The organism is Sporocytophaga myxococcoides (assembly GCF_000775915.1).
Classification (GTDB): Bacteria; Bacteroidota; Bacteroidia; order Cytophagales; family Cytophagaceae; genus Sporocytophaga; species Sporocytophaga myxococcoides_A.
The window spans coordinates 115,343-173,013 of record NZ_BBLT01000009.1 but is presented as its reverse complement, the minus strand read 5'-3'; the positions used below and the strand labels follow the sequence as shown (position 1 = coordinate 173,013).

General features: G+C 35.4%; 50 protein-coding genes (1 of these 50 cut by a window edge). 29 read left to right on the top strand and 21 right to left on the bottom strand.

All coding sequences use genetic code 11. From position 1 onward, the window contains the following. Positions 1–250: 250 nt before the first annotated feature. The 5 genes from MYP_RS19330 (at position 251) to MYP_RS19310 (ending at position 6,709) form a co-directional block, all read left to right on the top strand. Entirely contained in the window at positions 251–955 is a 705-nt protein-coding gene (locus MYP_RS19330; RefSeq protein ID WP_045467223.1) for a MotA/TolQ/ExbB proton channel family protein, read from the top strand. Then, on the top strand, positions 936–1,331 hold the full coding sequence (locus MYP_RS19325; protein WP_045467221.1) for an ExbD/TolR family protein: 396 nt from the start codon (positions 936–938) through the stop codon (positions 1,329–1,331). The genes MYP_RS19330 and MYP_RS19325 overlap by 20 nt, the downstream gene beginning before the upstream one ends. 29 nt (positions 1,332–1,360) lie before the next feature. Then, positions 1,361–2,974, top strand: coding sequence for an NADP-dependent glyceraldehyde-3-phosphate dehydrogenase (locus tag MYP_RS19320; RefSeq protein WP_045467220.1), 1,614 nt, complete (start codon positions 1,361–1,363; stop codon positions 2,972–2,974). A gap of 80 nt (positions 2,975–3,054) precedes the next feature. Beyond that, positions 3,055–5,145, top strand: a complete 2,091-nt coding sequence (locus MYP_RS19315) for a sodium-translocating pyrophosphatase (RefSeq protein ID WP_052430361.1) — start codon at positions 3,055–3,057, stop codon at positions 5,143–5,145. A gap of 118 nt (positions 5,146–5,263) precedes the next feature. After that, complete coding sequence (locus MYP_RS19310; RefSeq protein WP_045467218.1) at positions 5,264–6,709, top strand: amino acid permease; 1,446 nt, start codon at positions 5,264–5,266, stop codon at positions 6,707–6,709. Positions 6,710–6,844: 135 nt separating this feature from the next. On the opposite strand, the gene MYP_RS19305 is transcribed toward MYP_RS19310, so the two are convergent. Beyond that, the gene (locus tag MYP_RS19305; RefSeq protein ID WP_081990604.1) at positions 6,845–7,291 is read right to left on the bottom strand and encodes a patatin-like phospholipase family protein; all 447 of its coding nucleotides are present in this window, start codon (positions 7,289–7,291) and stop codon (positions 6,845–6,847) included. Positions 7,292–7,458: 167 nt separating this feature from the next. On the opposite strand from MYP_RS19305, the gene MYP_RS19300 reads away from it, so the two are divergent. Next, the gene (locus tag MYP_RS19300) at positions 7,459–8,112 is read left to right on the top strand and encodes a class I SAM-dependent methyltransferase (RefSeq protein ID WP_045467217.1); all 654 of its coding nucleotides are present in this window, start codon (positions 7,459–7,461) and stop codon (positions 8,110–8,112) included. A gap of 72 nt (positions 8,113–8,184) precedes the next feature. Here MYP_RS19300 and MYP_RS19295 read toward each other — a convergent pair whose 3' ends face one another. The 3 genes from MYP_RS19295 to MYP_RS19285 form a co-directional block, all read right to left on the bottom strand. Beyond that, positions 8,185–10,386, bottom strand: a complete 2,202-nt coding sequence (locus MYP_RS19295; RefSeq protein WP_045467215.1) for a TonB-dependent receptor plug domain-containing protein — start codon at positions 10,384–10,386, stop codon at positions 8,185–8,187. A 380-nt stretch (positions 10,387–10,766) separates the two neighbouring features. Beyond that, entirely contained in the window at positions 10,767–12,422 is a 1,656-nt protein-coding gene (locus tag MYP_RS19290) for a GAF domain-containing protein (protein ID WP_052430360.1), read from the bottom strand. A gap of 30 nt (positions 12,423–12,452) precedes the next feature. After that, positions 12,453–12,971 (bottom strand): YfiR family protein, encoded by a 519-nt coding sequence (locus MYP_RS19285; protein ID WP_045467213.1) that lies wholly within the window; start codon positions 12,969–12,971, stop codon positions 12,453–12,455. A gap of 378 nt (positions 12,972–13,349) precedes the next feature. On the opposite strand from MYP_RS19285, the gene MYP_RS19275 reads away from it, so the two are divergent. The 6 genes from MYP_RS19275 to MYP_RS19250 are packed head-to-tail and all read left to right on the top strand — an operon-like array spanning position 13,350 to position 19,252. Next, on the top strand, positions 13,350–14,177 hold the full coding sequence (locus MYP_RS19275) for a CheR family methyltransferase (protein WP_045467208.1): 828 nt from the start codon (positions 13,350–13,352) through the stop codon (positions 14,175–14,177). Between the two features lie 7 nt (positions 14,178–14,184). Continuing rightward, positions 14,185–14,781: a chemotaxis protein CheB gene (locus tag MYP_RS19270; RefSeq protein ID WP_045467378.1), complete on the top strand. Its 597-nt coding sequence runs from the start codon at positions 14,185–14,187 to the stop codon at positions 14,779–14,781. Next, complete coding sequence (locus MYP_RS19265; protein ID WP_045467205.1) at positions 14,778–15,533, top strand: GAF domain-containing protein; 756 nt, start codon at positions 14,778–14,780, stop codon at positions 15,531–15,533. Before MYP_RS19270 ends, MYP_RS19265 begins: the two co-directional genes overlap by 4 nt. Positions 15,534–15,552: 19 nt before the next feature. Then, positions 15,553–18,255 (top strand): PAS domain S-box protein, encoded by a 2,703-nt coding sequence (locus tag MYP_RS19260; RefSeq protein ID WP_156140742.1) that lies wholly within the window; start codon positions 15,553–15,555, stop codon positions 18,253–18,255. Between the two features lie 43 nt (positions 18,256–18,298). Further along, the gene (locus tag MYP_RS19255) at positions 18,299–18,841 is read left to right on the top strand and encodes a SiaB family protein kinase (protein WP_045467203.1); all 543 of its coding nucleotides are present in this window, start codon (positions 18,299–18,301) and stop codon (positions 18,839–18,841) included. A 48-nt stretch (positions 18,842–18,889) separates the two neighbouring features. Further along, the gene (locus tag MYP_RS19250) at positions 18,890–19,252 is read left to right on the top strand and encodes a DUF1987 domain-containing protein (protein WP_045467201.1); all 363 of its coding nucleotides are present in this window, start codon (positions 18,890–18,892) and stop codon (positions 19,250–19,252) included. Positions 19,253–19,308: 56 nt separating this feature from the next. On the opposite strand, the gene MYP_RS19245 is transcribed toward MYP_RS19250, so the two are convergent. Both MYP_RS19245 and MYP_RS19240 read right to left on the bottom strand, forming a co-directional pair. Next, on the bottom strand, positions 19,309–20,655 hold the full coding sequence (locus MYP_RS19245) for an MBL fold metallo-hydrolase (protein WP_045467198.1): 1,347 nt from the start codon (positions 20,653–20,655) through the stop codon (positions 19,309–19,311). Between the two features lie 84 nt (positions 20,656–20,739). After that, the gene (locus MYP_RS19240) at positions 20,740–23,682 is read right to left on the bottom strand and encodes a T9SS C-terminal target domain-containing protein (RefSeq protein WP_045467196.1); all 2,943 of its coding nucleotides are present in this window, start codon (positions 23,680–23,682) and stop codon (positions 20,740–20,742) included. 209 nt (positions 23,683–23,891) lie between these two features. Between MYP_RS19240 and MYP_RS19235 the strand changes: the two genes are divergently transcribed. Together MYP_RS19235 and MYP_RS19230 are read left to right on the top strand one after the other, a co-directional pair. Further along, positions 23,892–24,926, top strand: a complete 1,035-nt coding sequence (locus tag MYP_RS19235; protein ID WP_045467194.1) for a PorP/SprF family type IX secretion system membrane protein — start codon at positions 23,892–23,894, stop codon at positions 24,924–24,926. Between the two features lie 499 nt (positions 24,927–25,425). Beyond that, entirely contained in the window at positions 25,426–26,652 is a 1,227-nt protein-coding gene (locus MYP_RS19230; RefSeq protein ID WP_045467192.1) for a DUF418 domain-containing protein, read from the top strand. 92 nt (positions 26,653–26,744) lie between these two features. Here the strand turns inward: MYP_RS19230 and MYP_RS19225 are convergent, their stop codons facing one another. Continuing rightward, positions 26,745–28,352 (bottom strand): Na+/H+ antiporter, encoded by a 1,608-nt coding sequence (locus tag MYP_RS19225; protein ID WP_045467189.1) that lies wholly within the window; start codon positions 28,350–28,352, stop codon positions 26,745–26,747. Positions 28,353–29,032: 680 nt separating this feature from the next. On the opposite strand from MYP_RS19225, the gene MYP_RS19220 reads away from it, so the two are divergent. The 6 genes from MYP_RS19220 (at position 29,033) to MYP_RS19195 (ending at position 36,115) form a co-directional block, all read left to right on the top strand. Continuing rightward, the gene (locus MYP_RS19220; protein ID WP_045467186.1) at positions 29,033–29,629 is read left to right on the top strand and encodes a Crp/Fnr family transcriptional regulator; all 597 of its coding nucleotides are present in this window, start codon (positions 29,033–29,035) and stop codon (positions 29,627–29,629) included. 131 nt (positions 29,630–29,760) lie between these two features. Beyond that, on the top strand, positions 29,761–31,128 hold the full coding sequence (locus MYP_RS19215) for a T9SS type A sorting domain-containing protein (protein ID WP_045467184.1): 1,368 nt from the start codon (positions 29,761–29,763) through the stop codon (positions 31,126–31,128). A 396-nt stretch (positions 31,129–31,524) separates the two neighbouring features. Beyond that, positions 31,525–32,100: an RNA polymerase sigma factor gene (locus MYP_RS19210; protein WP_045467183.1), complete on the top strand. Its 576-nt coding sequence runs from the start codon at positions 31,525–31,527 to the stop codon at positions 32,098–32,100. Further along, complete coding sequence (locus tag MYP_RS19205) at positions 32,084–32,680, top strand: hypothetical protein (protein ID WP_045467180.1); 597 nt, start codon at positions 32,084–32,086, stop codon at positions 32,678–32,680. Before MYP_RS19210 ends, MYP_RS19205 begins: the two co-directional genes overlap by 17 nt. 35 nt (positions 32,681–32,715) lie before the next feature. Continuing rightward, positions 32,716–33,489: an outer membrane beta-barrel protein gene (locus MYP_RS19200; RefSeq protein WP_045467177.1), complete on the top strand. Its 774-nt coding sequence runs from the start codon at positions 32,716–32,718 to the stop codon at positions 33,487–33,489. Positions 33,490–33,574: 85 nt separating this feature from the next. Next, positions 33,575–36,115 (top strand): T9SS type A sorting domain-containing protein, encoded by a 2,541-nt coding sequence (locus tag MYP_RS19195; RefSeq protein WP_045467175.1) that lies wholly within the window; start codon positions 33,575–33,577, stop codon positions 36,113–36,115. A gap of 81 nt (positions 36,116–36,196) precedes the next feature. On the opposite strand, the gene MYP_RS19190 is transcribed toward MYP_RS19195, so the two are convergent. Next, positions 36,197–36,463, bottom strand: a complete 267-nt coding sequence (locus MYP_RS19190; RefSeq protein ID WP_045467173.1) for a hypothetical protein — start codon at positions 36,461–36,463, stop codon at positions 36,197–36,199. A 446-nt stretch (positions 36,464–36,909) separates the two neighbouring features. Between MYP_RS19190 and MYP_RS19185 the strand changes: the two genes are divergently transcribed. The 3 genes from MYP_RS19185 to MYP_RS19175 all read left to right on the top strand — a co-directional run bounded on the left by MYP_RS19185 (position 36,910) and on the right by MYP_RS19175 (position 39,196). Next, on the top strand, positions 36,910–37,932 hold the full coding sequence (locus tag MYP_RS19185; RefSeq protein ID WP_045467171.1) for a serine hydrolase domain-containing protein: 1,023 nt from the start codon (positions 36,910–36,912) through the stop codon (positions 37,930–37,932). 16 nt (positions 37,933–37,948) lie between these two features. Further along, a complete protein-coding gene (locus tag MYP_RS19180; protein WP_156140741.1) occupies positions 37,949–38,776 on the top strand; it encodes a hypothetical protein in 828 nt (275 codons plus the stop codon). Between the two features lie 108 nt (positions 38,777–38,884). Beyond that, positions 38,885–39,196 carry an immunity protein Imm33 domain-containing protein gene (locus MYP_RS19175; protein ID WP_197060130.1) on the top strand — a complete coding sequence of 104 codons (312 nt, stop codon included), beginning with the start codon at positions 38,885–38,887 and terminating at the stop codon, positions 39,194–39,196. Between the two features lie 154 nt (positions 39,197–39,350). Here MYP_RS19175 and MYP_RS19170 read toward each other — a convergent pair whose 3' ends face one another. Next, positions 39,351–40,253, bottom strand: coding sequence for a manganese catalase family protein (locus MYP_RS19170; protein ID WP_045467164.1), 903 nt, complete (start codon positions 40,251–40,253; stop codon positions 39,351–39,353). A gap of 375 nt (positions 40,254–40,628) precedes the next feature. On the opposite strand from MYP_RS19170, the gene MYP_RS19165 reads away from it, so the two are divergent. Beyond that, the gene (locus tag MYP_RS19165; RefSeq protein ID WP_197060129.1) at positions 40,629–42,485 is read left to right on the top strand and encodes a T9SS type A sorting domain-containing protein; all 1,857 of its coding nucleotides are present in this window, start codon (positions 40,629–40,631) and stop codon (positions 42,483–42,485) included. Between the two features lie 201 nt (positions 42,486–42,686). On the opposite strand, the gene MYP_RS19160 is transcribed toward MYP_RS19165, so the two are convergent. Then, a complete protein-coding gene (locus MYP_RS19160; RefSeq protein WP_081990602.1) occupies positions 42,687–44,057 on the bottom strand; it encodes a leucine-rich repeat-containing protein kinase family protein in 1,371 nt (456 codons plus the stop codon). Positions 44,058–44,379: 322 nt separating this feature from the next. On the opposite strand from MYP_RS19160, the gene MYP_RS19155 reads away from it, so the two are divergent. Both MYP_RS19155 and MYP_RS19150 read left to right on the top strand, forming a co-directional pair. Next, the gene (locus MYP_RS19155; protein WP_045467158.1) at positions 44,380–45,357 is read left to right on the top strand and encodes a hypothetical protein; all 978 of its coding nucleotides are present in this window, start codon (positions 44,380–44,382) and stop codon (positions 45,355–45,357) included. 157 nt (positions 45,358–45,514) lie between these two features. After that, entirely contained in the window at positions 45,515–45,907 is a 393-nt protein-coding gene (locus MYP_RS19150; RefSeq protein WP_156140740.1) for a hypothetical protein, read from the top strand. 322 nt (positions 45,908–46,229) lie between these two features. On the opposite strand, the gene MYP_RS26425 is transcribed toward MYP_RS19150, so the two are convergent. From MYP_RS26425 to recQ, 9 genes are all read right to left on the bottom strand, one after another. Further along, a complete protein-coding gene (locus tag MYP_RS26425; protein ID WP_045467152.1) occupies positions 46,230–46,511 on the bottom strand; it encodes a hypothetical protein in 282 nt (93 codons plus the stop codon). 71 nt (positions 46,512–46,582) lie between these two features. After that, positions 46,583–47,446: a HEPN domain-containing protein gene (locus MYP_RS19140; protein WP_081990601.1), complete on the bottom strand. Its 864-nt coding sequence runs from the start codon at positions 47,444–47,446 to the stop codon at positions 46,583–46,585. Positions 47,447–47,672: 226 nt separating this feature from the next. Further along, positions 47,673–48,077 (bottom strand): hypothetical protein, encoded by a 405-nt coding sequence (locus tag MYP_RS19130; protein ID WP_045467143.1) that lies wholly within the window; start codon positions 48,075–48,077, stop codon positions 47,673–47,675. Between the two features lie 313 nt (positions 48,078–48,390). Beyond that, positions 48,391–49,089 carry a LytR/AlgR family response regulator transcription factor gene (locus MYP_RS19125; RefSeq protein WP_045467140.1) on the bottom strand — a complete coding sequence of 233 codons (699 nt, stop codon included), beginning with the start codon at positions 49,087–49,089 and terminating at the stop codon, positions 48,391–48,393. After that, the gene (locus MYP_RS19120; RefSeq protein WP_081990600.1) at positions 49,086–50,171 is read right to left on the bottom strand and encodes a sensor histidine kinase; all 1,086 of its coding nucleotides are present in this window, start codon (positions 50,169–50,171) and stop codon (positions 49,086–49,088) included. Before MYP_RS19120 ends, MYP_RS19125 begins: the two co-directional genes overlap by 4 nt. A 91-nt stretch (positions 50,172–50,262) precedes the next feature. Then, entirely contained in the window at positions 50,263–50,475 is a 213-nt protein-coding gene (locus tag MYP_RS19115) for a hypothetical protein (RefSeq protein ID WP_045467137.1), read from the bottom strand. A gap of 106 nt (positions 50,476–50,581) precedes the next feature. Beyond that, the gene (locus tag MYP_RS26200; protein ID WP_156140739.1) at positions 50,582–50,752 is read right to left on the bottom strand and encodes a hypothetical protein; all 171 of its coding nucleotides are present in this window, start codon (positions 50,750–50,752) and stop codon (positions 50,582–50,584) included. A 30-nt stretch (positions 50,753–50,782) separates the two neighbouring features. Continuing rightward, complete coding sequence (locus tag MYP_RS26420) at positions 50,783–50,953, bottom strand: hypothetical protein (protein WP_197060128.1); 171 nt, start codon at positions 50,951–50,953, stop codon at positions 50,783–50,785. 456 nt (positions 50,954–51,409) lie between these two features. After that, on the bottom strand, positions 51,410–53,542 hold the full coding sequence (recQ, locus tag MYP_RS19110) for a DNA helicase RecQ (protein ID WP_045467134.1): 2,133 nt from the start codon (positions 53,540–53,542) through the stop codon (positions 51,410–51,412). 192 nt (positions 53,543–53,734) lie between these two features. On the opposite strand from recQ, the gene MYP_RS19105 reads away from it, so the two are divergent. After that, a complete protein-coding gene (locus MYP_RS19105) occupies positions 53,735–55,126 on the top strand; it encodes a deoxyguanosinetriphosphate triphosphohydrolase (RefSeq protein ID WP_045467131.1) in 1,392 nt (463 codons plus the stop codon). 115 nt (positions 55,127–55,241) lie between these two features. Here the strand turns inward: MYP_RS19105 and MYP_RS19100 are convergent, their stop codons facing one another. Next, positions 55,242–55,718, bottom strand: a complete 477-nt coding sequence (locus MYP_RS19100; RefSeq protein ID WP_045467128.1) for a nucleoside deaminase — start codon at positions 55,716–55,718, stop codon at positions 55,242–55,244. Between the two features lie 378 nt (positions 55,719–56,096). On the opposite strand from MYP_RS19100, the gene MYP_RS19095 reads away from it, so the two are divergent. Further along, the gene (locus tag MYP_RS19095) at positions 56,097–56,801 is read left to right on the top strand and encodes a type 1 glutamine amidotransferase domain-containing protein (RefSeq protein ID WP_045467369.1); all 705 of its coding nucleotides are present in this window, start codon (positions 56,097–56,099) and stop codon (positions 56,799–56,801) included. A 58-nt stretch (positions 56,802–56,859) separates the two neighbouring features. Here MYP_RS19095 and MYP_RS19090 read toward each other — a convergent pair whose 3' ends face one another. After that, a complete protein-coding gene (locus MYP_RS19090; RefSeq protein WP_045467124.1) occupies positions 56,860–57,189 on the bottom strand; it encodes a hypothetical protein in 330 nt (109 codons plus the stop codon). A 275-nt stretch (positions 57,190–57,464) separates the two neighbouring features. Between MYP_RS19090 and MYP_RS19085 the strand changes: the two genes are divergently transcribed. Beyond that, a protein-coding gene (locus MYP_RS19085; protein ID WP_156140738.1) for a hypothetical protein crosses the window boundary here: on the top strand, positions 57,465–57,671 show its beginning. The gene runs 375 nt beyond the window's last position; 207 of the gene's 582 nt are visible here — the first part of the coding sequence; its start codon is at positions 57,465–57,467; its stop codon lies off the right edge, out of view.

The window sequence follows — 57,671 nt, the reverse complement described above, 5'->3', positions numbered from 1 at the left end:
GATGTGTTTCGATATTTTTATATGTAAATGGTAAATAATCTCAGGGCAAAAAAAACTAAAAATATTCCTGAATTGACTATAAAAACTCCAGTTAGGGAACTTAAATGATTAATAAAGGGATTTATAATTGCCCTAGAATCAGAACTTGAAATTTAAAATAAGAACTTACGTTTAGAATACTAACTGGAATAAATATTGATAATCGGATAATTAAAGAGATAATAACTAAAACAAGGACTAAAATTAAAGTATGACAATTTTATTACAAGTGGCGGACTCGGCTTTAGCTGTTGCTTCAGCTGCCGGCTCAAATCCTAAAGAAGGGATTTCTTACCTTCAATTAATCATGATGGGTGGTTTAATCATGCTTCCCATTCTTTTACTTTCCTTAATTTCTTTTTACATATTCATCGAACGATTTCTTTATATTAAAAATAACGCTCAGCCTGATAAGGGACTTTTATCTATTGTAAAAGAGAAAGTACAAACAGGTAAAACTTCAGAGGCATTAAGATTGTGTGAAAATTCATCCCTGCCAGTTGCCAGAATGCTTGAAAAAGCCATCATCCGTTTAGGTTCATCTATCAGAGATATTGAAAGTGCAATGGAAAACGTAGCTGCTGTGGAAGTTTCCAAAATGGAAAAAAATATGGGATTGCTTGTCGGTATTGCTGCCGTAGCTCCTATGCTTGGTTTCCTTGGTACTGTATTTGGTATGATACATACATTTCAGGATATTGCAGCAAATGACAATATCAGTATAGGTGTAATTTCAGGCGGTATTTATCAGAAAATGATAACTTCTTCGGCTGGTCTGATTGTTGGTATCATCGCACATATTTTTTATACCATCCTCAATTCCATGATTGAGAAAAATGTAACAACTCTGGAGTTACAGGCTATCGATTTCCTTGACATATTACACAAACCAGTATATGAAGATCAAAAGGCGTAAAAAGACTCATGTTGCGGTTGAAGCTGCAGCTTTGTCAGATATTTTGTTTTTCCTGTTGGTATTCTTTCTTATGCTGTCTACGCTTGCAAGTCCAGACGCTATTAAAGTATTGTTACCTCAGGCAAAAACAGGGTCAGCTGTTCCAAGACAAGTAGTAAATCTTACAGTAGACAAGGATTCTAAGATCTTTATAGGTAAGGACGAAGTTAATTTTGATGCATTAAAATCTCAACTTGAAGCCACAACTCAAAGGCTGGAAAATCCTACAATTGTGCTGAAAATGGACAGAACTCTGGAAGTTCAAAAACTTATCAGCATAATAGATGTTACTAATCAGTTGAAATTGCCGGTGGTAGTAGCATCAGATAAAAAATAGAAAAACTAAACAGATAACAATAAACCAATATGAATTTTGAAAATCTTTTTCCAAAAGAAGAGAATATACCTGCTTCAGTAAAGCTGAACGGACCTTTACACCAAAAGGAATATTTGATCAATGGAGAAATTAAGCATGCAGAAGGGGCAACACAAAAGGTTTTTTCACCTGTTTGTATTGAAAAAGATGGAACCCTGACTCAGGTTGAGTTAGGGAGCTTTCCTTTATTGACTGAAAAGGAAGCATTTGAAGCTATGGATGCTGCGGCCAACGCCTATAAAAATGGAACAGGTGAGTGGCCAATGATGCAGGTAGATCAGAGAATTAAAGCTGTTGAAAAGTTTACCTGGAAGATGAAGGAAAAGAAGTGGGAAGTGGTCAACATGCTTATGTGGGAAACTGGAAAACCACTAAAGGATTCGGAGAAGGAATTTGACAGAACTGTAGAATACATAAACGATACAATTAATGCATTAAAAATACTCGACAGAAAATCATCAAGATTTGAAATTGAACAGGGGATTATCGGGAAAGTAAGAAGGGGGCCGCTTGGGGTAGTTCTTTGTATGGGACCATACAACTATCCTTTGAACGAGACTTTCACCACTCTTATTCCTGCTCTGATTATGGGAAATACCATCGTATTTAAACCTGCGAAAATCGGTGTGCTCCTTCACAGACCTTTACTTGAAGCTTTCCGGGAATGTTTTCCTAAGGGAGTTGTAAACATAGTATACGGAAGAGGCAGAGCTACAGTAGGACCTTTAATGTCAACTGGTAAAATTGATGTGTTGGCATTTATCGGGACAAGTAAATCAGCAAACGTACTTAAAAGTCAGCATCCAAAGCCTAACAGACTGAGATCAGTTTTAGCTCTTGAAGCTAAAAATCCTGGTATCGTACTTCCTCATGCTGATCTTGATAATGCTGTTAAGGAGTGTTTATTAGGATCACTTTCTTTTAATGGACAGCGTTGTACAGCATTAAAAATCATTTTTGTTCATAATAAAATTAAAGATCAGTTTATACAGAAATTCGTAACTGAGCTGGATAAACTTAAAAGGGGAATGCCTTGGGAAGATGGTGTTTCCATTACTCCGCTTCCAGAGCCTGAAAAACCTGGGTACCTGACTGATTTAATTAAGGATGCCGAATCTAAAGGTGCAAAAGTGGTAAATCCAAATGGCGGTGCAATTTGCAATACATACTTTAATCCTGCGATTTTATTTCCGGTAGATTCATCAATGAAGATTTTCCATGAAGAACAATTCGGACCAGCAGTACCTGTTGTTGCTTTCGATGATGTTCAGGAGCCAATTGATTACATTGTTAACTCTAACTATGGGCAGCAGGTAAGCTTGTTTGGAAGTGATTCACAGGAATTGGCCTATCTTGTAGACAGACTTGTAAATCAGGTTTGCAGAGTGAATATTAACAGCCAGTGTCAAAGAGGACCGGACGTTTTTCCATTTAATGGAAGAAAAGATTCTGCAGAAGGTACTCTTTCAGTAGAGGATGCTTTAAGAGCATTTTCAATCAGAACAATTGTAGCTGCTAAAGAGATAGAACCAAATAAAGTAATTATAAAAGAGATCGTAAAAGAAAATCATTCCAGTTTCATGTCTACCGATTTTATCTTTTAGGTTTTGAATTAAATTACTGTAAATTTGATAGTTAAATTAAATCTTGTTTACTAATTAATTAATAACCTAAACTAATTAAAATGGAGATTTTTGGAATTATCATTCTCGGAGTGTTAGCTCTGATATTTACTTTTTTTAAAACTAAATGGGTAAACAGTCAGCCTGCAGGAGAGGGCAAAATGACTGAAATAGCTAAGCATATAGCTGATGGTGCATTATCATTTCTAAAGGCTGAATACAAAGCCTTGTCGATATTTGTCATCGTTATTGCTGTGCTGCTTTCATTCTTAGCTGAAGAAGAAAATTCGCACTGGTTAATCGGCGTAGCCTTTGTTGTAGGTGCATGCTTTTCAGCTCTTGCAGGTTTTCTTGGTATGAAAATCGCCACGAAAAGTAATGTAAGAACAACCCAGGCTGCCAGAACAAGTCTTTCTAAAGCACTTGATGTATCCTTTACCGGTGGTATGGTGATGGGGATAAATGTTGTTGCTATAGGAATTCTTGGTTTAAGTGTTTTATTCCTGTTATTCAGTAATATTCATACTGTTTTAGGCATTGAGCCCTGGAGAGTAAAGAAGGTGCTTGAAGTAATGATAGGATTTTCTCTGGGAGCAGAAAGTCTTGCACTATTTGCCAGAGTGGGCGGAGGTATCTATACTAAAGCTGCAGATGTTGGTGCTGACCTGGTTGGAAAAGTAGAAGCTGGTATTCCAGAAGATGATCCAAGAAATCCTGCTGTAATTGCAGATAATGTTGGTGATAACGTAGGTGACGTAGCAGGTATGGGAGCCGATCTTTTCGGATCTTATGTCAGCACAATACTTGCGACTATGGTACTTGGGCTAACGGTCGCACCTATGACTAAAGATGTCTCAGGTACTAATCCTGCAATATTGCTTCCTTTATTCCTTGCTGCTGCAGGACTCGTCTTTTCAATTATAGCTTCTTTTTTCGTAAAAGTAGGAGAGAAAGGAAGTCCTCAGGTAGCATTGAATGTCGGAAACTTCGGAGCGGTAATACTAACAGCCATTGCATCTTATTTTATCATAGACTTCATGTTTGATAAGCATATCAACATTAATGGATTGTCTGTCGGGTCTGTGAATATATTTTATTCAGTAATCATCGGTTTATTGGTTGGTACACTGATCAGTCTTGTCATTGAGTATTATACTGGAAAAGACAGAGGGCCTGTAACAATGATCGCCCGTCAGTCTATGACCGGCGCGGCAACCAACATAATTGCAGGTCTGAGTGTTGGAATGTTTTCTACAGCAATTCCTGTTGTGATCTTGTCTTTGGGTATTATTTTCGCCTTTGAAATGGCAGGTCTTTATGGTGTAGCAATTGCTGCATCAGGAATGATGGCTACTACAGGTATTCAGCTAGCAATTGATGCATTCGGACCTATTGCAGATAATGCAGGTGGAATTGCTGAAATGGCAGCTCTGCCGAAAGAAGTTCGTGAGAAAACAGATGTTCTCGATTCTGTTGGAAATACTACTGCTGCGATAGGTAAAGGATTTGCCATTGCATCTGCAGCGCTAACATCTCTTGCAATGTTCTCAGCTTATATGGAGACTTCAGGTCTTCAGGTGATTGATATTGCAAATGCAAAAGTACTTGCCGGGTTACTTATTGGTGGTATGACACCATTTCTGTTTTCCGGATTTGCCATTCAGGCTGTAGGCCAATCTGCCAATGCTATGGTAGAAGAAGTCAGAAGACAGTTCAGAGAGATCAAAGGTATCATGGAAGGAAAAGCGGAAGCAGACTATGAGAAGTGTATAACCATATCAACAAGAGCAGCATTACGTCATATGATTCTACCTGGAGCAATTGCGCTGACATTTCCGCTGATAGTTGGATTTACACTTGGTAAAATGGCTTTAGGAGGTTTCCTTGCAGGAGTGCTTGTTTCTGGAGTTATGATGGCGTTTTTTCAATCAAATGCAGGTGGCGCATGGGATAATGCTAAAAAGATGTTTGAAACCGGAGTTGATATCAATGGTAAAAAATACTTTAAAGGGTCTGATCCACATAAAGCTGCAGTAGTTGGTGATACAGTGGGAGATCCGTTTAAAGATACTTCCGGACCTTCATTGAATATTCTTATAAAGCTTGTTTCTATTGTAGCAATGGTTATTGCTTCATTGCTTTCTGTAAGCTAAGAATCAGCTTTTCTTACTTAAAAAAGCCCTGTAATGATTATTATTACAGGGCTTTTTTTTATTTTTAGCTTATGTTTTATATTTTGAGGTGTTTGATTAATATTTTTAAGTCAGAAGCATGAAATCGAATTACAATTTGTTCAGGACAAAGCCACTGGAAGATGTGTTAAAAGACACGACAGAAGGACCGCAGCTTAAAAAGACTCTGGGGGCATTTAACCTGGTAACATTGGGGATAGGGGTAATTATAGGAGCAGGTATTTTTTCTCTAACTGGTATTGCAGCAGCTAATTATGCTGGTCCTGCTGTTACTATTTCCTTTATAATTGCCGCTTTAGGCTGTGCCTTTGCCGGACTTTGTTATGCCGAATTCGCTTCCATGCTGCCTATTGCAGGAAGTGCCTATACCTATTCTTATGTAACAATGGGAGAGTTTGTCGCCTGGATTATTGGTTGGGATCTTGTCCTTGAATATGCTGTGGGGGCGGCTACAGTAGCCATTAGCTGGTCAAGATATTTGAGTAAATTGCTTCATTTATATAATGTTGATCTTCCTGCTCAATTAATGATGTCTCCATTTGAGACTGCAGTCGTTAATGGCCAGACTGTGAATGGAATCATCAACCTTCCAGCAGTTTTTATTACGGTTCTGATGTCTTTGATTCTCATCAGAGGTACCAAGGAGTCTGCACGATTGAATAACTTTGTAGTTGTACTTAAAGTATCCGTGGTATTAGCTTTTATTTTCCTTGGCTGGGGATATATAAATAAAGACAATTACATTCCTTATGTTCCGGAAAACACCGGAGCTTTTGAGAATTTCGGATGGACAGGTGTCGTTACTGGAGCAGCAGTTGTATTCTTTGCTTTTATTGGATTTGATGCTGTATCCACAGCAGCTCAGGAAGCTAAAAATCCTAAAAGAGATATGCCTATCGGAATTTTAGGTTCACTTGTTATTTGTACTATTCTTTATGTGCTGTTTGCTCATGTTATGACGGGATTGGAGAACTACAAGAACTTTGTTGGAGAAGCTGCACCAGTTGCGAAAGCAATTGAAAATACACCTTATAAGTTTTTTCAGGAAATGATTATAATAGCTATTCTTGGAGGATACTCTTCAGTAGTGATGGTATTATTAATGGGTCAGTCAAGAGTGTTTTATTCTATGTCAAAAGATGGTTTACTACCATCAGTATTCTCTGAATTACATCCTAGATTCTTAACTCCATATAAATCCAATATTCTATTTGCTGCTTTTGTTGGTCTGTTCGCTGCATTTGTGCCGGTTACCGTTGTTGGAGAGATGAGTAGTATAGGTACATTATTCGCATTTGTACTTGTTTGTATGGGTGTATTGGTAATGCGTAAAACAAACCCGAATGCACCGAGAGCATTCAGAACTCCATGGGTTCCATTTGTACCGATAATGGGAATTGTTGTTTGCTGTTATATGATGTATGCCCTCCCTTTGGATACTTGGATAAGACTAATAGCCTGGATGGCCGTCGGGATTCTGGTATACTTTTCCTATAGTAAAAAGCATAGCAAATTTGCTAAATAAACAGATTAACCATTCTTAATTAAAAGAGTTGAATTATGCAGTATGTCTTTGGAATTATTCTTTGACATACTGCATTGTTATTTATTTATATCAGGGGCAATCAATCCACCTAGTCAACAGGCAAATGCTAATCCTTTACTTTTTTGCCTTTAAATCCATTTTTTTAAGTTCTGCAAATGTCATATCAGCGTTGTGGGTTTTGTTGCTTATAATTTTCTCAAGCCATTTATTGAATGAATCGATTCGATACCAGCCAAAACGATTATTCATTCTATATATTCCCCCGATAAATATAAACTGACCATCATTGAAGCTTTGAAATTTTGTTGATGATATGATCTCATATATCTCAGAAGAGGTGTATCCAAGAGAAACCATTAAAGCTGTTATTGCTCCGTCAGAAGTGCCGCCTACTTTTTTTATATTAACTGTTATTCCGGCTTTTTCAAGTTCGTATATTGCACCACTATATGCTATACCTTGGATTCCTGAGCCTTCAAATATGAGGTTTTCAATTTGCGTCTGACAAATTGATGAACTACTGATAGAAATAAATAACATTAAATATAAAACTACTCTCATTTTTTAATTAAAGTTTTTAAACATAATTCTCAAGTATAGTCTGTTGCCATAAAATATTACGCCAGTTTAAATATTCTGAAAAAAAGTGTAGCCATTGTCATATTCGATAGGTTGAAATAACTATATTTATCTGTAAGTTAGAGACGAATTTGTAAAAAATAAAGTCTATGGAAGAACAAATAAAAGCATTAGCAGGCCAGTTGCGCAGACCAGAGAATGAAGATGGTGTAAAAACAGGGGTTCATATGAATGAGGGAAACAAAATTATGAATCTGGAAGCTATAAAAGCTGTAAATCCCTGTGCTCATGATAAGATATTGGAGATTGGCATGGGCAATGGATTTTTTGTTAAAAATATAGTTTCAGCACATCCAACCATAGTATATACAGGATGTGATTTTTCAGAGACTATGATTAATGAAGCTGAAAAGATCAATGCTGAATATATTAAATCCGGTTGTGTAAAATTTCATCTGGCAGCAGCAGATAAACTTCCAATAGTTTCCAATTCATATAATAAATTGTTTACTGTCAATACGATTTATTTCTGGGAAGATCCAGAGCATACCCTTAATGAATTTAAAAGGGTATTGACTGCAGATGGTGAGTTGACGATAGTGATAAGACCTAAGCATATTATGGAAGATATTCCTGTGACTAAATATGGCTTTAACTTGTATTCAAAAGAAGAACTGGTAAAGCTACTTTCCGCAAATAATTTTGATATTTTGGAGACAAATGAAATAGAGGAGCCATCAAGAGAAATGATGGGTAGATTGATTAAATTCGGAAGTCTTGTGGTTCGGGCAAAAAAGAAATGATTTGCTGTAGCTTATTTATTAAAAGAAAAGGGATTGCAATTGCAATCCCTTTTCTTTATGAGTAATATGATTTTAATAATCAAAGTTGATACCAGCTAAGTATAAACCATTGATTAAATCAGAGCCGAAAAATTCTCTGCTATCTTGATTAAATGCGTTTCTAGCATTTAAGAAGATATTAAAGGTTCTGGTTATTTGGTAAGAAACCTTCGCGTTGGTGATAAATTTTCCGTTGATATTGCTTATAGAATGTTCATTATATGGAAAAACACCATTTTCTGAAGACTGTTGAGCTGAAATATGAGTATAGATTGAATATTTACTCATTAAATACCCGTTAATGTTTATGTTCCATTTGGTATTAGGAGCATAATTTGCATAGAAGCCACCATAAACATCAGGAGTACCTTTTCCATCCACGTCTGATTGAGTATTTATGTTATAGTTAGGATCTGGGGCTCCATCAGGAGTGAAATAGTATGGAGAATAATTTAATAATCTTGTTTTCTGAATTGTGATGAATGGTTTGATATTTATTTTATTCTTACTTAACGCCAGGTTCATTGCAATTGTAGCTCCCCTCTGTATTGCTTTAAGATCCAGATTGCTGGCATTTACATTTACAACAATTCGATTATTAGGCATGTCTACTTGATATGCCTGAGTAATAGTTCCTATGAAATTTTGAGTCGATTGATGAAATGCAGCTATATCCACCTGCAAATTTTCCATCAGTTGTAACCTATATCCAAGTTCTACCATGTCGTTTTGAACCAGTCTCCTGTCTTTTGATCCATTGATCCATATTTCAGTAGGAAATGGGGTAGTTGGGTGAGTGCCGATATTTAGCTTGGCATAAGTATCATATATAAAAGATCCGCTATTGGAGCGAGCTACAACAAACCTAAGATTGTTTTTATCATTTGCTCTGAAGTTTACAATACCCTGGTAAGAGAGATACAGTTTTTCTGGAAACTTAAATTTATCCCCACGCAGTGCTCCTATAAATCTGAACTTTCCTAAAGTATAATCTGCCTTTAATGAAGCGGCAAGATTGTGCATTGATGCTTTATTATTGAAAAGACCCAATTCGTTTCTCTCAACAGTGTAAGGTTTATCATTAACAGTACTGTTCTGAAAATGGAGTGCAGGTCGAAGGTTAAATTTATCAGTGATCTTGATTGTATAATCGATATAAGCATCAATATTGCTGTAATTATACTGATACGTTTCAAGATCCCCCACAACTCCTTGCTTTCCGTTCAGGATAGACGTCAAAATAGAAAAACCTTTTATTTCGCCTTTTACCATTCCATACATACTGTTATTGCTCATTTGGGTCATTGTAAGGCCTGTTCCAATGCCATACCAGCTTTTATTTCCATTATAACCTCCGGCTAGATGTAGTTTGATATCCTCTTTAGGTCTGAAGTTCGCATTTAGGTTTACACCTGTCTTCTCAAGTGCTAATTGAGGATTCGGGAGATATACCTTTCTCATATTAGGATCCTTGTATTGAGGTACAGTAGAAGAATCCAGATTAGTGATGTATGTTCTTCTTTCCAGATCATAGTAATCAACAGTTCCCCTGTTTCTGTGCTGAAGGTTAAAGGAACCTGAAAAATCAATTTTTTCAGAAGGTTTGTAGCCAACATAGCCTTGTCCCATAACAGTACCTGGATATCCACCTTGAGCGTGGGCAGATGCTGATATGCCGTTTTTGTCAGCATTTTTCGTGATGATGTTAATTACGCCTGTTACAGCATTTGGGCCATATAGAGGGGCTGAAGGGCCTAGTACAACTTCAATTCTTTCCACATCAATAATGTCAATAGGTAGGTTTTGCCAATAAGTCCCTCCTTGTAAATAATCAAATACAGGTCTGTTGTCGATCATAACAAGAATGAGCTTGTTCGAATTGTTATATTGATGAGTGGGTAAATTGTCCATCCCTCTTATAGATACATCATAAGTACCATTAGCCATTTGTTTTACAAACAAGCCAGGACAAAGTCTTAATGCTTCAGGTATAGAAGTAGCACCTGAGTTGAATATTTCTTTTCTTGTAACTACAAATGATGATAACGGAGCTTCAAATGCTCTCTCTTCAGATCTTGATGCAGAAACAATTTTAACATTCATCAAATCTTCGAGTGATATAGCTGTGATATCTTCTGTTTGTTGAAATGTGCTGTCGGTTTGACTATAGGAAACAGCAGGTATAGCCATTGCCATAGCAGCAGTTAAAATGCAGTTTTTAAAATTGAAATTCATTATACGTCAATTAGATAAGTAAGAAGTTAATGTTGGTTGCCTATTCTATGATTAGTGATTTATAATTTTTAGGATTTAGTTGAAATAAAATATTGTAAGATTCCTTTATTGCATGATTCAATAGGCAACAAGATGTTATCAAAGTTTTGCATCCTTGTATAAATTAGCCAATCATTATAAAGAAGCAACTCAATGGACATGATGATTTACTTCTGACTTTAATCAGAAATCAAAAATACTATTCCAGAAAGTTAATCTGAATATGCAACTAAGGTAGAGAACAGTATCTGTAATAAACTTTAGCTGTTGAAATCAAAAGATACTGAACTTTGAAATTGCATGATTTTTATAATAGTTTAATTAAAGTTTTGAATTGAATCTTATACTTTGCTTTTAAGGATTTCATTCTCTTTCATTAGTTCAAGTTCATGCGCCTTTAACTGTTGAATAAAAAGGTCTGTATTTTCCTGTTTTCTTTTCATTTCTTCCTGGGTAGCCTGTAACTCTTCAAGATTTTGTCTGAGTTCTTCTTCCTGTTCGTGCATCTGGTTTCTTTGCTTTTGAGATTCTTCCAGAAGTATTTTTGTTCTTTCGTTTATTTTCATAGTAGAAAGAGAAGATGCAAGTGTTTCACTAAGTTTCTGAATAAATTCAACCTGATAAGACTGGAATTCATTGAAAGATGCGAATTCCATTATTCCGTTTATGGTGTCATTGACTTTTATTGGTACTATTAGTATTGCTTTCGGATTTGAATCTCCAAGACCGGATGTAATAGTAACATAACTGTCTGGAACATCAGTAAGATAAATAAGATCTCCTTCGATCCAAGCTTGTCCTGCAAGGCCTTCACCTTTACCAATTCTTTTAGTTTGGAATTTTTTTCTATCAAAAGCGTAGACGCTTTTTAACTCAAGGTAAGGATCATTTTCATCCTCATCATTCACAATATAAAGCCATCCCTGATTTGCCTGCACATATTTTACCAGTTTGATAAGGAAGGTATCAAGCATTTCATTTGTACTATCATAATGGTTTCTTAAGATCTCTCCAAATGCTGCATAACCTTCATTAGACCAGTTTCTCTGCTTGTCTTCTTTTGCGACCTTAACAAGGTTGTCTCTCATAGTAATAAGAGCATTACCTAAAACATCTTTTTCACTTAGTGGAGCAAATTCAGATTCCAGATTTCCTTTCCCTATTTCATTTGCAAAAGTTGCCGTAGTTTTTAGTCCCTCTACCATTTTCTGTACATCTCCCACCATTTCTCCAATTTCATCATTGGTTATCTTAATGGAATCGTTATCCAATTCACCTTTGGAAACTTTATTCACAAGATTATGCAAAGAGTTTACAGGCTTTATTATTTGACTGGATAGTCTTATGGTAAGCAAAAATCCTAATACAATGATAAATCCAAGCAGTATGAAGTTCGTACGAGACAGAAGTTGCATGTTTTCGATCATGCTTATTTGCTGATCGCTTGTGGTAAGTTTAAGTGCATCAAGTATTCTATGTAAGTGAACAGATAAGTTATTAATGTTGGTTGTGATCTCATCACTTTTACTTTCGCTTAATATTGGAGTTATGCCATCCTGGTAACTGTCAAAAGTAGCCAGGCTGGTCATTATCTCTTTTTGCATAATGAAAGTCTGGTCGATCTCTTTTATCAGGGTTTTTAATGAGTCTGCATATGCCTGGTCTTTCCAATCCTTTTGTAGAGATATTAATTTTTCCTTTAACTGAGGATATTCTTTTGCATGTATCTGCTTAAGTTTTATTTTATCAGGATGGTTTTCTATGTCAATTTTAACCCAATTGGCCATTAGATTTTTTGACTGAAAAAGCAATAGCTCCAGCTCTGTCAAATGGGTGATACTTGGCTGATCTGTTTTGTTTATTTGTTCAGTTGCCCTTTTGTTTTTAGTAAGCAGGTAGCTACTAATTATTCCATAGGCACAAAATAAAAAGATGATCGAGAAGAAGCATAAAATTATTCTACCTCTGATTCCTTTAAATATATTACCTGATTTCATTTACTTGTTAATACAATTTTAGAACAATGATTAGTCAACTATTTTGGCAAGCTTTTGCAATTCAGAAGAAATCTTTAATCCGTTTTCTGCTGCATTCTTGTTAGAGATTTCGAATTTCACTTTACTATCCTCTTCAAAAAAGTTTACAACAACTCCATTTTTGGTAGCTGATGGTGAATTACTTACGACTAATACATGATGTTGTTTCGCTTTAGGTGCTATTTCTGAATATTTTGATGATTGACTAGATGGTACAAATAAAATCTGACATGCATCTACTTCCGCTACATTATGGATTTCTTTAACCACAACTTTCATCGAGCCGGCCATTTTTCCATTAAGAGCCATTGCTTCTGTGTTCATTGGAGATTTACCAAATATACCCAAAACTATTTCCGCTCCTGGAGATGGCCATTGTGTATACTTAATAAAATGGAACATCAGACCTGAGTATACCTTGTATTCAGTTTGAGCCTCCGACTTAGTACTGAATAATAGGGCAAAGGCTATAATTACTGCAATCTTTGCTGGTCCCAAATTGATTTTCATGACTATTATAATATATTAAATAATTGTTTACAGACAGTTTTCCTAACCATGTAGGATTCAAAGTTAGATACGAACCGGTTCTATATAAGTTGTTAAATAATCTCGAAAGAATTATATTTTTTGGTTTACAGTTAACAAAAGATAAATTTTTGTTTAACTCGTTTTTTGATGATTATCATACTGTAAATCAGTTTTATGTTGATTGAGGGAGGGGGATTATTTTTTTTGTCAGTAGGAGTAATATTCCAATTTGTTGACAGATTTCAAGGTTTTGCCGATTAAAAATGAAGAATGTGGATTTTTGTTTAAAATTTATCCCAACTATCTTTTCATGCATTCCGTTAGTATCCTCCGAATGAAATTTTTCTCATAAAGCAAATGCAAACAGCTCCGGAAATAGGAATAAATGAGCTTAGAAAGCTAATTCAGACAATTACAGAAAGGTTTGATTACGATTTTTCAAATTATTCTTCAGCTTCTTTCAAGAGAAGAATCCAACGTTTTATAGAAATAAAACGCCTGGGCTCTGTTGAAAATCTGGTTAATAAAATAATATCCGGAGAAATAAAAAAGAATGATTTATTCACAGAAGTTTCAGTAAATGTAACAGAATTGTTCAGAGATCCGTCTTTCTGGAAATATTTAAGGAAGGTGCTACAAGAACAGAATCTATCACAAAATCTCAAAATATGGCAAGTGGGATGTTCTTCGGGTGAGGAGGTATTTTCCTTAATGATATTATTGAATGACTTAAATCTGCTGAATAAAGCCGAAGTAATTTCAACTGATTTTAATACTGGGATAATTGATAAAGCGCAATCAGGATTGATTCCTGGTAAAAGCATGGAGCTTAATACAAGTAATTTTATTAAGACAGGTTTTAAAGGAGAGTTAGCCAATTACTTTATGCCAGAGGGCGATAATTTTAAGCTTAACAAAGATCTATTGAGTAAGATAAAATTTAAAGAGATAAATCTTGTTAAAGATATGTATAATGGTTCTGTTGATATGATTTTATGCAGGAATATTCTTATTTATCATAACCCGCAATTGCAGAATGATATATTAAAAAAATTTCATCAGTCACTAAATATGTCTGGCCTTCTAATACTGGGATCAAGAGAAACAGTCGAATGGTCTGAAGTAGCTTCTAAGTATACAATGCTTGGTCCAGAAGAAAGAATTTTTAGAAAGAATAAAGTATAATCCGGCAATGAAAGATGTGGATCTAAACAGAAAATATAAAGCTATAGTTATAGGAGGATCAGCTGGAAGTTTTCAGGTTTTATGCAAAATATTAAACAAGCTTCCGGAAGATTTTTCGTTACCAATCTTTATATGCTGTCATAGGCTAAAACATATAAGAAATGGCCTTATAGAAGCTCTATCTATAAAAAGCATAAAGGAAGTAAAAGAGCCCGATCATAATGAACCTATCAAAAAAGGGAAAATATATCTGGCACCAGCTAATTATCATATGAATATTGAATTGGGCAATTACATTTCTTTATCCACAGAAGAAATGGTAAATAATTCAAGACCTGCAATAGATATAACCTTTGAGACCTGTGCATACGTTTATAAGGAGAAACTTATCGGAATTTTATTAACTGGAGCAAATAAAGATGGAGCTTTGGGAATGAAAAAAGTTAAAGATTATGGTGGTATGACCATCATTCAGGATCCCGAGGAAAGCGTGATAGACACAATGCCAAAGGCAGCTATGAGTGTAACAAAAATAGATCATGTAATGAAGGTAGAAGAAATTATAAAGTTTTTAATAGAATTAAATAAAGTGACGCAGCTATGAAAATGATTTTATCTAAAGTACATGCTCTGGCGAATTTATTGTTTATAGGTTTGGTTGTTTACTCAATTATCTTATTTAGCAGGTTTTCAGGAGTTAATAATAATATCCTTTCAATTTTTTATATAACTCTCGCAGCAGGTATTATAAGTACAATTCTGAACTATGTTTTACTTAATACCAAGTCATTTAAAGAAATTGTATATGTAGACAGACTTAAGAATGAGTTTATTGTTGATAAGGAAGAAGAAATTGCAAGGCAGGATCAGTCCAATATTGTCAGTGAAGTAAAGAAAGAAATTGATACTATCACGAATAGTAAAATCGATGGTAAGGATAAAATGGATAAGGCTTTATCTTTTATATGTAATAAAATTAATGCCGGACAGTCTGTATTATTTTTTAAAGATCAGGAAGAAAATAAATTAAAAAGGTACTCTTCATATGCTTTGCCATTAGACTCATCAAATGATCTTGAATTTTCTGTGGGAGAAGGACTGGTAGGGTTAGTAGCCAAAGAAGGTAAGACTTTGGTGATTGACGATCTTAAAGAAAGCTATATGATACCTTTTTCCGGGTTAGGAACGACCAAGTCTGTGGATGTTATGATTTTACCTTTGCTCATGAATGAAGAAATTATTGGAGTCTGGGAGATTTCCCTGTTGAAGAAGGCCACTGAAAATGATAAAAACCTCATTCAAAATCTAACCATGTTACTGGGTGATTTTTTGGCACTCGAGACTCAGTATAATTAATTATTTGAAAGTAGATCTTATGTTCAATAAAATAAAATTAAGTTTAGGCAGCAAGATAGTAGTATTCACTACTTCCTTGGTGGCAGCTGCATTATTGTTGATTTCTTATATTCAGTATTCAGTATTTGCCAAATTAATTTCCGGGACTGAAACCGGCGGAAAAGTTGTGGAGGAATTTTCGGACGATTCACGCTTGTATTTGATTGCGGCTTCTCTGTTTGTTGTTTTAGTTACTATAGGTCTTTCGTTTTATCTCGTAAGATATCTTACTCAACCTATAATTTCATTGAAAGAATATCTTAAGCTTACAGAAGAAGGTATTCTAGCGAATGAAATTAACATTAACTCTGGTGATGAAATTGGGGAGATGGCTTCGATTACAAATAATATCGTCAGATCATTAAAACACACTGCACACTTTGCTCATACAATTGGTGAAGGTAATTTAAATACACAATTCAAACCAGCAAGTGAAAACGATGTATTAGGAAACTCTCTTCTGAATATGCAGAAAAACCTTATAAGTGCAGAGATCAGAGAGAAAGAAAGAAATTGGATTGTTAATGGTATTGCCGAAGTAGGTGAAATATTACGTAAGCATAACTCTATAGATCTCCTTAGCTACGACGTAATAAAGTATCTTATAGGAAAGATCGGTGCAATTCAGGGTGCTTTTTATGTGATAGAAGACGATGATGAAAATGATTTTAAGAAGGCAATAGTGATGAAAAATCTCTATGCTTATAATAGAAAAAAATATAAAACTGCAAAATTTAAGATGGGAGAAGGACTGGTTGGCCAGGCTGCGATTGAAGGGGCAACCATTTTCAGAACTGAAATTCCTCAAGACTATTGTTCTATAACTTCCGGATTAATTATTGACAAAAAACCGGATTCAATCCTTATTGTTCCTCTGATTACTGAAGAGTTAACTTATGGTGTGGTAGAGTTTGCTTCTTTAAAGAAGTTTTCTAAAAACGAAGTCAGATTTATAGAGGAGGTAGGCCCAATCTTAGCAAGAACTATCTTTAACATTCATGTGAATGAGCGCACTCAAAGGCATCTTGAGCAATCTCAGAAGATGAGTGCAGAACTCCAGCAGCAACAAGAAGAGTTGAGACAAAATGCTGAAGAGATGAGAGCGACTCAGGAAGATCTTCAGTTATCCAATGAAAAACTGGAAGAGCAGATTGAAGAGGTAAATAAAACTCAGAAAAGAATGCAGTCATTGCTTGAAAACGCTTCTGAGGTAATTGCAATCTATGAGAAGAATATGGTTTTAAGGTATGTGAGTCCATCTGTAAAAAGGATCTTAGGTATTGATTCATCTGACCTTGTAAATAAGAAAGATGAAGCACACATATATGAAGAAGACAGAATGGCATATAAAGCTATGTTTGATGAACTTCTTGCTGATCCGGAAAAATCTATTACAATTCAATATAGGTTTATAAAAGATAATGGTGAATTGATATGGCTTGAAGCAACAGGTAAAAATCTTTTATCAGACAGCGCTGTAGGTGGTATTATTCTTAATTCACGCGATATTACAGTGAAGAGGAAGGCAGAGATGGAAGAACGTATGAGGAAAAATATGCAGGCACTTTCAGAAAACTCTCCGGATCTTATTACTCGATTGAACTGTGATGGAGTTATTACTTATACAAACCCTGTCATTGAAAACTATACAGGTTTAAAACCTTCGGAATTTATGAATCAATCTCTGGAAACTGTTAGTTCTCAAAATGGAATTGTAGGTGTATGGAAAGAGATTCTTCAGAATGTAATCAGTACCGAAAACAAGCTTCACCTTGAAACGAATTATAATTCACATATCGGTGAAAGAGTAATGCAGATCAACGCAATTCCAGAATATAATGAAAATAATCTGGAGTCCGTACTGGTGGTCTCTCATGATATTACAGAGATGAAGCTTATAGAAAGGGAGATTCAGGCCAAGAACAGAAGCATACATGAAAGTATTACCTATTCAAAAAGAATTCAGAATGCGATTATTCCGGATAGTAAATCAATTCAGAAAACCCTTCCTGGAGCATTTATACTATACAAACCAAGAGATATTGTAAGTGGTGACTTCCCTTGGTATATGGAAAAAGATGACTCTGTGTTTATTTCTGTAGTTGATTGCACTGGGCATGGCGTACCTGGAGCTATGTTGTCTCTTGTGGGATATTTCCAACTTAATAATATTGTGGAAATGTGCTCAGGTTTAAATTCAGGGGCTATTCTGGATGAGTTTGACAGAAAGGTTAACGAAACACTTATCAAAGACACTAATGAGGAGAATATCAAGGATGGAATGGATATTGCATTCTGTAAAATAAATTTGTCCAAGAAAATCGTAGAGTACGCCGGTGCTCACAGATCTTTATATCATGTATCTGATGGGGAATTAACAGAATATAAAGGGGATAAATGGGCTATTGGTGGGGGAGTCTATAAAAATCAGACTCAGTTTACCAACCATAAAATTAAGATGAAAACAGGTGATATGATTTTCTTCTTCTCTGATGGGTTCCCTGATCAGTTTGGCGGACCTCAAAACAGAAAACTTGGTACTGTGAAGATCAAAGATGCTATCATGAATAATAAAGATAAATCTATGGATGCAATACACGATGCTTTAAACTTTGAGTTTGAATCATGGAAAGGTGAGCATAAACAGACAGATGATGTTCTTTTAATTGGAGTTAAATTTTAATAATTATTTATAGAGTTTAAATTAAAGTAGAAACTAACGACGTATGAATTATATTTATAATATTCACAAAACTATGGTAGAAGAAAATATCATACTTGTATATGAAGGGGAGTTTACCCAGGAAATAACAAAGGCCGTATTATCCATGGCCGAGAAAAAACTTGATTCCAAAGGTGAGGAAAGCAATATTAAAAGAAAAGTATTCAATGTAATGGTTGAATGCCTTCAGAATATCTGCAAACATTCAGAAGCTCTTTCTGTGCCAAATGAAAGAAAAGCTATTTTTATGATTGGTTCCGAAGAGGACTGCTATATCATTACTTCAGGTAACATGATCGCCAATAAGGATATTCAGGGTTTATCCGAAAAACTTGAAAAGATCAATAGCCTTGATAAAGATGGTTTGAAGAATTTCTATAAGGAATTAATTCAAAATAATGAAATGTCAGATAAAGGTGGTGCAGGATTGGGATTTGTTGATATTGCAAGAAAATCAGGACAGAAGCTCGAGTATAATTTTGAGAAGGTAGATTCTGAATATTCTTTCTTTTCTTTCAAATCTAAAATTGCAAGAATCAGCGAGTAAATAAATCCTTTTTCTTATTTAACCCTATTTGATAATCTTTCTATAATTATGGATATTTTGAATATAAGCGGAACTGAAGATACTCCTTCTGTTACATTAGACAAATCTAAAGGAGTATTTGAAATTTCCGGTAGATCACTTCCGGAAGATGCTGCCGGATTTTTTAAGCCAGTGTTAAGCTGGATCGAAGCATATAAGGATCAATCCAATCCAGCAACCAATCTTCAGGTTAAACTTGAATATTTTAATACCGCATCTTCTAAATTAATATTGGATATTTTAACAAAGTTTGAAAAAATACAAGGTGCCAAAATTATCTGGTATCATTTCTCTGATGATGAAGATATGAAAGAGGCAGGTCAAGAATTTTCCGAGCTTGTAGAAATCCCTTTTGAATTTAAATCTATGTAGGCTAAAGAGTGGGATAAACACCCGCTCTTATTCTACTTTATTTTATAATTTTTACTTTATGTATTTTTTTGTAGCTCCTCAATCGATTTTATACTTTCGCTTATATCATAAACTTTGTGAACTTGGGCATGCTCAAGTAAACTGCTGGCAATAGCTGACCGGTATCCTCCTGAGCAGTGCACAGCAACAGGTTTTCCTGATGGGATCAATTGAATATTTTCTCTAAGCTTATTAAGAGGAATGTTTATGGAGTTTGAAAATATTTTTTGTGATGATACTTCATTTACATCTCTCACATCTACAATAGTATATTGATCTTCTGCTTTAATCACTTCTTCAGCATCTATTTTTTCTGATTTGCTACCTGAAGGTTCTTGAATGACCAGGACCCCAGATATTTTAGATTCGTATCCTATCTTAGCAGTTTTATAAAGTAAATTTCTAAGTGCACCATTGTCATTTGCTATAAGATAAAATGTTTCATCAGGATTGATGATGGAGCCTAACCATGTTTCAAATTTTGTCCCGTCAGGAATATTAATAGCTTCTTTATTATGTCCAGTCTTAAATTGGTCAGAACTTCTTGTATCTACAATTAAAGAACCATTCGGAATTTCATTGATGCTATTTAAATAATTTACTTTATCAAGGCTTTCACTCAGTTTGGGAGCTCCAAGTTTGTTAATGATTACATCGTATGAAAAATATTTGGGGATAAATGGCTGATTATCCAGAATTAGTTTTATAAACTCGGACTCACTCATGGGTTGAAGGGCATAATTCTCTTTTTTTTGATTCCCCAATGTGTCGGAAAGATTTTCGCTCATAGATTTTCCGCAAAGAGAGCCAGGACCATGCGCTGGATATATGATTGTGTGATCAGGTAGTTTTAAAATTTTGTTGTGAAGAGAATGATATAATTTACCTGCCAGTTTTTCTTTTAAGGTGGTACTGTCTTCGGATGTTTTCCTCAAATCAGGCCTTCCCACATCTCCTATAAAAAGCGTGTCTCCGGTAAATATCGCATAAGGATTACCTGTTTCGTCTTCAAGCAATACTGATATGCTGTCAGGAGAGTGGCCTGGAGTATTCATTGCTTTTAATTTTATTGTTCCGATTTTAAGCTCATCACCATCATCAAAAGTTGTGTGCTCATAATTAACATCTGATAATTTGCTCGTATAAACTTTTACCTGATGCATCAAAAATTCTGCATGACTGCTGATGAAGTCAGCATGAGGATGGGTTTCAATGACAGCTTTGATTTTGGCATTGTGTTTAACCTCTAATTGAATAAAAGGTGATGGATCTCTTGCTGGATCAATAAGGGCTATTTCTCCTTCACTTATTATTGCGTAGGTAAGTTGTGCCAATCCTTTATCAATAAAGCTTTCTATTTGCATTTGTTAAATTTTAGTAATTAAAAATGATTCATTCCTAACACATAAATAGCGGCAAAGTTAATAATTGAGATAAATAGTTTTTTATTATCTAATTACTGTTACATCTCCTGTTTTAGTCTGGCTTTTAGATCCGCCTATGCTTTCTCCTGCATATGTGAGCTTCCAAATATAGGCACCTTCCTGAACTGTTTTTCCTTTATATTCTCCGTTCCAGGAATTGGACATAGAATCTGAAACAAAGATCAATTCTCCCCACTGATCGAATATTTCAAGTCTATAGGAAATGAGATTAGCTCCTGAAATTTTGAATTCGTCGTTATTCCCATCTCCATTAGGAGAAAAAATATTTGGAATAAAGACTCTGGCTTCACAGATGTCCTGAACTAAGGCACTTGCAGTACTTTCACACCCATGTTCGCTTTTAGCTGTTAAGGAATATAGACCTGCTGTAAATACTGTTATCGACTGTGTAGTCTGACCAGAAGGAAGCCAAAGGTAACTATTGGCTGTTCCTCCATCAAGAATGACGGAGTCTCCGTTTTCGCTGCATAATCCAAATACTGGATTTAAACTAATATTCGGAGCCGCCTCAAATTCTATTTTGATTGTATCGCTTCCCTGACATTGATCTTTGTATACAGATACGATGTAGGTTCCTGATATTGTTGGGTGTATCTGGCGATTAATTTCGCCTGATGACCATTTATATTGAAAGCCTGAAGGCACTACTCCTGCATCTAATACAGGACTGGAACCTTGACAATAGGTGGTATCAGGACCTAATGAAACTATAGGAGGGGTGATAAAAGTAATATTTATCTGATCTGACTTTTGACATAAGCCACCATTGCTTACTGTTACTGAGTATGTTCCGGAAGTTTTCACCACTATAGTTTGCAAAGTAGCTCCCGTTGACCATGAATGTGTCAATCCCGGATTCCCTGCATCTAGTTGAATGGAGTCTCCTGTACATAATGTTTTATCAGTGCCTAAGTCAAATGAGTTAACAGGTGCGAAAGTAACTGTTGCTGTAGCAGTGTTTATGCATCCTGCTCTGCTGACTTCCACTGTAAATGTTCCGGAAGTATCAGTATTAATAAAAGAAGATGTAGATCCCGTATTCCATAAGTAAGATAAGCCTGAACCGCTTAGTGTTGCATCTAGTTTGTAGGTAATTGCATCACAAATAGTGGTATCTTTAATTTGCGGTGCCGGAGGCGTCTCTACAATTGTCAATGTTCTTAACATTGTTGTATCTCCACATGCATATATTGCCCTTACAGATACATTATATGTTCCAGGGCCGGGATATGTATGTGTGGTAGTTTGCCCGGTTCCTGTTTGTCCATCACCAAAATTCCACGTCCAGGTAAATACGGTATCAGGGGCATTTGCCTGAAATAGAGTTATGGAACCAGAACAGGTATCTGCATAAGCAATATTCCAGTCAGATGTATTAAAGTAGTTGGCTACAAAATTAGGCAGACCAGTATTGCTTTCTGTTCCAAGGTCTATTGACTTGTGCTGATAGTCCACATCCGTACTGTCCAGTGTAGGATCATTAATAACTCCAAGAAAACCGCTTCCAGAGCCTTTTAAAGCAACATAGATTTTTCCGTCAGGTCCTAATTGCAGAGCTTCATAGGAAGCAGAAGGGTCAGTACTGATTGTAACCTGAGAATTTTCAATTTCAGTGGACGTTGCTTTTGTCAGATCATATTGATAAAGGTGACCATCACCATTAGTGCTTACATATAGTTTATTATTATCATCTGAAAATTCCAGACCAAATGGAAGTGTAACATTGGTAATAGTATCGCTGATGGTCAATTCACCTGTGTTTGTATTGAAATCATATATCTCAACTCTGTTTTGTTCACTCAAAGCAATAGCTACTTTGGTTCCATCTTTCGAAAACTTCATATAACCCTGTCCATTTGTCTGCACAGCACCTGTAGAAGAAATAACAGGAGTTGGAGAGAAACCGTTATTTCCGATTTTATATGATATAAAATTATTTGAATTAAGTTCATGTGCAACAACCCAAAAGTTACCCTGCTCATCTTTCATCCCTGATATTTTATTTGCAACCGGATTATAAAGGGGAACATTGATGTTGGTAACTCGTCCTTTTCCTTTGTTAAAAGATAAATCAACGGTAGTATAACTTAATCCGGTTGAAGGGTTTACTGTGAAAACATAGTAGATATTATTTGCTCGAGGATCAGGTACAATTATAGCAGATTGAGAGGAGTCTGAGTTGCCTTTTAATCCTGTACCTCCCTGCATTATTTTATTGTCATTGGTATAGATATTTATCCCATCTGTATAGAATAATAGGTTTCCAGAAGGGTCTGATATGGAAGCGCTTCCGCCATTTGTGCGATTGGCGTTTGTATTGGTTACAGATGGAGGATTGTCATTGAAGTTTAATCCTGCATTATTTCCGAATTGCCAGTTATAATCTCCTTTGTTTCCCTGTCCCCAAAAACGAACAGTCACTGTGTCTGATGTATAACAACCATTCTGATAAACCTTTACCCAATATTTTCCTGCACTCATAAGTGTATCAATCTGAGTTGTGTCACCATCCGACCATTGATAAGTTAAGCCTGGTATCCCTGCATCAATGGGGTATGGGGCATCACAGACAACTGTATCTTTTAGGTTTAATGTTAGGGGAGGATTTGGGTTGTTTTGGATTAAAATGTTTTTGGTAATATTGGCAGGATTTCCACAAGTGTCAGTGAATGAGAATGTAACAGTATAAGTTGTATTTGTCTGTGAAAACGTATGAGTAGGATAAGCGCCAAATGCAGTATTTTGTCTCCCGGAAGTAGGGTCTCCAAAGTCCCAGCTCCAGGAGGTGGTATCACCAACCCCAATGCCAGTGAATTGGGTTAAATTACTATAGCATGTATCTTTATAGGTAAATCCCGCATTGGCAGGAATACACTGAGCATTTGCAGGAGCAATATTAATCAATTGTGTGCAAATGAATATTAATAATAATAATACTCTTCTCATCCCTTCGATAATTTATAATCCCAATATTCTTTCTGGAAACCAATATTAAGTTTTATGTAATTCAGAGAGAATGATGTTTATCTTTCTGATTATGAGATAGACAGAACCTGTCATCCTTTGCCTCCTTTATAGTCAACAATTCCTGGAAGCATAAAAGAATTTATAATAAAAGAAAAACTAAACAGAGGCAATAAGGTTTGATTTATTAAATGAAGATTCCAATACAGTTAGTTTTGTTTATTTTGATCATTAATGCATATAATTCATATGCACAGGATGTACAGTTTTCTCAGTTTTACAATGCACCATTGTATTTAAATCCTGCATTGACCGGAACAAGCCACTCTTCAAGGGCTATACTTAATTATAGAAATCAGTGGCCTACTGCCGGTAAACCTTTCATAACCTACGCAGCATCTTTCGATCATTTTTTCTCCAGGTATTCAAGTGGAGTAGGATTGATGGTAATGCAGAATAAAGAGGGTACATCAAAACTTAAATCGACAGAGATATCAGGTTTTTATTCTTACCATATCAGGTTGAATGAAACCTGGACATTGATTCCAGGATTGCAGGCTACTTATGTGCAGCAAAGTATTGATTATTCCAAAGTTATTTTCCCTGATCAGTATGATGACAACGGATTTATAGGGGGGACGTCCGAGCCATTGAATTTATCAAAAAGAAATTATTTTGATTTTTCTTCAGGCGGAGTGCTGTATTCAGAAGTATTTTGGTTTGGATTTGCCTACCATCACATAAACAGGCCACGCCAATCTTTTTTAGATGATGACAGCAGATTACCTTCTGAATTGAACTTTCATGCAGGAGCGAGGATCCCGATAGCCAGCAGCGAGAGAGGCAGATCTACAAGGATCAAATACAAGGAAAAATCCTTAACACCATCAATTCTTTATAAAACACAGGGAAAATTTGATCAATTGGATCTTGGTGTGAATTTTTTACTGGAGCCTCTGCAGTTCGGAATATGGTATAGAGGCTTGCCTGTAAAACGCTACGAGTCTGGTTTGAACAATGCAGAGGCAATTATAGGCCTTATTGGTGTGGCATTTAATGGATTTAGTTTTTGCTATAGTTATGATTATGTTGTATCAAGACTTAACAAAAGAACTGGTGGTGCTCATGAAATTTCTTTGATTTACATATTTGGTGAAGATGATTCAAAAGGGAAGAAAAAAACTAAATATAAAAGACTTCCATGCCCTTCGTTTTATAGAAAGTAAATGTATTCTTCTGGATTTAACAGAATTTCATATTTTTTCCACCAAAACCATGCTTCTGACAAATAAGCTTTACTAAAAAAAATAGCAGTTAGGGTTAATAATATAGTTTAATTTTTACGTCACTTTTAGAAATGGATCAAAATAAAGTTGATTTGTGGCAGTTCTTATTGTGGACTAGGTGATGAATATTATCAGAGGGGAATTTTATTAAGACACTCATCCATTAATATGTAATTTCTCAGAATGCCCTGAAAGTCAGCTTTAGGTATTATCCGGGAAGTTAATTTCGGTTAAATAATGTAAATGTTTGTTTTTCAGTGGTCTGGATCGTTATTTTTCTGTAAGTATGCAAGGTGAATTAGATTAGTTTAGAATCGCTTTTTACGATTTTTTCTTATCTAAGTTTAGTGGTTTTAATGAATTAATTGCACCTTTTACAAAGTCGACTAATTCAGCTAATTTAATTTAAACCTAACCTAAATCTAACGAGATTGAATCTATGGAATTGCCCATTTTAAAAAAGCCTACAGACCGGCTTGAAGTTATTGATGTATTAAGAGGCATTGCTTTGTTCGGACTTTTCTCCGTTCACATGCAAGAGCATTTTGAATTGTTTCAATTTCCGGAATCACAATCCGAGATCATAAAATCGTTGGATAAATGTATTAATGAGATTGTTTATTTTCTTTTTGCAGGAAAAGCATACGCGCTATTCGCCTTTCTTTTTGGATTAAGCTTTTTTATCCAGATGAAAAGGCAGACGGATAAGGGAATAGATTTTAAAGGACGTTTTCTCTGGAGGCTTATCGTTTTAGGTGTGATAGGATGGTTTCATAGTATGATATATTCAGGCGATATCCTCACCTTTTTCTTTGTTATGGGGTTTGTTTTGGTAGTATTAGATAAATTACCATCAAAGGCTTTGATTGTTCTTGCGATTTTTTTCCTTTTGCAAATACCGTTTGTTTTAATAGCTCTAAGCAAGATTATTAATCATGAATTCCAACGAAATCCGTTACTCACTACAATGGATGCAATCTTTAAGTCCAGCACTCCTGTTTTTTCAAAAGGAAGCTTTACCGATGTAATTTCATTTAATATTTATGAAGCACAAAAATCCAAATGGTTATTTATGTTTTTGTATGGCAGGGTATTTCAGACACTGGGTTTGTTTATGCTTGGCATCGTTATAGGAAGAAGTGGATTTTTCAGGACAATCGAAAATTATAAAAAACATTGTAAAATTGCATTAGTCACTGCATCTGTTTTATTCCTTCCGTTATATATTTTTAACCGCTTCTATCTGCCTGAAATTGCTGCAGATAAGGTTATTGTTGAAGCATGGACGATCATATTGTCTTCTTATGCAAACTTCGCATTTGTGGTGATTATCTTTACTGGTTTTGTTTTGCTTTATCAGGTTGAAGCGATTAATAAGGGGCTTGACATACTTAAATACACAGGAAGAATGAGCCTGACAACTTATGTTATGCAATCATTAGTTTGGGTTCCTCTCATCTATGGATATGGAGCTGGATTGTATGATACTATTGGTTTCTTTTATAGTTTCCTATTAGGTGTCCTATTCTTTGTGATTCAGATATATTTCAGCAAATGGTGGATGAGCAGATTCCATTATGGTCCAATAGAGTGGCTATGGAGGTCGGCAACCTATTTGTCTGTTCAGGATGTACCATTGAGAAAGGAACTTGCTCGAACTTCATGAAAGTTATTCTTTTAAAGCAAAAGATCTGTATAACTTACAGGTCTCTTGCTTTATATAGAAGTTCAGTTAAGGGTTGGTAAGAATTACTGAATTTAACTTGGTATGCCGCGGATTTTCATTTCATTTAAATCCAGTTGTAATTCTGCTTTTCTTATTTCTTTATCACTGAAGTATTTTTCTTTCCGTAGTTGAAAGAGTTCTATGCGTTGAGCAGCATAGATATCTAACAGGATTTTACGATAATCTTCTACTTTTTCAATTTGAGTTGTATCGCATTCTAAAGAGGCAAGTCTTTGTTGCGAGGAAGCTATCTCATGTTCAAGATTTGCTTTCAAAATAGTTACCAATTCGTTTTCGTGTATTTCCAAAGCATATTTATCACGTAGGCGGCTAAGGGCAACACTAGATAATCTTAAATTTATTCCAGTCTGTTGTTCATCTTCTGGTATGATCTCCTCAATTTCTTTTATATTGATGAGTTTAATGATCAATGGCAGTGTAAGTCCTTGAACAACAAGTGTGATAAGTATCGTTATGAAAGTGATAAAGATAATCAGATTGCGATGTGGGAAAGGAGTACCATCATTCATAAGCATTGGGATAGACAACGCAGTTGCGAGGGATACCACTCCACGCATTCCAGCCCAACTGATGACTAACGGGTTCTTCCAACCCGGATTGGGCTCTTTACGCACTTCTGCACTAAGCCATCGAGGTATATGAGTTGCCGGAAATACCCACAGAAATCTGAGCAATATGATAATGCCACTAATTAATAAGCCATATTTTATTCCTTGAGCAATTGAATATTCCCCCAATCCATTGATGATCTCGGGCAGTTCGAGGCCTATCAGAATAAATACAACAGCGTTCATCACAAATATCATGGTTGTCCAAACACCAAGCATATTGATACGTGTAGTGGCAGTGCTGAAAACTTTATGAGATCGGAAGGATAAAAAGAGCCCGCCGCTCACTACAGCCATTACTCCGGAATAGTGAAATTGTTCTGCTGTAAGGAACAGAATGTAGGGTGTCATTACTGTCAATGCCACATCAATTGCAGGTGTTGTAGGTAGAAAACGATGTATGGCATACATTAAATGAGCACCAGCAAGACCCACCACAACACCCATAGTAGCAACTATAATGAATTGGCCGGCAGCGGCCTGAAATGAAAAGGTGCCTGTAAGTATGGCTGCAAGTGCGAAGCGGAAAACAATCAGTGATGAAGCATCATTTACTAGACTTTCCCCTTCAAGAGTGGTTAACACTCTCCTAGGTACTTCCAGACCTTTTAATACAGTCGTTGCGGCCACTGCATCAGGAGGAGATATGATGCCTCCCAGCAGAAAGCCTAATGCTAGAGTAAAGCTGGGAATTATACTGCTTGAAAAGTAAGCCACAAGTGTGCTGGTAAAAAACACAAGTCCGAAAGCAAGCAGCGTGATAGGACGTTTCCATTTCCAGAAGTCTTTCCAGGAAGTATACCAGGCCGCTTCATAAAGCAAAGGTGGCAGGAAAATTAAAAAGACAAGATCTGGTTTTAACTTAATGATAGGAATACCTGGAATAAAACTTATGACTAGCCCTGCCAGTACAAGAAATATTGGATAGGCGATTTTCATCTTTTGTGCCAACATCACAAGGAGAAAAACTGCAAATAAAAGACTGAGTATAAGTAGTAAGTTGTTATGCACTTTAATATTTCTTTAATTACTACGAAATTTATATTAGGTACTCCTCATCAGGTAATAATAGAACCAGAAATAATGACTGGAGATATATTTTGCCTTCTTTGTCTATGCATAATAAGCAGGATTTACACCATCTCCATAGTCTGACTGAAAAATTTTTATATTTAATCCGAAACTGGTAATTAAGGCAGATCCCGTCTCGATAGTCTTGCAGTTATTGGTTAGGCAACATTTTTCCTGAATTCGGTCTGAAAAGAAATCATGGAAGATATTCCTTGAGAACACTGATTCTATAAGCTCATCATATGGAAGGGAGCTTCATATTCCATAGGGTTCCAAATTCAATATCGACAGGATCTGCGGGAAAGGTCCTTCCCTTTAATTTATTGATATTTTCATTTCTTAGAGCAAGAACCCACTTTTAAGGGTTTTTGTTGCTAGATCCAATTTCGACCATGGGATATTATTGCTTTGGCGACAGTGTGCTGCTTACATATTAAAAATTTAAGATCATCTAAGAAATCGCCATGCTGGTCTATTTTGATAGAGATTATGGAAAGAGGAAATGAGAGGCAACTTAATCAGTTAAATCTATCCTTCTAAAAAAAGGAATCAAATTTTAAAAAATGTGAGGTTACCTATCTTCTTTAATTAGAATATATTCCCGTTTTTCAGTAATCCTTATGTCCCAGGATAAATTAAAATTGTTTCTCCAAATTTTGGAGGAAAAGGGTATTCAAATAAGCAAAGAAGATATAAAGACTGTTTCAGAACACACTCGAACCGTTTCAATAGAAAAAGGTACCACTTTTATGAAACAGGGAGTACCTGTTAAAAGACTTTACTTTTTAATTAGCGGAACCGTCAGGCTATATGTTGATCATAGAACACATCAAACAACGATGGATTTTATCTCCTGGAATGAATTTGTTTCAACCTTTGTGTATGTACAGAATGAAGTTCCTTCCGCAGTAGCACTTGATGCATTAACAGATGTAACAGCGCTTTTCTGGGAAAAAGATGATATAATCTTTCTAAAAAAACATACAAAAGTATTTAATGACATTGAGAATGTAATGCTGGATGCTTTACTTCAATGGAACCTGCAAAGGGAAATAGATTTCAGAAACCTTAGTCCTGAAGAACGATATCTAAAGCTTTATGAAATTCAGCCAAGAGTCGTCCAGCAAGTGCCACTGAAATACATTGCTTCTTATCTTGGTATACATCAGGACAGTCTGAGTCGGATCCGAAAAAAAATTATTATGAAACGTGCTTAACTACAAATATTTATCCTGATTGTAACCCCTGAAAATCTGACCAGGGTCAGGATTTAATAAGTTTTTCATATATTACTTTGCTGAAAGTTTATGTTTTCTTTTTAATTTAATTTTTATTCAAATTATACTCTATGAAAATGATTTATAAGGCTATTGCTGTGTGCAATATGCTGATTTTTACCGCAAATGCTCAAGTGTTTAAACCATCGAAAGAAGCGATTTATTATAAAGCTAACGATGAGTGGAAATTGTCAAGTCTTTACCAGTATACATATAATCTATATGGTGATCAGGTAACAAAGATAAACAAGAACGGTAATGAAATTCCGGTCTCTAAAGATTCTCTGGTTTATTCAACCAATAAAGTTATTGAACATTATAGTTATTTGTGGGATCTTAATGCAAAAAAATGGAATCCATCCAGGAAAGAAACTTATTGCTATTTTGAAAACGGAGAATCATGTGGGCATGCTACCTACATTTATTCAAACGGATGGGAGTTAAATTCTGGTTTGGAAAACGTGCAGTCTTATCCTCAGGCGGATGAGGAAGAGATGAAGACGAGAATGTTTGATAGTCGAACTCAAAAATGGAACGATCAGACCAAGTACCTCATAAAATATGACGAACAAAGAAAAGAATTAAGCAGGAGTTATTCTTTTATTGATCCGGATACTAAGCTCTGGACATATTTATCAAGGATCACCTTTGACGGTTGGTTGGATTACGAAAATGAAATTCCAGCAAAAAGAGTAACTGAAAATTACAAGAATAATGTATGGGTAGTGCAGGATTCCAGTGTGTTTGAAGAGTTTCAGGATCTTTGGATCGAGACCAGAAAGATTTATAATCCTGATAAAAGCCTGAAAGAAATACTAAGGATTACTAACTCAAAAGACGGAAATTTCAGAGAGGTCATGAAAGCACAGGGAATAGGTTGGTTGTTGATTTCATCATATGATAAAACTAATCTAAAAGCGACAACAATCTATAATGATTTTGAAGGGGATGAATTAGTTTACAGTGAAAGATCAGAAGATGAATTTGAGAAAGGTAAGGTGGTTCATAGCAAGTATATTGCTTCTGATGGAAGCGGAGAAGTTGTAATGTTTTCTGAAGCGAATAATGAATTAATTTATGATAATCAAGATAACCTTTTGGAAGATATTGTCAGCATAAGATTGGAGCCTTCAGTTGAATACGAAGATTATAAGAAAACAGTATATTCTGAGTTCGTAGAAATTGGTGAAGTTACCGGTATTGTAAATAAAGGAAATAAAGAGTCCGTTATTTATCCAAATCCAGGCAATGGTGTATTTAATATCAAAAGTCTGAAAGCAGGTGATCAAATGGTCGTCTCAAATACGTCAGGTATAACAGTTTTTGAATCTGGATCATTACAAGATAAAGTGGATCTTTCCCATCTGACTTCAGGAGTTTATTTAGTAAAAATCATTAACAATGAAACAGTCATCAGTGACAAACTGGTTATTGAATAAAAGGTAAATAGTGTGTTTTAGCAACAAAGCCAGATTTAAAAGTCTGGCTTTTTGCTTTTCAAAAATCTTCTATTTCGTAGTAGTTAGGTATATATTATTATAAACTATTCAAGCATTTTATAATTTATGCTTAATTATTTCTAATAACAAGAAAAGAATCTTTTTTATCAGTACTACAATCGAATTTTGGTATACTCAGGCTGCAAAAAGATTAATGATCTAAAATAAACAGTATTGATGATTTCAATTTGGGAGCTTGAATTATAATTGTGTTTTTGGGTATGATATTGTTTTTCAGTATTTTGTGTTGTTGGTGGATAATATTCATTCTCCAGTTAAAATTTTTTCTGCAATTTTATAGAACATTTTTAAAAGTCATACGCCCTCTTTGAGGATATGGACGAAAAAGAACTTATTCAGGCCTGTAAACAGCGTTCTATCTTTGCGCAGCGTTTATTGTATACCAGATATGCACCTTTATTGAGAGGTGTATGCATCCGCTATCTAAAAAATTCTGATGATGTAAGCGATGTTTTACAAGAAGGTTTTATAGAGATTTTTAAATGCCTTGATCAGTACAAAGGTGAAGGATCTTTTGTCGGATGGCTTAAGCGGGTCATGATTCATTCTGCTATTGATTTTATAAGAAAGAATAAAAAGTACAGACTGGAGGAGGTCGAAGAAGAAAAAGATTTGGCTGAAGATTCTTTTGACGAAGCCGAATACCTTAAACTGCTCGATATGCCCGGCTATGAAGTACACATGTTAAAAGCTTTGCACAGTCTGCCTGAGATTCTTTCCACTGTGTTCAGCATGTTCTATGTTGACGAGCTCAGTCATAAGGAAATTTCTTCATTGCTTGAAATAGATGAAATTACTTCAAGAACAAGGCTTAACCGTGCAAAGAAATTATTAAAAGAATATTTGTTGAATTTATTAAAATCTACCCAAGACTATGCGCGATCCAATTAAAGACATGTATAAAACAGTCTTTGATGATTATACAGTCAATAAAGACGGAGGTGAGTGGGAGGCTATGGAAAGCCGTATCCAGAAGCAAAATTTTCTTCATTTCAGATGGGCTCAGTTTAATATATATTATGCTGTTTCTATCATAATAACTTTATTTCTTAGTTCTGCTATGGCCGGACATTATTTCTATTCCAATTATATGAAGAAAGGTTCTGTTAGAAATGCTGAGATCGTTCAGCATATTCAAGAGAACAAAACTATAGTCATAAGTGAGACTACAACTAAAACTTCACCAGAAGAGAGAGCTGAAGTAAAGATATCCGAAGTAACTTCTGTTTCTGCTGATCAAAAGCAGAATAAGACTTCTGCCTCTTCATCCTCACAAACTCAGCATGAGGAGAGCATCGCAAAACCAGAGAATAAAATATCGGAACAGGACTTAAATTTTTCCGAAAATATTCCTGCTGAATCAGCAAAAGATCCATTCATCAAGGTTCAGAAAGTTGTGATAGTAAAACAAGATACTATTCATAAAGTGGACACTATTAAAACGAAAGGAAGATTTTGGAAAAGACATTAAAAGTTTTCTACTTCATTCTTTTCATTTGTTTCTTCATGAATTCTTCTGCAATTGCTCAAAGAGATACAGTTGTTGTGTTTGACACGATCTATGAAGTGAAAGAGCCTGTGGTAATTACTCATGAATATTTCAGCTCTTCCGGGAAACAATTAAACAGGCTCAGACTTAGCAAGCTTTACGCCGGAGCAGGATACAGCCGGGATTCCTACAATGACAAGAATATAGAAAGCGGCCATTCCAGAATTGCTTCAATTGGAGGATGTGTTTGGTTGTCTAAAATTTTATTCGTTGAAATTGGATTTAATTATCAGGCAGGAAAGGCAAAAAATCATAGTAATGTGAGTAATAGATTTACCAAAGAATCTAACTATATAGAATATGATACTATAGGAAGTTATATTCATACTGTTGATGGGGTTGCTACTGAAGTTCCTATTGTTGATGAGTTTGTAAGAACTAGGACCGACACTCTAGTTTCCATTGGTCGTGTAGTTTATAATAAAAAAATCAGATCTATAAGCCTTCCGATTTCTTTTGGTTATACGTATTCAATGAATAGGTTTTATTACAGTTTGCTTGCTCAGGTAGCTCCTTCATTTGTTTATGTAAGTGATGATGGAGATGGTAAAGAAAACCGTGAGAAGCAGCTGAAATTAGGTGCTGTTACAGAGTTTGGATTAAAATTGACCGATTCAGTTGCAATTGCTGCACGTTATATGTGGCAGAGTCAATTTCAAAATAAGGTATCAGATAAAGATCTTTCCGGCCAACAACATCAGGTTTCACTTTTAGTAAATTATTTTTTCTAAAACTATAGAACGTTATTAAACTATTATCGCCTTATCAATGAAAACGTTTTCAGTCTAACTTTTTAAACCTTATAAAAAGAAAATCATGAAAAAAATTATATTGATTATATTATTCATTGTAAACGCCTTTTATAGTTATGGTGATTTAGTATACTTACTTGGAGAGAACGATCATAGCGGGATCCACATAGAAATATGGAAGTATGATGGTACATTTGTAGACTCCGCTAAAACAAATGTTTTTGGGAGTTTTGGAATAAAAAACTCTGATACTGGATCTTACTATAAATTAATTGCTTCTAAAGAAGGTTACCATTCCATTACAATAGATTCGGTATGGGCGTCTTATGGCGCATGGTACAATTATGATGAAGGGCCAATCAGAACAATAAATTTTAAGAGAAGTGATGATCCAGTGCTGAGACCAATTAATGACCTGAAAATTCTTAAAGGCTATTTAGATAAAGACCTTTCAGATACCACAGGGTTATATCTTGTAGAAAGTAAGTGCAGGATTGCTAAGGATATTAAAATCGGACCCGGAGTGAAAATTAGTTTCATGAAAGGGGCTTATTTTTATACTGAAAATAAATTCAAAATTTCCTTTGAAGGGACAAAAACTGATTCTGTTAAATTTATCGACTATCCGAGTAATTTTGGAAATATAGAGGGAAATATAGAGGGAAATATCAATTTATTTGGGAATGCTTCTGCTGAATTCTCTTTTTGTCGTTTCAGTTTGATTTTTAAAATTCAGCTAAAAGATAAACAAACAAAATTATCTCTGAAGAACTGCAAAATTCAATATCTGGATCTGTTATCACAGGGTATTGCTGAGATAACAGGTAATTCAATTCAAAGATTAGTAATCAATAAAGAAGATGACTTCCTTTATAATTATTATAATATACCTGAAATTAAAATTGAGAATAACAAGATAAACTCCTTGACTTCTAGTATCATTGATGGGCCTATAGTTTTTAAGGATAATATTTTTACAGGGTCTTTACAAATGGATACCGTACTTTCCAGGCTGAGATTGGAAAGTAATACTATCAAGAGTGGCTTTTTAAATTATCTTAATGGCCTTGACTTAACTTGTAATAAAGTTCTGGGAAATTTTTCAGTTTCAAGTTATACAACAGTAGGAGGAATTGTAATTACAGACAATGCCTTTGTCTCCGAGTCAGGTGATATCATTGTTCAAAATGATCTGGCAGGAATAGAGGTCAAAAATAATTATTTTTCTATGAAAAGTGGGAAACTAAAGATAAGACCAGGAGATTATCAATGGGTGAGTACACAGACTACATTATTTGAAGGTAATACAGTTTCAGGTGATGTGATATTTTTAAATGATTCAGAAAATATCACGAGGGGCGTATCTTTGTTTCGGAATGTATTTGGAGGAGAAGTGATGGCTGGAGAAATAAATCTGGAACATAATGAAAATCTCTTCCAAAAAGATGTCTGGTGTTTTTGCAATGCCACAGCTGAGTTTACAAATACTTTGGGATATAAAGTAGACAGATATAATAATATCTATAGCAAAAGTATTGCTTTTATCAGTGATACCCTACCTTTCTTAAAAGAATCTGTTGAAGGCTTTGAGCGTCGTCTTGGGGTTAAACTTGAAAGCTCTTGTTTATTTGAGTATTATAAAAATGCAATGGTGTTTTCTGATAATCATAGTATTTCAGGGAAAATTTCTTCTGAAGCTCCTGACTTTACTCTAGCCTACGTAGCCGCTATCAATAAGAAGGACGGAAAGACTTCAATCCAAAAAACAAATAGTGATGGAACATATAGTATTAAGGGATTAAAGAAAGGAGAGTATTTACTTTATGCAATACCTCGTGACACTGGATACTTTGCAAATGATAGGTATGTGACTACAACCCTTCAAAATGATTATTTTCCAACTTATTTTTTAAATAAGTTGGATTCCCAAATAGCCAATAAACTAATTTTAACCGGAGAGATTACAGAAGCAAATATATCTTTGATCAAAAACACACAAGTCAATAATGCAAATGATGTTGTCATAGGAACGATCTTATATAAGGACACGGCATTCAGTGATGCTGGTACAGATTGGATGGGCCCTTCAATAGGGGATAATCCTTTCTTTGCTCCTGATACCAAATATTATGCTTGTCAGAACCTGATACTTTATGCAGTAAATGAAGACGGTATGATTGTAAATTGGGCTAAAACAAATAGCGGAGGTGGATTTATTTTTAAAAATCTTCCCGCTGGGAAATTCAAAATCAAAGCACAGCGATTTGGATTTCATCTTGAAAATGAAGAAACTTTTATTGTAGAGCCTGGTATGACTGCAGTTGTAGGTTATCTTGTAAAAAATGATGTGAATCAAACTACCTCTATTTTTCCGGTTATAAATGAAAGTACGAATAATGTTGCACCAAATCCTTTTCAGGAGAGGTTTATCTTGAGAGGTATGGTTAATGATGAAGAGATTAATGTTTATGATGTGATGGGTAAGCTTATGTTTAATCAAATAACTCATGGTGAGGAATCACTTTTAATTGATGGTTCTTCATGGCCAGCTGGAATGTATATTGTGAAATCTGCAGATAAGATCAATAAAATAATAAAAGAATAATACCTGGCGAGAATAAGATATTTGCTCAAAATACAAGAAGCTGATTCAATATGAATCAGCCTCTTGTATTTTTTATATAAACTATTCTCCGCTCTTTTCCTGAGCTTCTCTGTTATTCTGAGGATAGTTGATGGTAATGTTGTTGAGCTTGCCGGTAAATTTAAACGGAGATTTATATTTATCCGCTACAGGTGTGAGCTGATCTCTTCCGACATCAATACCTTCATCATAAGCAAAGATATAAGCATGAACAGGAGTAATGTCCATTTCTCCAACTTTCTGATTATTGATATAAAGGATTTCTTTACCTGCAGGTTCTACAGTATTTTTCGGGTGAACCTTTGGCATTTTTCACTATAGGCTCTGCTTTATAAGGCTGAGATTCCGGAAGTATTTTGCCTAACTTGCCGTTCCATTGTTGTGTGAGATCGTATGTGCATGCAATCCTTGTGAAAAAAATCCAAGCAAGACAGAGAAGAGTATAGATTTATTATCAATGTAAAATTGTTTTTAATGGGTTAATAAAACTGGTAAAAGAAATTCTGATTCACTTGGTGGTAGGAAAGTGAGAAGTATTATGCAATTCTCATTCAGCAAGCAGGTGGTTGACTGATGGTTATAAAACCTTTTAACTGGTGGCGAACAAAAATAGATCGTATTCAACTATTTGCAAATATTCATTAAAAGAAATCGGGCAGCGTATCAATAAATATTCAATGAAGTTTATTTTACAAATTTAGTTCAGCGTTTTTTTATCATTCCCGGATTGATTAATTTCAATAAATTGATTTTAAATGAAACAGCTTTTCATAATTTTTCTTTCAGTCTTTACAATCTCCTGCCAAAGTCAGAATAAATTAAAGCTTGAAGAATTGGAGACTATTCCAGGTTTGTATTCAACTATTGTTCTTCAGAATGATACTGTAGCATTCAGAAAGTTTTATAACGGAAAGGATGACGATACCTATTTTCATATTCATTCCGAAACGAAAAGCATCATGGCCTTACTTATAGGTATTGCTATTGATAAGGGTTATATAAAAAATGTAGACCAATTTATATCAGACTTTTATCCAGTAATTCTGGATGATACCTCAATGCTGAAAAAGCAAATAACGATCAGACATCTTCTTAATCAAAACTCCGGACTTGCAGCTATTGAATGGCCTAATGCAATGTGTGACCAATGGCTCAATAGTCCGAATCCATCCTTGTTTCTATTGTCATTGCCGATGGATGCTGTTCCGGGAAGCAAATATTCTTACAGTACGCCTGCTTCACATTTGTTATCAGGGATTATTACAAAGGCAAGTGGTATGGAAACTGCTTACTTTGCTGATAAATACTTACTCAATCCTTTAGGGATTACAGATCATAAATGGGTTAAACTGCGTGATGGTTTCTATGACGGAGGAGGCACTGCTGTTCAGTTCAAGACAGACGACATGCTTAAGATCGCCAGACTTATTTTAAATAAAGGAACACACAAAGGTAAGGTTTTGATCTCTCAGAAGTATTTAGAGCAGGTCTTTTCAAAAGATAAAAAGATAAAAGCTCCATGGGGATTGAAAAACTCTAATTATAATTTTTGCTGGTACACAACAGAGTATGAAAGTTATGAAGTAAGATATGCTATTGGCTATGGTGGGCAGTTTATCTTTATCATACCGGCTTTAAATACGGCTATAGCAGTGAACCATGATACGAGAGTATCTAACCCCAACAGACAATCGGATGTGTTTCTGGAGAAAAGTTTTCCAGTGATATTTAAAAAAGTGCTGGCGGCATCAGGAAGAAGGACAAGTGAGGGGGAATAGTTATTTTAAGATAATCATGTTCAATCGAATTATAGGTTGTTTATTGTTTGTAATAATGGCTGCTTGTTCTGCTAAGAAGGACAAAGTTATAAAGCCTGATCAAAGGAGTTTTTTGCTTGTCAATCTTAATCAGGAATTTCCTGTAATCAATTTCCCTTTAACGTTTAGTAATAATGATTCTCTTGGTCTTAGATGTATTGAGTGTGAGCAATATCCTTTGGGAAAGAAAATTAAAGAAGTGTCTTCCGAAATAAAAAGAATCTACATCAACTCAATATATGTAAGTAATGAGAATAAAAATATCACCTTTCGCACTTTAGGAATGGGACCTTCATATTCTTTTAATTATGATAGCAATTATAGAAGATCGAGTGAAAATGTCATTTCCTGTGGAGATTGGGAAATATCTTACAGTTATAAGGATAGTTCTGATAAAATTTACCAATACTCAATTGTTGATGACACTAAACCGAATACTACAATATTCTATCTTGATTCACTTGGAAGAGTTGCAGCAGCGGAAGGTTTAGAGTATGGAGATTTATTCAAAAGTTTCTTTACCAAAAAAGTGTTTTATTCAGGATCGGGTTCCATACCTGATTCCATTATCAGCCATATAAAAAGGAGAGAGAAAATAAACGAAAAAAGAAAGGAGATCTTTTATTTTACTGATAATAAGGTTGACTCAATTCGGTTAGAATGGGAGAGTTATTCATATTCAACAGGCCTGATAACTTTGGTTAACCGTTTCGATGAACAGGAAATGTTAGTAAGCAGAACGATCTTGTGGCCTTCGGGAGAATCGGAATCATTTGTAGTTGAGAAGATCTCTAGAAAGTGGTAAACCTATAAAGGTAGGGTTCCATTTGTCTTCGGTTTTAGCGGTAAGTTGTAGCAAGTGAATACTTAGGATAAAGGATGTGGGACATATATGAAAATAAAACACAATATTATGGAATTGAATATCGGTGGGATAATAATAAGTAATAAGATATTTCATGAAAGAGAGAGTCCAACTTGGATGTATAGAGAAATACCTTTAGAAGATGGAGACAGTGGATGGAGAATATTTTCAGGCAATGAATCAGATGAATCTTTAAAAGATTCATCAAATTTCGTGATAGTTTCATCAGATTATATAATATCAATAGATGATGATATTAAAGTTAACTTATTAGCTCCTGTTGGATCTTCATTTGAAAGAAATTTATCAAACATGAAATGGTCACCAGTTAAAATTGCTGGAGAAGATTATGAACCCTAACAGCTCTTTTGAAGGTCGAAGTCAAACAGACTTCAAAACTGCTATGAAGTTGAAAAATCGAGCCTATTCGAGTTCATCTTGAAGAATAAATAAAGACCCGAAGGTTAGGCTCTTCGGGCCTTTTATTTAAAAATATTCATTTTATTATTTATACCTAAACCGGTACCCCCATTTTCTTAGCAATATCTTTAAATAAATCCTCATCTATACCGTCAGCCCCTGGAGCACTTAATTGAGGTTCTTCCTCCAAATCAGGAACTGGCCCGCCTTCCGGAGCTCCAAATATCACTTCTAATGGTTTTCCATCTTCTGGATGTGGACCGTTAAATATCACTCCCGCTTTTTGATAGTCGTCTTTACTAAAGGTATATAATTTTAAATGCAGGTTGTTTTTTTCAAACTTAACAGCTTCTGGAAATGCCTTATTGCTGAGCTCCGGAACGGGAACAAGCTTGGTCACTTCTACACCTGTTAAATATTCTAATGCTCTCGCATATGCTACCACATGCACACCACCGCGTACCAGCAGATAACCTACCATTTCCCTGGCAGTCGGATCACTTACCATTTCATAAGCTCTCATTTTATTCGCCCTTGCTCCACACTCAAGAAAAAAATTGTGCAGCAAATCAAGTTTCAGGTTACCACTGCTGAATACATTTGATCCTGACCAGAAGTCGCCCATAGAATCCATTGGCAGAGCTGTCTGTCCGCTGGCAATAAAATGTCTTGTATTTCTTGAATTAGTTCCGTTCTGTAAGGGAGCAATTACAGGATCTAAACCCCGTTTGGTGGTGCCTGTAAGCAACAAGTTTATGGCATAAGAAACTACTTCAATATGACCATATTCTTCTCCTGCTATGCTGCATATAAGATCGTAAAACGGTCTTAGTCTTTTTCTGCCACGGAAATTAAAAGATTGGTAGGTGTAATTCATGAGAGTAGACATCTCTCCAAACTTTCCGCCCAGAAGCTCTTGGATCGCAGCAGCATCGTTGGGAGAAGGATTATTGGGAGTAGGCAACTCTATCGGAAGTCTGTCCATTTTTAGGATCATAGTTCGTTGGGGTTAAGTGAAACATAAAAAGTAAACTGGATGCCTTCGTTTAGGTTTAAATGGAAAAAGTAAGGGCAAAGGGAGGATTTTACTCTGGTTTAAGTAAACTATTGGCTTAGGTTATTTTTTGCGGTTTTAAAATTGTTCTAGTCATATGAGGACAAGATATTAATTCCAGAAGACAGGAAGAGTTTAACTAAGACTTCAAGCGTTGAAACATTCAAGTGTACCCCAAGTTAAAATATCGTTAGTAATAATTTCTTTAAAAATAGAGAGGGGGGTAGCTTTATTCACGGAGAAGCTTGATAATCCATGATTGAATATACAACACTTCTCATCATTATGTTTTATTTATTCAACCTAAACTTACCAGCTATGATTCAAAAACTACTTTTATTTACCTTATTCTTTGTGACAATTCATATTTCAATGGCTCAGCCTCAAAAGCTTGCCAATGTTGCATCAAGTGCGGGACAGCACTTCAAAATAAACTCCACCGTTCTTTTCTCAGATCATAACCTTTGGAAAACAGATGGAACACCTGGCTCTACCCTCAAATTAACATCATTTGGAATTCAGAATCAGGTCAGGGAGCAGATAGCTTCGGGTAATGTCCTATATTTCACAGTTGATGGAAATGGGGGATATATAAATCAATTATGGAAATCTGATGGCACAGTTTCTGGCACGGTGCCTGTGAAAATATTCACCCCGGCAAATGAAAATTCAATTAGCAACCTCTGTTACTGGAATGGAACTACCTATTTTATGGTTCAGGACCGTCTTTATAAAACTGACGGCACTGAGGCAGGTACAATTCAAATTAAAGATTTGGGTCTTACCTCTTTGACTGGTACCGCAGATGCATTATTCTATATAAAAAATACTCTGTTTATTGAATATCAGAATCAATTATGGAAAAGTGATGGAACAACATCAGGCACAACATATTTACAATCTTTTGATTATATGAACTACCTTAATTCTTTTAGTGATTATGCCATGCTTGAAATTATAGATTCAGCTCATGGAAGAGAGCCCTGGAAACTTGATGAAGCCGGGAATATTCAACTTATTAAAGATATTAATCCAGGCCCGACGGGTTCTGTAGGCTGGGGCTATAGTAATTCCGGTTGTGAGTTTAATGGATACTACTATTTTTCGGTTTCAAATCCTCACAGACTCTTTAGAACCGATGGCACAGAAGCTGGTACGACAGAATATATGGATGGCATCGTTGATGTAAGACCTTTGAACGACAAACTCTACATTTTTAGTAACAATGAACTATGGAGAACAGACGGAACATCATCTCCTCAACTTGTCAGAGCATTTGATAAAGTCCTGGGTACATACTGCACAATAGGTGATTTAATAGTTACTTCAGAAGGTGGGAAAAAACTGTGGGTATTTAACAGCAATAATGATTCATTTAAGTTCATTACAGAATATCCGGATACTGATACAGATACTTTAAGAATGCCTGATATCGGCAGTATAATTCCTGTAGGAAATGATGTTTATTTTACGCTTCAGACTGAAGAGATAAAATTTGAAGAGTTCGAAGACGATTACAGTAATACCTTCTATGAATTCTTTAAATATTCCCCCTTTCAATCAGGTGTAACCTCCTTTATTCTTGTAGATGCTTCAACCGGGACCGACATTCGACCTCTTAAATCAGTGGATACCGTTTACACAGATGAAGCTGTAACGATCCAGGCATATACATTTGGCTCTGATTTTACTTCAGTGGAATTTTATCTTAATAATGTACTCTATAAAACTACCTCTATAGAACCTTATACCCTTGGTGATTATACCTCAGGGGACTTCCTGCAATGGCTAAAAGAAGAAGGTATATATAAGATTAAAGCACTTACTGTAAGCGATAGTAATACATTATCTACTACGGCTATGCTTCATGTTGTAAATAGGGAAGTCGCCACTATTAATAATCTTAATAAGGGACATTCTAAAATAGAGATTTACCCTAATCCAGTTACGGATTGTATGTCAATCAAGATTGATGATATTGATGAAGCAGCTTTCATTACTATTGCTGATCTGAATGGAAGGGAATTCTATACAGGAAAAAGACCAATAAACTCCAATGGTATCATTGAAACGGACTTATCAGGATTACCTTTGGAATCAGGAATCTATATCGTAAAAGTTACTACAGAATCCGGAATGCGTATTTCCAAAGTAGTAAAAAATAAATGGGACTGAAGCTTTGAAGGATTAGTACCATCTTTATATTTCAAATATGGAGGTGACTAGTAATTAACTAGTTCAACTGATTTCTTCGCTTTAAGCGAAGAAATCAGTTGATTAATAGGATTTTTGAAGGTCAATTTTTTATTGGTGTCAGGTCTTTCCTGACACAGCTAAGAGTTACCAAAAGTATATTCAATTACTATTCGATCGAACTTAGTGTCGGATCGAAAGATCAGACACCGCAGAAGATGTTAAAAATATTTTGGAAGAATCAGGTGTTAGCACCAGTGTCTGTATCTTTTTACTAATCTCAATAAAGCCTGGCCTTTTCATCACTTCGGCTTGCATGCAATCGTTTTTTAGCTGTGTAAAGTTCTTGACTATTGGCAATTCAGCATCAGTAGAGTTGATATGATTCAATAAATCATCCAATAAACAGCCAAATGCTCTTACTTCCAGGCGTTCCAATGCAGGTGCTACTTCAGAGTTTATGTCATATGAAACTCCTGCACCAAAGTCACCCAAAAGGGCGTGGGCTTCGTGGTCTATCAATATATTGTGAGCATAGAAGTCTCCATGCATTAGACCTCGGGTATGAAGATGCGTGCAAACAGAAGCCATACCAGCAGCAATATTCACCAGTGCATTTAATGAAAACCTTGTTCCTTGGGCATAATTATCTCTGGTACAGGATTCATAGCTTGGGGGCCCGGCAAGGTTGGTATAGCGGGAAGGAATAAGTCCCAGCACCAAACCCTGTTTTTGTTCGGGATGATGGTATATTTTACCCAATACCTGTGCCAGGTTCGGGTGTGTGTCAGCCGCTATAGTCGCCTTCATCTCGTCCGAAGGCAAACCATCGCTGGTTACTTCTCCTTTAAATATTTTTACGGCTACTTCCATAGGAGGCTGTTTTTGCCAGACAGCTTTCGAGATATTGCCAGAAGCTCCCTCACCTAGCTGCTCTTTTATTTCAAGGTCTTCCCAATCGATTTCTGTCAGATGATCATCTCGTTGGCTTTCCTGGCAACATGGATTGCCCGCAAAACCCAGCCATGATAGTTTTGGCAGGCTAAGTAACCACGAAGGCAATGCTTCGATACGGTTAGCCGAAATACGAAGTAATTCAATATTCTTACAATTGGCCATTTCGATAGGCAATTCTTTCAAGCGGTTGCCTGCCAACATACATTTCTGCAAATGAGTACATTTTCCAATAGAAGCTGGAATAGACTCTATTTTATTATTTGTCAGGATTAGCCAACGCAAATGGGGAGAAAGCGCTTCAGCAGGAATGCTAACAATCTGGTTGGCTTTAAAACCGACCATTTCCAAATGTGGGCAATTGGCTAAAACTGTTGGATATTGGGTAAAATAGTTGTCAGAAAAGAACGCAATCTTTAGATTTTTCAAGCGACCAAAATCATCTGGCAAACTGGAAAGTTTGTTGCCTGACAAATCAAGAATCTCCAGCGTATCAGCTAATTCGAATATTTCGGAAGGGAATTCTGAAAGACCACAGGAGAGTTTGATGCTTTTGGCTCCTTGTAGTTGGCCTGATTGTAATTGTTGAAGTGTTTGCATTAAAACCGTAATAAAGAATAGAAAAAGGTCTGTATTTAGAGAATATCCTTTTTCGGATTGTGAATATATTCTTTCCTAATCACTCTGCCAAAAGTGTACTGGCCTATATTGTTAAGTTCGTTTAGGACTCGTTGAAGAGGGGCCACTATTTTTTATGTTGAAAAAATAAGAGTTATAGTCCAATATATTGTATCGGGATTTTTTACGCATGTGTCGATAAATACTTTTAACAAAAATTTAAAATTGTTAGATTAGTGGTAAAAGAAAACGTATAGCCATGTGGCGGATATTCAAATGTTGCATGCCATTTAAATCAATCCACATGAGAAATTTAATTAGCAATTATTTTGGAGTATTATTAGGAAGCACTTATGCTTTGATTTTAAGACTTGTTTTTCATTTTCCATTAGGCGATGAAAATGGTGCAGGAAGATTTGATTTTTATGATTTATTCTCAATTGCATTTGTTTGGATCACTCCAATTATCATAGGAATAATACCGATGATATTTGCATCAAACGATCAATTAAAATCAATATCATACAGAATTTGGAAACCAGTAATATCAGTATTTATATTCTTTGTCATAACATTTATAACAAGAATTGAAGATTTGATATGCATTATTGTCATTTCTTTTCCATTTTTATTAGGTGCAATGATGGGTGGACTAATATTTGGAAAAGCTTTGGAAAAATACCGAAAGAACAAAGGAATAATGCTTTCAATTGTCATGATTCCATTCATCATTTCTCCTTTAGAAAAAAGCTTACCTACTCCACAAAACACTTTTACGATAAAGACTTCAAAATTAATAAATTCTAACCCTAATAACATTTGGAATAATATAATACGGGTAAGGAAAATAGAACAAGAAGAATATACCAGAGGATTTTTTAATTATGCAGGTATACCTAGACCATTATGGGCAGAGCTAGACAAAGATGAATTAGGAGCTACAAGAATTGGGCATTTTGAAGGAGGATTAATCTTTAAAGAGACTGTGATAACTTGGGAAAAGAATAAAAAAATTGCCTTTAAAATTCAAGTAATTCCCTCTTCATTAAGACCGACAGTTTTTGATGAACATATCTTGAAAGGAAATCATTTTAAATTTCTAAACGCCAGTTATGAATTAAAACAGATTAATGATAATAAAACTGAGTTAATACTTTCATCTTCATACCAGCTAGACACTAAGATTAATGGGTACGCATCTTTTTGGGGAAATGAAATGTTGACAGATTTCCAAGAAAGACTTTTAGATGTAATTCAAAATCGTTGCGAAAACGTTAATTAAAACAACGGCATAATTACATTTTTCTTTTACTCAAATGCATTGAGTGCAGAAAACTAAACCGAAAACATTCATGAAAAAAATAATTCTCCTTTTGATACTTTTTACATTAAGTTTTAATTTGAAAACTTTTGGGCAGTAGGTATGGACAATGGGTCCTATGTTGCACTATAACTTTGGAGGTGAAAAGAGGCATTTTTCATGGGCAATAGAAATAGCTTATTGGAATGTGAAAAATGTCCCGTACAGCATAGACGGAGGTCTTGAGTTTAGTAAGAAACGGATAAGACTTTACAGCGAAGTACAAACAGGAATAGGGGGTACAGGTTTATCTGTTGGTCCTGTTTTAGAAATTAACAAAGCTGAACATAAAGCAAGTTTAGGATTTCAAACTACTTTCTGGATGAACTATTTTATTGGTGTTGATTATAGATACAGACGAATTGATAAAACTAATTTTAATTGTGCAGGAATTTATGGGAAACTTCCTTTTGCAACAAAAGATATGAATTCATCAGATGGCAATAGCCACCACGACTTCGACTGGGATTAGAATTTTGGTCAGATTTATAACTACGGACTTATTGTGGTGTCAGGTTTTCCTGACACAGCTGAGAGTTACCAGGTATATCAAATTTTATTCTATTAATTTAGTGTGGGATCGAAAGATCCGACACCACAAAAAAACCGCTCTCATTTGTGGGCAGAGGTATAAGGGTGGAAGAGTTTAGTTGTTAACTAATCTATTTCTATTAATTTTTGACGCCACTTTAAGCTCAATGTAAACAAGTCCACATATAACTGTTGTTTCCACTAAGAAGTAAATGAAACCACCAATTGAAAGCTTTGGGAAATAAACTAATAGAAGGCCAATGTCAAAAACAGTAAAGTAAGTTTGAAATACCAATTACTCTTATGAACGATGCCCAGTTTTCTTTTAAGAAAAAGTAACAAGCAATTGAATAAATAGAAAAGCAAACAGCGATTACTGAAAGGTAAGTCAATACTGTTATTGGCATTCCAATGTATTTATTAAAATTTCTCAATACAACAAATAGAAAAAATGCAGTAAGCATAGCTCCCATACTGTCAATTAAGAAAAGTGTCTTAGGCTTTTCTGTTAAATAATTTATAATGTCATTTATGTTTTTAATCATTTATAATGGAATTTGATCGCGTTTAATGATTATTAAATGTGGATCAATTCTACATAATAAAAATATTTACCTCACCCATCCAACCTCTCTCCACAAACCTTCTCCACCAGTTCTCTCAGCACAGCAACACGTTCATTCAGATATTCCAGATCCTCTTTACCTATTGAATAATTCTTTTTGTATCTCGAATCAATATAAGCCTTCTTTAGCAGCTTTAACCGCTCATCTTTTTCAGGTGTATCACGGGGAAATACTTTTTTGAATTCTTCATTGATTGTTTCAGCCTGGCTGCCTAGTTCTTCTATGTCGTGGATCTTTGCTTTGTAGCCAGTAAAGACGAGTAGTAGAGCTGTATAATATCTTTCAGTAGCCTGATGAAGTAGGAATGCGGCCTCATTATATTTTCCGGTTGAAAAATAAAAAGTAAAGCCGTCAATGAAGTTATTGGAACTCTCAAACCAGCGATCATATTCCTCTTTCGCTCTTTGCTTCACCTTTTCAGGATCAATAGAAGCAGGAAGCACCAACGGCGTAGGGCCGTTTCTGCCATTATCATACAGAAGAACACCTTCCTTTACAACATCAGTAAAAAAGTAGCTTCCATATGAGAGTTCGTTTTTTACATAACCATAACTATGATGGATAAGGTTAACAGAAGCAGATGTAGACATTTCCTTCACAAGTCTTTCTGTCTCCCTCCATTTATCGGATAGTTCCTGGTTCAGTTTGGTTTCAGTAAGAACAAGAATATCGTAGTCGCTTTTATATTCGTAGGTGATGCCGTCTTCTGAATAGCGGTCCTCAACCCAATTGCCACGGGCATAAGAGCCAAACAGAATAACAAAATCAGGAAGCATCTTTTCAACTATAAGATCACTAATGACTTTTAACTCTTCCTTTTTTAGTTCTGGCAGATGTTCCAAGTTGGTCTTCAAGCTATCAATAGATTTTTATGGAAACACAATTTACCTAAAAGGAAAAACAATTACAATAAGACGATAATTATTGGTAAGGAAAATGGGAAAGGAGGGAGTGAGTGTAAATGGAAGGTAACAACCTGTCAGTTAATAAGCTGGATTAGTCCAACTGATGCCTTCGCTTTAAGCGAAGGCATCAGAATATAAAAAAAGGATATCCTTGTCATTTACGAATGACCATAGATTATAGCCTCGTGTTGTCAGAAAGTTTTATTCTTCCTACAATTCTTGCAATTTTTATAAATTCATCTGATTGAATAAAATCAATTGAGTTCTTTAAATTTTTTTTATCAATATCAGTCTCATTACACTTTTCATTAAATATTGCTCGTTTTAATCCAATCAAAATTTTTTCCTCTAATGATGATCTTATTCCAACTCGTTTTCCATTAAGATAAATTGATCCGGGAAATCTTTGGGAATCTTTCTTCATCAACTGGGCTCTCTGAACTATCTCAACTTCTAATCCTTTATTATCTTTAGTCTCACAGTAGAAAGTGATTGTGCCACCATCCATCCAAGCTGTCAATTCATTTATAAGTATTCCTCCGGAAAAATCTATAGGACTATCTGTAATTTCTTCTTCCATAATTGCTCACCGCTTGTTTATTTACTCTCCAAGTGAGGTGCATATTTTTTATTATCTCTATTAAAATATTCATTTACGGAATAAAATGCTAAGATGGCCGAATATCTGATTCTGGAATTAATCACAGCTCTGTCATTTGATTTTGAGTCTTTAATTATTATCTCAAAACTCAGAATTTCAAACTTTATACCTCTATTGGATGCGCAACTAGCTTGATTCAACTGATGCCTTGGCTTCAAGCGAAGGCATCAGTTTTTAAGTTTGCCGATGAATTAGAGAATATAAAACAGAATTATCTAAGGATCATCAACTCTCAACTATTCTCATTAATAATTTTAAACAACTGTTCCTTATACATTTCTCCTACAGGCAGCTCTAATCCTGCTATTCTGACCATGTTCTTCTGAACGGCTTCAATCTTTTTTAATGATATGATATAGGATTTGTGTATTCTTAGAAAGTCATTGGTAAGCTTGCTTTCAATCGACTTCATATTCTGATGAGCAAAGATGGGTTTTGTTCCGGCGAATATTTTAACGTAGTCCTTTAAGCCTTCTATGTATATGATATCATCCAGATTTATTTTTACCAACTGATAATCTGACTTTACAAATATGTAGTCTTTTAAAGGATTTTGGTCCGTAGTGTTTCTTTGAAGAGAGAGTAAATCTTTTACTTTATTGACGGCCTTTAAAAACCTTTCAAAGGGGATAGGTTTTAAAAGATAATCGGCTACATCTAACTCATATCCTTCCAAAGCATACTTTTGATAAGCTGTGGTAAATATTACTACAGGAGGATTTGGCAAGGCCTTCAGAAGCTGAATTCCTGAGAGCTCAGACATTTGTATATCTAAGAATAACAGGTCAACCGTATTTTTATTCAATACATCCAGTGCTTCCAATGGATTGGTATAACGGCCTTCAAGTTTCAGTTCCGGAAGCTTGGATATATAATTTTCAATGATGTCAAGTGCCAGAGGCTCATCATCTATAGCGATGCAACGAATCATGAACGTAAATTAATTTTTAAGTCAACAATAAAAAGTTCATTCTGATCATTCAACTTTAGGTTGTATCTCAGCGGATATAGAAGATCGAGCCGTCTCTGTATATTTACGAGACCAATACCGGATGAACTATCCTTTTCTTTATTCTTGTCAAATGAATTTTCAACTTTTAAGGATAATTCTTGGTCCTTCAGTTCAATCAGGATCTTTATTACGGATTTTTTTGAATAACTGATACCATGTTTGAAGGCATTTTCAATAAAGGGAATCAGCAGCATAGGAGCGATCTCTTTCGTTTGAAAGTTGCCATTTGTATTATACTCAATTGTAACTTCATTGCTGAAACGCATCTTTTGAAGTTCAATATAATCATTGATATAATCAATTTCCTTATCCAGGTTTACCGAGGTCTCATTGGTTTCATAGAGCATGTATCTGAGCAGGTGAGATAGCTTTAAAATCGCTTCAGAAGCCTTTGGTGTATTGCTTAATGATAAGCTATAAATATTGTTAAGTGTATTAAACAAGAAATGAGGACTCACCTGTGACTTTAAAAAAGAAAGTTCAGAAACAAGGGTTTGATTCTCAAGTTCATTTCTTTTGCGTTCACTGGTAAAATAATCATAGAGTAAACGATAACTGGTACTTAGAGCGAGTATAAATATTGCCGAGAAGAACGGTCTTGTAGACTTTCTTATCGGATTGTCCTGAGGGCGGGGGTATTGCTTCCTGGAAGTTTTGTCGGGTCTGGTAGATTTTATTTTTGTGACTTCATGCACATTAAGATATCTTGATGAAAAAACGTCTGCCGAGACAATAATGCTGATTATGAAAAACACTGAAGACAGGTATAAAACGATACGACCTTTTGTCAGGATTTTGGGGATCAAAAAGTCACTGTTCAGATAAAAGAATAGTATCAGAAGCGAAGTATTGAAAAGGATTTTCAGCAGAATATTTTCCTGTACCGGAATTCCAAGGAAAAACGGATAAAGGATAAATATTGTCCACCAAATGATATGAAGAAAAATTTTGAAATAATTTCTCTTGAAAAGAACCTCTTTCATGGATATTGAATTATTCATTATCCAAATTTATAAAGGTTTTCCGACAAGCGGCAGATTTATATACGAGACGGAAATTTTTGTATACCAATTGATTTTTGAGCTCAGCAATTTACATTTCAAATCTTCCAGGCTCAATTCCGGTGATGTCTCCAAAAGGTACGTCGACGTATGTTGTATTCGGGAGTAAAATAAACAAATGTGAATATTCCTGAGAGTCAGGTTTGTTCTTGAAGCCAACTAGCTGCCCCTGGTAATGATGATTATCTTTGGTAATGACAATAACCTCTTTTCCTCGGTAATTATTTATTTCTCCAGAGTCCATAGGATATTTTTTTGTTACAGATTCTAAACAATTTACTAATAAAATTGTTCCATTAGGGTAGAGAATATTTCAGTCTGGGAGTAATGTTTTGATTGTCAGTGTTTTTTTAGCTTAATAAGCAGCATAATGGATAAATCTCGTTAATTCCCGTGCTTATAGTAAAAGGACTTAAGCTTCCAGTACCATCATCATTTGAAGCATATAATTTCCCTTTTTCTTCAATGAAAACAGAATATTGAGCAGGAGGGAAGCTGAAGTTGGAAAAATCCTTCGTCATCAGTAATGGTTGTTGTTATTATGTTGGTGTTTACTTTTTTATAATAAGGCTCATAGCCTTCCACATCTTGTTTTCGGGATATTCATATACCCTTATTTTGCGTCTCACAGGGTAAGTTTTGCAGCTATTTCCACCTAACTTGGGCATACAATCTCCTTCAGTAAGTGTTAAGGCTCCATAAATACTTCTGTTAATGATCACCTTACCTTGGTTGTGGATTCTAAGTTCATCGATTCTATTAGTCCATAAACTGTAAATGGAAGGGTCTTTTTTGCATGATACGATAGAAAAAAGTACTAATGAGAGAATAGTTAGATTTAATGCTTTTATAAAAATAAGTTTAATCCAATATGTAATTCAGTTGAAAAAATAAAGGATTGGTATTGATTGCCATCTGTAGAGATGCCATGTCTGGCGTCTCAAAAATTTAGATAATGAGCGACAATGGAAATGATGAGGAAAAAAATCTTTATTCAATATTCAAAAAAAAAGATATTGTTCATTGATGGAGGTCCATGCCTGTATCTATGAAATTCTGATAATGAATCTGATAATGAACAATGGTAAAAATTTGAAGATAGTAATAATATTTATTTTATATCCTGAGAAATAGTATGTCTTGTCCGTGATGGATAGAGAGACGTCAGCATGGTGTCTCTACGAACTTAATTCTTTGGTCATAATGGCAGTAGCTAATCTTATTTTATGATATTCATATTTGCCATTTAGGTGTTCAAATACAGGCTTTAGCTGATTTTTATCCATTCCCACAATATTGATTGCTTGGGTAATTTCAGTCAATTCGGTATTGGTAATGTATTTCTTTAAATCAATATCGTAACCTTTCTCAAAAAGATAAGCAAGGTGTGAAAAGATGGTAACCTGACTTAAATTACGTCTTGCAGAAATTTCTTCGATGCTGAGATTTTGTTTCAGCATTTCAAAAGTAAGAACATACGTACTTCCTTTTATTTTAGGGCCTTGTCCGGCCTCTTCCTGTACAAAAGAAATGATCTCGTTTAAAAACTCATGCCCATATCTTCTGAACTTCTCTTCTCCAATACCCTGAATACCTTTGAGTTCAAGCGGACTAACCGGCTTCCTTGCAACAAGTTCAGATAGTGTGGCATCATTAAAGATGATATAAGCCGGAACAGCCATCGCATCTGCAAGACCTTTGCGAAGCTTTTTAAGTCTTTCAAACAGTCGCTCATCTCTAAGTTCCTTGTCAGATTTCTCATTATTCTTTTCACTCATTTCAGCCATCTTCTCAGCCATAGGTCTGAATTTTACAAGTGATACAGAACTTTCTCCTTTGAGAACAGACTTGCTTTTTTCATTGATTTTAAATGAATGACCATCATCGTATGCAATGTCTATTACACCCATATTCAGCATTTGCATGATGTATTCGCTCCATTCTTCGTATCTTAGGTCTTTTCCAGCTCCGAAAGTTTTCATTTGCTGATAACCTTTTTCCAAAACGTTTTTATTCATTGAACCCCTAAGAATGTCAATGAGCATTCCCAGGGCTATTTTTTCATTTGCTCTGGCAATGGCTGACAGAGCCTTTTGTGCATAAACAGTTCCTTCAAATCTTGACGGGGGATTTTTGCAGACGTCGCAATTGCCACAATCTTTTTCTGTATTTTCGTTAAAATAGCTTAGTAAAATTCTCCTTCTGCAAATATCCGCTTCCGCATACTGTTTCATCCTTTCCAATTTGGCCCTCTGAAGTTCTTTTCTTTCTCCTGTTTTTTCTTCAAGCAACTCAAGCTGCCAGGTATAGTCTCTGAAGCTGTAAAATAATATAGTATCCGATGCTAATCCGTCTCTGCCTGCTCTTCCTATTTCCTGGTAAAAATTTTCCATGTTCTTTGGCAGGCTGTAATGAATGACCCAGCGGACATTAGGTTTGTCGATTCCCATGCCAAAAGCAATGGTGGCACAGATGATCTGAATTTCATCCTTTATAAAATTTTCCTGAACTTTAGACCTGGCATCGGCATCCATACCTGCGTGATAGAATTCTGCATTGAATCCGTTTTCACGCAGTTTTCCTGCAAGCTTTTCACATTCTTTTCTGCTCAGGCAATAAATGATACCCGCCTGTGTTCCTCTTTTTGATATAAAATTGGAAATGTATTTATATCGATCTCTGCCTGGTAATACCTTTAAGCTCAGATTAGGCCTGTCAAAGCTGGAAATAAAGGTCTCCGCTTCTTCCATGCCGAGCTGGGCCAGAATATCTTTTCTTGTTACTTTGTCGGCAGTGGCAGTAAGGGCAATGAAAGGTACATTGGGAAAAAAATCTTTTAGTCTTTTTAGCTGAGCATATTCTGGTCTGAAGTCATGCCCCCAGAATGAGACGCAATGGGCTTCGTCAATTGCAATAAGGCTAATCCTTAATCTTTCAAGGAAATGAATGAACCCTGTGTTTACAACTTTCTCAGGAGATACATACAATATCTTAACATTACCATTGAGACAGTTTCTTTCAATGGACATCAGATATTCTGATGGAAGACTGCTGTTATAAAATTCTGCTGAAATACCATTGGCTTTGAGCGCTTCCACCTGATCTTTCATAAGTGAGATAAGAGGAGAGACCACTATCGCCATACCTTCCATTATCATTGCAGGTAACTGGTAGCAAAGAGATTTACCACCACCTGTAGGCATAATGACCATTACATCTTTTTTCTGCAAAACCAGATCTACTATTGTTTCCTGGTGGGGGCGAAAGGTATCATAGCCCCAGTATTGTTTAAGGTATTTTTTCTTGTCCATTTTTATTTAGCTGGTCGAATCAGTTTCAAATATAAATAAAAGGAGTGAAAAATTTCAGAAGTAACTGATATTGGTAATCCAACTTTAAAGGATTACAAATTAGAACATTGGGAGAATGTTGGGTAAAAGCAATTATTAGTTTTAAATTTACAGAATAAACTGCGGTGAACTTATTTTCCGCAATTGCTTAATATGCTCGATTGGAATAGATTGTACAGCCCGAAGAGACTGGGCCAGGAACATAAATATACGGAAGGTCAGGATTCTGTAAGAAATCCTTATCAGATAGATTATGACAGACTTATATTTTCTTCGCCCTTCAGAAGATTGCAGAACAAGACACAGGTATTTCCGTTGCCGGGAAGTATTTTTGTTCATAACAGGTTAACTCACAGTCTTGAAGTGGCTTGTGTGGGCAGGTCCCTCGGGAGCATTATCGGACAAAGAATTGCGGAGAATTATGAATCTGATAATCCGACTTTCCAGAGATTTTATAACTACGAGCTTGGATCGGTCATTTCAGCGGCCTGCCTTGCACATGATATTGGGAATCCGCCGTTTGGACACTCAGGTGAAAAAGCTATTTCTGCATACTTTCTGAACCTGTCTGAAAAGGAAAAATCTTTTATCCGGGAAAATCTAAACAACAATCAATATAAGGACCTCACTAATTTTGAAGGCAATGCAAATGGTCTCAGACTATTAACGCATCATTTCAATGAAAATACTCCAGGAGGTATGAGGCTGACTTATACCACGCTTGCATCTATGATCAAATACCCATGCGAGTCAGGTGCAGGAATGAGCAAGCAGGTATTGAGCCGCAAGAAGTATGGGTTCTTTGATTCTGAAAGAGAAACTTTTTTAAAGATAGCAAATGAATTCGGACTTATCTCAAATTCAAGTGGAAGAGAGTTGATCTATGCCCGTCATCCCTTCGTATTTCTGGTTGAGGCAGCAGATGATATATGTTATCAATTGATTGATTGGGAAGATGCATACAGGCTCAAGATCATCACGCTGAAAAAAGCAATTGAAGTGCTTCTGGAGTTCTTTCAGGAAAATGCAGAGAGGGACAGCAGGAGTAAAATCAAATCAGTTGTAGATGCGATTGTAGATGACAAACAAAAAATTGCTTTCCTGAGAGCTAAGATCATTTCCATTTTGATTGAAAGATGTTCTGATATTTTTTGGGAAAACAGAGAAGCTATTCTTTCCGGAACTTATGAAAAAAGTCTTACCGACGATCTTGGAGGTCATATCTGTAAACCATTTCAGGAATTGAAACAAATTTCTAATGAAGAAATTTACAATTACCGCTCAGCAATAGAGATAGAACTTGCCGGATATAAAATACTGGGAGGTATACTGGAAGAGTTTGTGCCCGCAATTATTCAGCCTGACAAAGCAACATCGCCCAAATTGATGCGACTGCTGCCTGATCAGTTTAAGTATAAAGGAGAAGACAATAACCTTTATTTCCGATTGCAGTCTGTCGTGGACTTTGTTTCAGGTATGACGGATATCTATGCTGTGGATCTTTATCGTAAGATTAAGGGTATAGCATTGCCTGAGCTCAAGTAGAGACGCCATGCTGGAGTCTCTCTATTTACTGGTGTAGCATATTAATAAACAGGAAACATTTTAATAGTTCTTTATCAAAGCTTTTGAGACGTTATGCATGGCATCTCTAGGTAGACTAATATTCAGTCTTATCTCCCTTCGCCTTCCACTCATGAAAAGCTTTAATGGCATGTTCTTGTCCGATCTGCATAATCGGAATTTTTCTTTCTGCTATTAATTTTTTCATTTCCTCATAAATCATTGAATCGTCAAAGCCAATGGCAGCAGCATCTTCACGTGTATTGCCAAAGTATATTTTATCCGGCCTTGCCCAGTATATAGCTCCCAGACACATGGGACAAGGCTCGCAGCTGGTATAAATCTCACAACCGGCAAGCTGGTAAGTATTGAGATTTTTGCAGGCATCTCTGATCGCTACCACCTCAGCGTGTGCCGTAGGATCATTGGAGGACGTAACCTGATTATAACCCCTGCCAACTACTTCATCTCCTTTAACTACAATAGCGCCGAAAGGACCGCCCATATTATTTCTATGTCCTTGATGTGAAAGGTCAACGGCCATCTTCATAAACTTTAATGCTCTCTCTTCCATTTCAGTATTAAAAATTTTAGATTATTAAAGTACGTAAATTCACAGAAAAAAATATTCTTTATCTAAAGTAAATATAGCCTAGTTTAGATCCTGAAGTTTCAGGAATTAACAAAGCATATGCTGCACAAGATACATAAGAACTAAGACAACATTGTGAGAAAATTGTTTCCCTGGCAGATGGTGAGCTGGCATTTATCTTCGTGTCTTCAAGGGAAACTTTGAGTCCCTTTCATCATTTTAAAATCTATATCACATTATTTCAGTGATTTTTGTCCTTCCTCGAAAATCAAAGCCAATAGATTTGTAGCTGGAGTTTTAATGATCATCTTGTTTTTTCCTATCTATCAAACAAAAGCTCAAATTAGCAATTCTGGAAAAATGAAGAAAAAAATTCTATTCGTGGTAACAAGCCATGACAAAAAAGGAAATACAGGCAAACCTACCGGGTTTTACCTAAGTGAAGTAGCACACCCTTGGGAAATATTGCATAATGCCGGTTATGAAATTGATTTTGTAAGTCCAAAAGGAGGAAAGCCTCCTGTAGATGGCTTTGATCTGGAAGATCCGATTAATAAGAAATTCTGGGAAAATACAGAATACAAGAATAAGCTGGAACATACAATGAAGCCTTCGGAGGTGGATCCGGGGAAATACATTGCTATATTCTATGCGGGAGGGCATGGGACTATGTGGGACTTCGCAGATAATACTGAGCTTGCAAAAATTGCAGCAAATATTTATGAAAGCAATGGGGTGGTAAGCGCTGTTTGTCATGGACCTGCCGGACTCGTCAATGTTAAGTTAGGCAATGGGAAATATCTTATAGAAGGTAAAAAGATAAATGCATTTACAAATGAAGAAGAAAATGCGGTAGGGTTAAGTGAAACAGTTCCGTTTCTGCTTGAACAAAAGTTAATAGAAAGGGGAGCAAAGTTTGAAAAGTCTGGTCTTTGGCAGGTACATGTAGTGACGGATCAAAGGGTAGTAACAGGTCAGAATCCCACATCGGCAACGGAAGTAGGAAAAGCAATTTTACAGGAAATTCAAAAGTTGAAAATTTTGCAGGAAACTGAAAGTAAGTAAACTTTACAAATCATGTGGCGGGGCCTGAACTTTCAAGCCGCCACATGATTTCAACTAATTATTTGGTAGAAAGATATTTTTCGAATTGTTCCGGAGATACAATTGTCTTTAACTGTCCTTCCCATTCATCAAATACTTGTTTATTTGCGGCCTGGATTCTTACTTTATCCGATCCGTATTTTTTATGATTCGCTGTTATTTTATTCACCCTGTCTACTGTAATGGTCTTTACTTTTGCAGCTTGCTCATCAGTAAGGGTTATTTCAGTTTTCAGTTTTGTTACCGTTTCGTCAGCCTTTTGTTCGGGCGTCAGCATCTGCTTTTGAGCCTGTTGACTATATGAATACCCTGAAATCAGAAGAAATAGAGCCAAAATGATTTTTTTCATTGATGTTTCAATTTAAAGGTGAAATTTTTTGTAAATCACTTTACGAATCCTGGCAAGTTTTAGTTAAATGAAAGCTTTGCCTGTATAAAATTGAATTTTTATTAAAATATTCGCTGCTTTTCTGTAAAATTCAGGTTAAGTTTGCATAATTCCGGAGATTTTGCGTTTATGTTGTAATTTCTATAATTAGTATCATTATAGTAAGAGAAAATTGCATTTCTTCTTTCTTTAATTGTTAAATTCTATTTAATTTCCGTCTTAAATTTTGTGAAGGTATGAAAAAGTATGTGTTATACACATTAATGATTATATTAACCCATTCTGTGTCAGGACAAACACTTGATCAAAGGTGGGATAAAGTAATTCAAGGAGCCGAAAATTATCAGAATTATAAAGTCATTAAAAAAACAGAGTTGAATGATATATGGAAGGTAATCTCCGATTCTATTGCCAAATCAAAATCTGACTTAGCCAGTGAAAAA

What these genes read in the sequence shown, in the direction of transcription:
- MYP_RS19305 (WP_081990604.1), bottom strand. Translation starts at nt 7,291, where the DNA reads ATGAGAGTAGTTTTATATTTAATGTTATTTATTTCTATCAGTAGTTCA.
- MYP_RS19115 (WP_045467137.1), bottom strand. Translation starts at nt 50,475, where the DNA reads ATGGACTCTGGAGAAATAAATAATTACCGAGGAAAAGAGGTTATTGTC.
- MYP_RS19210 (WP_045467183.1), top strand. Translation starts at nt 31,525, where the DNA reads ATGGACGAAAAAGAACTTATTCAGGCCTGTAAACAGCGTTCTATCTTT.
- MYP_RS19165 (WP_197060129.1), top strand. Translation starts at nt 40,629, where the DNA reads ATGATTCAAAAACTACTTTTATTTACCTTATTCTTTGTGACAATTCAT.
- MYP_RS19200 (WP_045467177.1), top strand. Translation starts at nt 32,716, where the DNA reads ATGAATTCTTCTGCAATTGCTCAAAGAGATACAGTTGTTGTGTTTGAC.
- MYP_RS19205 (WP_045467180.1), top strand. Translation starts at nt 32,084, where the DNA reads ATGCGCGATCCAATTAAAGACATGTATAAAACAGTCTTTGATGATTAT.
- MYP_RS19285 (WP_045467213.1), bottom strand. Translation starts at nt 12,971, where the DNA reads ATGAAAATCAATTTGGGACCAGCAAAGATTGCAGTAATTATAGCCTTT.
- MYP_RS19100 (WP_045467128.1), bottom strand. Translation starts at nt 55,718, where the DNA reads ATGGAAGAGAGAGCATTAAAGTTTATGAAGATGGCCGTTGACCTTTCA.
- MYP_RS19095 (WP_045467369.1), top strand. Translation starts at nt 56,097, where the DNA reads ATGAAGAAAAAAATTCTATTCGTGGTAACAAGCCATGACAAAAAAGGA.
- MYP_RS19125 (WP_045467140.1), bottom strand. Translation starts at nt 49,089, where the DNA reads ATGATTCGTTGCATCGCTATAGATGATGAGCCTCTGGCACTTGACATC.
- MYP_RS19130 (WP_045467143.1), bottom strand. Translation starts at nt 48,077, where the DNA reads ATGGAAGAAGAAATTACAGATAGTCCTATAGATTTTTCCGGAGGAATA.
- MYP_RS19190 (WP_045467173.1), bottom strand. Translation starts at nt 36,463, where the DNA reads ATGCCAAAGGTTCACCCGAAAAATACTGTAGAACCTGCAGGTAAAGAA.
- MYP_RS19250 (WP_045467201.1), top strand. Translation starts at nt 18,890, where the DNA reads ATGGATATTTTGAATATAAGCGGAACTGAAGATACTCCTTCTGTTACA.
- MYP_RS19150 (WP_156140740.1), top strand. Translation starts at nt 45,515, where the DNA reads ATGTTGCACTATAACTTTGGAGGTGAAAAGAGGCATTTTTCATGGGCA.
- MYP_RS19240 (WP_045467196.1), bottom strand. Translation starts at nt 23,682, where the DNA reads ATGAGAAGAGTATTATTATTATTAATATTCATTTGCACACAATTGATT.
- MYP_RS19120 (WP_081990600.1), bottom strand. Translation starts at nt 50,171, where the DNA reads ATGAATAATTCAATATCCATGAAAGAGGTTCTTTTCAAGAGAAATTAT.
- MYP_RS19265 (WP_045467205.1), top strand. Translation starts at nt 14,778, where the DNA reads ATGAAAATGATTTTATCTAAAGTACATGCTCTGGCGAATTTATTGTTT.
- MYP_RS19275 (WP_045467208.1), top strand. Translation starts at nt 13,350, where the DNA reads ATGCAAACAGCTCCGGAAATAGGAATAAATGAGCTTAGAAAGCTAATT.
- MYP_RS19290 (WP_052430360.1), bottom strand. Translation starts at nt 12,422, where the DNA reads ATGAAATCAGGTAATATATTTAAAGGAATCAGAGGTAGAATAATTTTA.
- MYP_RS19325 (WP_045467221.1), top strand. Translation starts at nt 936, where the DNA reads ATGAAGATCAAAAGGCGTAAAAAGACTCATGTTGCGGTTGAAGCTGCA.
- recQ (WP_045467134.1), bottom strand. Translation starts at nt 53,542, where the DNA reads ATGGACAAGAAAAAATACCTTAAACAATACTGGGGCTATGATACCTTT.
- MYP_RS19330 (WP_045467223.1), top strand. Translation starts at nt 251, where the DNA reads ATGACAATTTTATTACAAGTGGCGGACTCGGCTTTAGCTGTTGCTTCA.
- MYP_RS19160 (WP_081990602.1), bottom strand. Translation starts at nt 44,057, where the DNA reads ATGCAAACACTTCAACAATTACAATCAGGCCAACTACAAGGAGCCAAA.
- MYP_RS26200 (WP_156140739.1), bottom strand. Translation starts at nt 50,752, where the DNA reads ATGACGAAGGATTTTTCCAACTTCAGCTTCCCTCCTGCTCAATATTCT.
- MYP_RS19315 (WP_052430361.1), top strand. Translation starts at nt 3,055, where the DNA reads ATGGAGATTTTTGGAATTATCATTCTCGGAGTGTTAGCTCTGATATTT.
- MYP_RS19105 (WP_045467131.1), top strand. Translation starts at nt 53,735, where the DNA reads ATGCTCGATTGGAATAGATTGTACAGCCCGAAGAGACTGGGCCAGGAA.
- MYP_RS19310 (WP_045467218.1), top strand. Translation starts at nt 5,264, where the DNA reads ATGAAATCGAATTACAATTTGTTCAGGACAAAGCCACTGGAAGATGTG.
- MYP_RS19235 (WP_045467194.1), top strand. Translation starts at nt 23,892, where the DNA reads ATGAAGATTCCAATACAGTTAGTTTTGTTTATTTTGATCATTAATGCA.
- MYP_RS19180 (WP_156140741.1), top strand. Translation starts at nt 37,949, where the DNA reads ATGTTCAATCGAATTATAGGTTGTTTATTGTTTGTAATAATGGCTGCT.
- MYP_RS26425 (WP_045467152.1), bottom strand. Translation starts at nt 46,511, where the DNA reads ATGATTAAAAACATAAATGACATTATAAATTATTTAACAGAAAAGCCT.
- MYP_RS19195 (WP_045467175.1), top strand. Translation starts at nt 33,575, where the DNA reads ATGAAAAAAATTATATTGATTATATTATTCATTGTAAACGCCTTTTAT.
- MYP_RS19300 (WP_045467217.1), top strand. Translation starts at nt 7,459, where the DNA reads ATGGAAGAACAAATAAAAGCATTAGCAGGCCAGTTGCGCAGACCAGAG.
- MYP_RS19255 (WP_045467203.1), top strand. Translation starts at nt 18,299, where the DNA reads ATGAATTATATTTATAATATTCACAAAACTATGGTAGAAGAAAATATC.
- MYP_RS19245 (WP_045467198.1), bottom strand. Translation starts at nt 20,655, where the DNA reads ATGCAAATAGAAAGCTTTATTGATAAAGGATTGGCACAACTTACCTAC.
- MYP_RS19170 (WP_045467164.1), bottom strand. Translation starts at nt 40,253, where the DNA reads ATGATCCTAAAAATGGACAGACTTCCGATAGAGTTGCCTACTCCCAAT.
- MYP_RS19185 (WP_045467171.1), top strand. Translation starts at nt 36,910, where the DNA reads ATGAAACAGCTTTTCATAATTTTTCTTTCAGTCTTTACAATCTCCTGC.
- MYP_RS19155 (WP_045467158.1), top strand. Translation starts at nt 44,380, where the DNA reads ATGAGAAATTTAATTAGCAATTATTTTGGAGTATTATTAGGAAGCACT.
- MYP_RS19220 (WP_045467186.1), top strand. Translation starts at nt 29,033, where the DNA reads ATGTCCCAGGATAAATTAAAATTGTTTCTCCAAATTTTGGAGGAAAAG.
- MYP_RS19215 (WP_045467184.1), top strand. Translation starts at nt 29,761, where the DNA reads ATGAAAATGATTTATAAGGCTATTGCTGTGTGCAATATGCTGATTTTT.
- MYP_RS19260 (WP_156140742.1), top strand. Translation starts at nt 15,553, where the DNA reads ATGTTCAATAAAATAAAATTAAGTTTAGGCAGCAAGATAGTAGTATTC.
- MYP_RS19320 (WP_045467220.1), top strand. Translation starts at nt 1,361, where the DNA reads ATGAATTTTGAAAATCTTTTTCCAAAAGAAGAGAATATACCTGCTTCA.
- MYP_RS19295 (WP_045467215.1), bottom strand. Translation starts at nt 10,386, where the DNA reads ATGAATTTCAATTTTAAAAACTGCATTTTAACTGCTGCTATGGCAATG.
- MYP_RS19175 (WP_197060130.1), top strand. Translation starts at nt 38,885, where the DNA reads ATGGAATTGAATATCGGTGGGATAATAATAAGTAATAAGATATTTCAT.
- MYP_RS19090 (WP_045467124.1), bottom strand. Translation starts at nt 57,189, where the DNA reads ATGAAAAAAATCATTTTGGCTCTATTTCTTCTGATTTCAGGGTATTCA.
- MYP_RS19270 (WP_045467378.1), top strand. Translation starts at nt 14,185, where the DNA reads ATGAAAGATGTGGATCTAAACAGAAAATATAAAGCTATAGTTATAGGA.
- MYP_RS19230 (WP_045467192.1), top strand. Translation starts at nt 25,426, where the DNA reads ATGGAATTGCCCATTTTAAAAAAGCCTACAGACCGGCTTGAAGTTATT.